At 66.2% G+C, this 57671-nt stretch carries 38 protein-coding genes (2 of these 38 cut by a window edge); 25 read left to right on the top strand and 13 right to left on the bottom strand.

All coding sequences use genetic code 11. The annotated features are described in order from the left end of the window. Together ACHQ4I_RS16820 and ACHQ4I_RS16815 are read right to left on the bottom strand one after the other, a co-directional pair. Window positions 1–139, bottom strand: the beginning of a protein-coding gene (locus ACHQ4I_RS16820) for a MerR family transcriptional regulator (RefSeq protein ID WP_420772638.1). The gene continues 332 nt to the left of window position 1, outside the view; the window shows 139 of its 471 coding nt (coding positions 1–139); it begins with the start codon at window positions 137–139; the stop codon falls past the left edge of the window. 118 nt (window positions 140–257) lie between these two features. Further along, a complete protein-coding gene (locus ACHQ4I_RS16815) occupies window positions 258–626 on the bottom strand; it encodes a VOC family protein (protein ID WP_420772637.1) in 369 nt (122 codons plus the stop codon). 95 nt (window positions 627–721) lie between these two features. Here ACHQ4I_RS16815 and ACHQ4I_RS16810 point away from each other — a divergent pair, with 95 nt between their 5' ends. Then, the gene (locus ACHQ4I_RS16810) at window positions 722–925 is read left to right on the top strand and encodes a hypothetical protein (RefSeq protein WP_420772636.1); all 204 of its coding nucleotides are present in this window, start codon (window positions 722–724) and stop codon (window positions 923–925) included. A 9-nt stretch (window positions 926–934) separates the two neighbouring features. On the opposite strand, the gene ACHQ4I_RS16805 is transcribed toward ACHQ4I_RS16810, so the two are convergent. Next, complete coding sequence (locus ACHQ4I_RS16805; RefSeq protein WP_420772635.1) at window positions 935–1426, bottom strand: SixA phosphatase family protein; 492 nt, start codon at window positions 1424–1426, stop codon at window positions 935–937. Between the two features lie 182 nt (window positions 1427–1608). On the opposite strand from ACHQ4I_RS16805, the gene ACHQ4I_RS16800 reads away from it, so the two are divergent. Further along, a complete protein-coding gene (locus ACHQ4I_RS16800) occupies window positions 1609–3279 on the top strand; it encodes an FAD-dependent oxidoreductase (protein WP_420772634.1) in 1671 nt (556 codons plus the stop codon). 40 nt (window positions 3280–3319) lie between these two features. Here the strand turns inward: ACHQ4I_RS16800 and ACHQ4I_RS16795 are convergent, their stop codons facing one another. Continuing rightward, window positions 3320–4087, bottom strand: coding sequence for an acyl-[acyl-carrier-protein] thioesterase (locus tag ACHQ4I_RS16795; protein ID WP_420772633.1), 768 nt, complete (start codon window positions 4085–4087; stop codon window positions 3320–3322). A 230-nt stretch (window positions 4088–4317) separates the two neighbouring features. Between ACHQ4I_RS16795 and ACHQ4I_RS16790 the strand changes: the two genes are divergently transcribed. Genes ACHQ4I_RS16790 through ACHQ4I_RS16780 form a run of 3 tightly spaced genes read left to right on the top strand, consistent with a single transcriptional unit; the run spans window position 4318 to window position 9293 of the window. Further along, window positions 4318–6144, top strand: a complete 1827-nt coding sequence (locus ACHQ4I_RS16790; protein WP_420772632.1) for a serine/threonine-protein kinase — start codon at window positions 4318–4320, stop codon at window positions 6142–6144. Next, window positions 6144–8075, top strand: coding sequence for a serine/threonine-protein kinase (locus tag ACHQ4I_RS16785; protein WP_420772631.1), 1932 nt, complete (start codon window positions 6144–6146; stop codon window positions 8073–8075). The genes ACHQ4I_RS16790 and ACHQ4I_RS16785 overlap by 1 nt, the downstream gene beginning before the upstream one ends. Further along, window positions 8076–9293, top strand: a complete 1218-nt coding sequence (locus ACHQ4I_RS16780) for a DUF7373 family lipoprotein (RefSeq protein WP_420772630.1) — start codon at window positions 8076–8078, stop codon at window positions 9291–9293. Window positions 9294–9316: 23 nt separating this feature from the next. Here ACHQ4I_RS16780 and ACHQ4I_RS16775 read toward each other — a convergent pair whose 3' ends face one another. Both ACHQ4I_RS16775 and ACHQ4I_RS16770 read right to left on the bottom strand, forming a co-directional pair. After that, complete coding sequence (locus ACHQ4I_RS16775; protein ID WP_420772629.1) at window positions 9317–10468, bottom strand: transglycosylase SLT domain-containing protein; 1152 nt, start codon at window positions 10466–10468, stop codon at window positions 9317–9319. Continuing rightward, complete coding sequence (locus ACHQ4I_RS16770) at window positions 10465–10788, bottom strand: ESX-1 secretion-associated protein (RefSeq protein ID WP_420772628.1); 324 nt, start codon at window positions 10786–10788, stop codon at window positions 10465–10467. The genes ACHQ4I_RS16775 and ACHQ4I_RS16770 overlap by 4 nt, the downstream gene beginning before the upstream one ends. A 148-nt stretch (window positions 10789–10936) precedes the next feature. Between ACHQ4I_RS16770 and ACHQ4I_RS16765 the strand changes: the two genes are divergently transcribed. Continuing rightward, complete coding sequence (locus tag ACHQ4I_RS16765) at window positions 10937–11911, top strand: NADPH:quinone oxidoreductase family protein (protein WP_420772627.1); 975 nt, start codon at window positions 10937–10939, stop codon at window positions 11909–11911. A gap of 81 nt (window positions 11912–11992) precedes the next feature. Then, a complete protein-coding gene (locus ACHQ4I_RS16760; RefSeq protein ID WP_420772626.1) occupies window positions 11993–13105 on the top strand; it encodes a winged helix DNA-binding domain-containing protein in 1113 nt (370 codons plus the stop codon). A gap of 2 nt (window positions 13106–13107) precedes the next feature. Here ACHQ4I_RS16760 and ACHQ4I_RS16755 read toward each other — a convergent pair whose 3' ends face one another. Together ACHQ4I_RS16755 and ACHQ4I_RS16750 are read right to left on the bottom strand one after the other, a co-directional pair. Further along, window positions 13108–14274 (bottom strand): low temperature requirement protein A, encoded by a 1167-nt coding sequence (locus ACHQ4I_RS16755; protein ID WP_420772625.1) that lies wholly within the window; start codon window positions 14272–14274, stop codon window positions 13108–13110. Window positions 14275–14321: 47 nt separating this feature from the next. Beyond that, window positions 14322–14846, bottom strand: a complete 525-nt coding sequence (locus ACHQ4I_RS16750) for an Lrp/AsnC family transcriptional regulator (protein WP_420772624.1) — start codon at window positions 14844–14846, stop codon at window positions 14322–14324. 157 nt (window positions 14847–15003) lie between these two features. On the opposite strand from ACHQ4I_RS16750, the gene hppD reads away from it, so the two are divergent. The 8 genes from hppD (at window position 15004) to tuf (ACHQ4I_RS16710) (ending at window position 23462) form a co-directional block, all read left to right on the top strand. Continuing rightward, window positions 15004–16212 (top strand): 4-hydroxyphenylpyruvate dioxygenase, encoded by a 1209-nt coding sequence (hppD, locus tag ACHQ4I_RS16745; RefSeq protein ID WP_420772623.1) that lies wholly within the window; start codon window positions 15004–15006, stop codon window positions 16210–16212. 72 nt (window positions 16213–16284) lie between these two features. Continuing rightward, window positions 16285–16812, top strand: coding sequence for a DUF3558 domain-containing protein (locus tag ACHQ4I_RS16740; protein ID WP_420772622.1), 528 nt, complete (start codon window positions 16285–16287; stop codon window positions 16810–16812). A 10-nt stretch (window positions 16813–16822) separates the two neighbouring features. Further along, a complete protein-coding gene (locus tag ACHQ4I_RS16735; RefSeq protein ID WP_420772621.1) occupies window positions 16823–17380 on the top strand; it encodes a DUF3558 domain-containing protein in 558 nt (185 codons plus the stop codon). A gap of 295 nt (window positions 17381–17675) precedes the next feature. Beyond that, window positions 17676–18050 (top strand): 30S ribosomal protein S12, encoded by a 375-nt coding sequence (gene rpsL / locus ACHQ4I_RS16730; RefSeq protein WP_014353064.1) that lies wholly within the window; start codon window positions 17676–17678, stop codon window positions 18048–18050. A gap of 1 nt (window position 18051) precedes the next feature. Then, entirely contained in the window at window positions 18052–18522 is a 471-nt protein-coding gene (gene rpsG / locus ACHQ4I_RS16725) for a 30S ribosomal protein S7 (RefSeq protein ID WP_014353063.1), read from the top strand. 140 nt (window positions 18523–18662) lie between these two features. Continuing rightward, a complete protein-coding gene (fusA, locus tag ACHQ4I_RS16720; protein WP_420772620.1) occupies window positions 18663–20765 on the top strand; it encodes an elongation factor G in 2103 nt (700 codons plus the stop codon). A gap of 114 nt (window positions 20766–20879) precedes the next feature. Next, window positions 20880–22070, top strand: a complete 1191-nt coding sequence (gene tuf / locus ACHQ4I_RS16715; protein WP_420772619.1) for an elongation factor Tu — start codon at window positions 20880–20882, stop codon at window positions 22068–22070. A gap of 201 nt (window positions 22071–22271) precedes the next feature. Beyond that, on the top strand, window positions 22272–23462 hold the full coding sequence (gene tuf, locus ACHQ4I_RS16710) for an elongation factor Tu (RefSeq protein ID WP_420772618.1): 1191 nt from the start codon (window positions 22272–22274) through the stop codon (window positions 23460–23462). A 160-nt stretch (window positions 23463–23622) separates the two neighbouring features. On the opposite strand, the gene ACHQ4I_RS16705 is transcribed toward tuf (ACHQ4I_RS16710), so the two are convergent. From ACHQ4I_RS16705 to ACHQ4I_RS16695, 3 genes are all read right to left on the bottom strand, one after another. After that, on the bottom strand, window positions 23623–24819 hold the full coding sequence (locus ACHQ4I_RS16705; protein WP_420772617.1) for a lipase family protein: 1197 nt from the start codon (window positions 24817–24819) through the stop codon (window positions 23623–23625). A 103-nt stretch (window positions 24820–24922) separates the two neighbouring features. Then, window positions 24923–25546, bottom strand: a complete 624-nt coding sequence (locus ACHQ4I_RS16700) for a TetR/AcrR family transcriptional regulator (protein ID WP_420772616.1) — start codon at window positions 25544–25546, stop codon at window positions 24923–24925. A gap of 5 nt (window positions 25547–25551) precedes the next feature. Beyond that, entirely contained in the window at window positions 25552–25908 is a 357-nt protein-coding gene (locus ACHQ4I_RS16695) for an SPW repeat domain-containing protein (protein ID WP_420772615.1), read from the bottom strand. 311 nt (window positions 25909–26219) lie between these two features. Here ACHQ4I_RS16695 and ACHQ4I_RS16690 point away from each other — a divergent pair, with 311 nt between their 5' ends. The 3 genes from ACHQ4I_RS16690 to ACHQ4I_RS16680 all read left to right on the top strand — a co-directional run bounded on the left by ACHQ4I_RS16690 (window position 26220) and on the right by ACHQ4I_RS16680 (window position 29131). Beyond that, entirely contained in the window at window positions 26220–27491 is a 1272-nt protein-coding gene (locus ACHQ4I_RS16690) for an NAD(P)/FAD-dependent oxidoreductase (RefSeq protein ID WP_420772614.1), read from the top strand. 71 nt (window positions 27492–27562) lie between these two features. Continuing rightward, window positions 27563–28324, top strand: coding sequence for a glutamate racemase (locus tag ACHQ4I_RS16685; RefSeq protein ID WP_420772613.1), 762 nt, complete (start codon window positions 27563–27565; stop codon window positions 28322–28324). A gap of 66 nt (window positions 28325–28390) precedes the next feature. Then, entirely contained in the window at window positions 28391–29131 is a 741-nt protein-coding gene (locus ACHQ4I_RS16680; RefSeq protein WP_420772612.1) for a DNA alkylation repair protein, read from the top strand. A 14-nt stretch (window positions 29132–29145) separates the two neighbouring features. On the opposite strand, the gene ACHQ4I_RS16675 is transcribed toward ACHQ4I_RS16680, so the two are convergent. Both ACHQ4I_RS16675 and mftR2 read right to left on the bottom strand, forming a co-directional pair. Continuing rightward, complete coding sequence (locus ACHQ4I_RS16675) at window positions 29146–30201, bottom strand: 2Fe-2S iron-sulfur cluster-binding protein (RefSeq protein WP_420772611.1); 1056 nt, start codon at window positions 30199–30201, stop codon at window positions 29146–29148. Between the two features lie 37 nt (window positions 30202–30238). Further along, window positions 30239–30865, bottom strand: a complete 627-nt coding sequence (mftR2, locus tag ACHQ4I_RS16670) for a mycofactocin system transcriptional regulator MftR2 (protein WP_420772610.1) — start codon at window positions 30863–30865, stop codon at window positions 30239–30241. A gap of 354 nt (window positions 30866–31219) precedes the next feature. On the opposite strand from mftR2, the gene mftA reads away from it, so the two are divergent. The 7 genes from mftA to ACHQ4I_RS16635 all read left to right on the top strand — a co-directional run. Further along, window positions 31220–31294 carry a mycofactocin precursor MftA gene (gene mftA, locus ACHQ4I_RS16665; RefSeq protein WP_330257481.1) on the top strand — a complete coding sequence of 25 codons (75 nt, stop codon included), beginning with the start codon at window positions 31220–31222 and terminating at the stop codon, window positions 31292–31294. Between the two features lie 14 nt (window positions 31295–31308). After that, window positions 31309–32856, top strand: coding sequence for a mycofactocin radical SAM maturase (mftC, locus tag ACHQ4I_RS16660; RefSeq protein ID WP_420772730.1), 1548 nt, complete (start codon window positions 31309–31311; stop codon window positions 32854–32856). 228 nt (window positions 32857–33084) lie between these two features. Further along, a complete protein-coding gene (gene mftF / locus ACHQ4I_RS16655; protein WP_420772609.1) occupies window positions 33085–34485 on the top strand; it encodes a mycofactocin biosynthesis glycosyltransferase MftF in 1401 nt (466 codons plus the stop codon). A 42-nt stretch (window positions 34486–34527) separates the two neighbouring features. Next, window positions 34528–35979 carry a mycofactocin dehydrogenase MftG gene (gene mftG, locus ACHQ4I_RS16650; protein ID WP_420772608.1) on the top strand — a complete coding sequence of 484 codons (1452 nt, stop codon included), beginning with the start codon at window positions 34528–34530 and terminating at the stop codon, window positions 35977–35979. Between the two features lie 120 nt (window positions 35980–36099). Continuing rightward, the gene (locus tag ACHQ4I_RS16645) at window positions 36100–37476 is read left to right on the top strand and encodes a GAF domain-containing protein (RefSeq protein ID WP_420772607.1); all 1377 of its coding nucleotides are present in this window, start codon (window positions 36100–36102) and stop codon (window positions 37474–37476) included. A 415-nt stretch (window positions 37477–37891) separates the two neighbouring features. Then, window positions 37892–55636, top strand: a complete 17745-nt coding sequence (locus ACHQ4I_RS16640; protein WP_420772606.1) for a non-ribosomal peptide synthase/polyketide synthase — start codon at window positions 37892–37894, stop codon at window positions 55634–55636. Beyond that, a protein-coding gene (locus tag ACHQ4I_RS16635; RefSeq protein WP_420772605.1) for a non-ribosomal peptide synthase/polyketide synthase crosses the window boundary here: on the top strand, window positions 55636–57671 show its start. 23398 nt of this gene lie beyond the right edge of the window; the window shows 2036 of its 25434 coding nt (coding positions 1–2036); its start codon is at window positions 55636–55638; its stop codon lies beyond the right edge, outside the window. Before ACHQ4I_RS16640 ends, ACHQ4I_RS16635 begins: the two co-directional genes overlap by 1 nt.

Raw genomic sequence — 57671 nt, 5'->3', positions numbered from 1 at the left:
CGATCCGCTCGTACCAGCGCAGCGTGTCGCGACTCAACCCGGACCGATCGGCCGCCTCGCCGATCGAATACTGCGGCTTCTCCCGATCGCCATCGACGGCCTGCTGGTCACTGACAACCTGACTTACGGCTCCACCCACTGCACTCGCCCTTCTCGATGAACACCGACGACGTTAATAACCTGGAGCGCACTCCAAGCAAGCCCCAATTCTGCCGAATTTCGGAATCGGTTGCCGCTGGTTGGGTAGCTGGGGCTGGTCAGTCGCGCTTGGGCAGCTCCTGCACGGCCCACTTGTTGCCGTCGGGATCGGCGAAGAAGGTGAACAGGCCCCAGCCCATGTCCTTCACCGGTGATGCCGGCACACCGGCCGCGACCAAGTGCTGGTACGCATCCTCGGCGCTCGCGACCACCATCTGCATACCCTCGACGCTGCCCGGTGCGGCATCGGTGATGCCCTGACCGATGCAGATGGAACAGCCGGAGCCGGGTGGGGTCAGCTGCACGAAGCGCAGGCTGTCGTTGACGCGGTGGTCGTGGTCGGCATTGAAGCCGATCTTGGTGTAGAAGTCCTTGGCGCGGTCCACGTCGGTCACCGGAATGGCGACGAGTTCGATTTTCCAATCCATCGGCTGATTATTTCGAGTGACCTGCAAGCAGTCACTAGCGGAGGCATCCCACCGAGGCGCCGGCGAGAACGCGGTTTCGCACCTACCCTGGTGACATGCCAGGTAAGGACATCGACCGGATCAGGGCCCGCTCGGCTTGGGCCACGGTCAAGGAAAGCCCGGTGATCACCGCCATCGCGGTGGCACCGTTCGTACTGGCGCTCGGCGTCGTGTGGTGGCTGCTCGGCGGGTTCGCCGCGTTCCTGCTGCTCGTCATCCTGGGCGTCGTGGTGGTCGTCGGCGGCAGACTGCTGCACTGACGCCCGCGGTCAGCGCGGGATGTGGAAGCGCACCAATTCCCCGGTGCCCTCATCCACCTGCGCCCACGGCCGGTCGAACTCGAGCACCGCGAGTGCGGAGGTGGGGAACTTCCTGCTGAGCTCGATCGCCGGATCGGAATCCCGATTGCTCGCCAACTCCCATGCCGTCCACGGCATTCCGGGCGCATGCCCGATCACCAGCAGCGTCGCGACATCGTCATCGCTGAGCTGGATCAACTCGATGAGCGTGCGCGGCGACGCCTCGTAGATGCCCGCCTCGTAGACCACCGGCGCGGTCACGCCGGTGGCGGCCAGTGTTTCGCGCGTGCGCGTCGCGGTCGAACAGCGCACCGCGTCGATCGGTGGCTGGGTATCGCGCAACCACTGCCCGGCCAGGCCCGCCTCACGCTGACCACGCGGCGCGAGCGGGCGCTCGTGATCGGAGATACCGTCGGGGTAGGCCGATTTTCCGTGCCGCATGAGGATCAGAGTCCGCACCATGCAGATACCGTAAGGCCTCCGGAAGAGAGGCCTCGACCACACTCGAGGCAAACTGAAAGCGGCATCACATCGCGGCGCCCAATGGGGCACCCTCCGCAGGCTCCGCGACGGTGACGCTCCCGCCCACTTCTAACCCCCTTGGGTGGCTACAGCCCACGTACATTTTCGAGGATCTGCACAATATGGCCTACGTAATCACGCAGCGTTGTTGCAACGACGCCAGCTGCGTCACTGAGTGCCCGGTCGATTGCATTCGTCCCACCCCGGACCAGCCGGAATTCGCGACGACCGAGATGCTCTACATCGACCCCGACACCTGTATCGACTGCGGTGCCTGCGTCGACGCGTGCCCGGTGGAGGCCATCTTCTCCGAGGATGATCTGATCGCGTCGCTGGCCAGGTTCCGTGACATCAACGCCGCCTACTTCCAACGGCATCCGCTCGAATCGAACTTCGATCCGATCGTCACGCCCGCGCGTCCGCCCAAGGAACTCGGCACGCTGCGCGTCGCCATCGTCGGCGCGGGTCCCGCGGCCTGCTACGCCGCCGACGAGCTGTTGCGTCGCTGCGATGTCGAGGTCGAGATGTTCGATCGGCTGCCCACCCCGTGGGGTCTGGTGCGCGCGGGCGTCGCCCCCGACCACCCGGGCACCAAGACGGTCTCGGGCCTGTTCGAGTCGGCATTCCGCCGCGAGACGCTGCAGTACTACCTCAATGTGGAGGTCGGTACCCACATCACGCACGAGGAACTGCTGGCCCACCACCACGCGGTCCTCTACGCGGTGGGCGCATCCTCCGACCGGCGTTTGGGCGTGCCGGGCGAGGATCTGCCGGGCAGCCATTCGGCGACCGAGTTCGTCGCCTGGTACAACGGCCACCCCGACTTCGCGGACCACAAGTTCGACCTGTCGGCCGAGCGCGCGGTGATCGTCGGCAATGGCAATGTCGCCCTCGATGTCGCCCGCGTGCTGACGGTGGATCCGGACGAACTCGCCAAGACCGATATCGCCGACTATGCCCTGGATGCGCTGCGCGGCAGCAATATCCGCGAGGTGGTCGTGCTCGGCAGGCGCGGTCCGCTGCAGGCGGCCTATACCTCGCCGGAGTTCCTGGCGCTCGCGCATCTGAAGGGCGTCGATATCGTCGTCGACGAGGCCGACCTGGCTCTCGACCCGGCCAGCCAGGCGCTGCTGGACGATCCGGAGGTCGAGCCGTCGCTGCAGCTCAAGTACACCCTGGCCAAGGAATACGCGGCGGGCCGCCGCGATCCGGCCAATAGGCGGATCGTCTTCCGCTACCTGACCTCGCCGACCGCGTTGCACGGCGTCGATCACGTCGAATCGGTGGAATTCGCGCACAACGAATTGGTCAGCGAGAACGGCCAATTGGTTGCGCGCACGACCGATCGCACCGAAACCCTGGACACCGGACTGGTCTTGCGCTCCATCGGCTACAAGGGCCAACCCATCAAGGATCTGCCGTTCGACGAGCGTCGCGCGGTCGTTCCCAATGAGCACGGCCGTGTGCTTGGCGAGGACGGCGTCCCGCTGCCCGGCGTCTACGTGAGCGGCTGGATCAAGCGTGGTCCGCGCGGTGTCATCGGCTCCAACCGCATCGACTCCGAGGAGACCGTCGAGCTGCTGATCGCAGACTTCACCGCGGGCAAACTCGGTGTGCCGCAGGCGGATCGGGCCGCGCTCAAGGCGCTGCTCGCAGAGCGGCAGGCCGACCTGGTCGACCGTGAGGGGTGGAAGGCGATCGATACGGCGGAGAAGTCCGCGGGCAAGGCGGCGGGGCGTCCGCGGGTCAAGTTCACCACGCGTGAGGATCTGCTCAAGGCCGCACGCGGCTGATAGGCGACCGGCTCCGTTCCCAGTGAACGGAGCCGGTTTCTTATAGGGGCATGATGCGCACGACCGTGGTGGTCGTGCCGCCGACCACGAACCACAACCGCAGCACCGGCCGGCCCGAGCGGTCGCCGGGTTCGTAGCGGCTGCGCACGGTGACGTGCTGACGGGCCAGCACCGGCGCCACGTATTCGATCACCGCGCGATGCGGACCCGCGACGAGCTTGGGGTATTCGACCAGGAACTGCTCCACCGCCTGCCAGTAACAGGCGTTGTTGACATGGTTGTACTGGTCGATATCGGTGGCCCGCACCGGGAACGGCATATCGGTATCCGATTCCGGGGGTGTGGCGTCGGTGAGATAGGGCCGCCAGCGCAGGCGGTGCTCATTGGTGGTCTGTGCCAGGTAGGCCAGGCCTTCGTCGCTGATCCGCGCTGGCATGTTGTTGGATTCGCTGATATTGATCCAGAAGCCCTCGGTCTCGATCAATCCGCCGTTCGCGCTGGTGACCCGGACCCGCATATTCGTCCACCGGGTGGACATGCTCGAACACCACCGCAACAGCTGCACCTTGTCGGGCCACAGAATCGGCCGGATGACATCGATGACGGTACGGCGGACGATCCAGGTCGGATCGGTCGTATGCAGATTCGTCTGCTGCAGCTGCTCCCAGGCAATATCCTGCAGATAACGTGCGACGGCGTCGAACCGCAAGCGGTTGTACGGATCTACATCGCCAGCCCGGATGGGCCACGCCGACGCAAACCCCATGCCCTCCTGGGGAAGCGGGGCGAGTGGCTGATCGAGTGACACTGGTGCTCCTCGCGCTGCACGGTGTGCCGCGTTCTCTTACGCTGCTGTTCTGAAACGACTTTACGGGGCGTACGTCACACCCTCGCGTCGAGCCGCCTCTACTCACTGTCGGTCCCGCCGAGCCTGAGCGCTCCGCCACGGGCGACGTCCGGCGATCGCGCCGGTACTATCTCCGGGGAGGACCGAGGGGAGGGTCGGGGTTGAAACCACTGGGGCCGCATGATCCGAGCATGGCGGGTCGCCACCGCTTGATCGCCGTAATCGGGCAGGGTGCGATGGGGCGGGTGCTGCTCGGCCGATCGCCGGACGGACGGCTCGTCGCGGTCAAGATGATCCACCGCCACCTCGCCCAGAACCCCGAATTCCGCGCTCGCTTCCGCCTAGAGGTCCAGGCATCACAGCGCGTCACCGGCGCATATACGGCCGCGGTCATGGATGCCGACCCCGACGCCGCCGAACCATGGCTGGCCTCGGTATTCGTACCGGGACCTTCGCTACGCGCCGCTGTCGACGAATTCGGTCCGATGCCGTTGGGTGGACTCCGGCTGCTCACCGCTGGACTGGCAGCCGCGCTCATGGAGATCCATCGCGCGGGAATGGTGCACCGCGACCTCAAACCCGGCAATGTACTGCTCGCAGAGGATGGGCCGCGGGTCATCGACTTCGGTATCGCCCGGGCGCTGGAGGGGGATATCCAGCTCACCACTACTGGCTCGTTGATCGGATCACCGGCATATATGTCGCCGGAGCAGGCGGAAGGTCGCCAGCTCACCACAGCCAGCGATATTTTCTCGGTCGGTGCGATGCTGGTGCTCGCCGCGACTGGGGACAGTCCGTTCCTCGGTGCGTCGACACCACAAACGCTGTACAACGTGGTGCATAACCGGGCCGACACGAATCGGGTGCCCGCGGCTTTGCGGCGGGTGGTTGATGCGTGCCTGGAAAAGAACCCTGCTCATCGGCCGACTCCGGCCCAACTGCTCGATTCGGTTGACGCGGTGACTGCCCGATCGGGATGGCCCAGCGGAGTGCATCAAGAGATAGTGCGGGGTCGTGCCGACGCCGAAATGTGGGCGACTTCGGACGGCCGCGGGCCCGGTCCCGAAAAGCGAAGGGGCACAGCACGATGGGCGGCGGCCGCCGCGGCGGTGACACTACTGGCGGCGGGTGGGACTACGGCGTTTTACCTCACACGCGGCGAAACCACCCCCGATCCACTGGCGAACAAAACCCTAGAGCTGAGTGACAACCAACTGCGGCTGGTTGATTCCTGCAAGCTGCTCGGTGCCGATGTGGTCGGTGGGCTGGGACAACCCGTGAAACAGGAACTGTCGAATTCCTCGGTCTGTGCAACGAAATTCGTGACCAGTGACGGCAAACAGTCCACAATGACCGTCGGTGTCGGAGTATCGGTGGCCGCCCCCGGCTACCGGTCAACCGGCGAATCAATCACGGGTAAACCGATTCTCGACACGACCACCGCGGCGCGGTCCTGCGGTAGGGCAGCTCTGCTGCGATCGCAGCCCGAGCTCGGCCTAGAGTTGAAGATCACTGAATCCGACGCTACTGCTTGTTCTTTGGCAACAGGCGCGTTGAGAGCCGTTGTTACACGCTTGATCACCGATCCACCGAATACGAATCCGCCGAAGCAGTCTGTTGTGCGAATGGATCCGTGTGCCTCAGTCGACTCCGGCATCATCCAAAAGATCTTGGGACAGAGCGTCGCACCGAGCGCCGTAGACGTGCACACCTGCACCTGGTCGGGCAACCCGTACCTGATCACCGTGCAGGTCGCCGAGGGGAAACGGGTCGATACCGACCCGGAGTACCGCAGTTTCGACGTCAACGGCGGCAAGCTCGGCGGCCTGCGCTCAGCCCGCCGGATCGACGCCGACGGCACCTGTACGACCTCGCATCTGGTGCGCCCGACCATCGAAGATCGAGGGGAGCTGATCGCCGTGACCGTCCGTCCATCGGCCGGCGATGGCGCTGATCCGGCGTGCGCGGCGACCGAATCCGTACTCATTGGTGTTCGCGAACGATTGGACAAGTCCTGATGGTGAGCCGTTTGGAACCCGGCGACCCCGTTCGCGTCGGCCGGTATCGACTGCTCGGGCAACTCGGTGCCGGTGGCATGGGCCGGGTATTGCTCGGCATCGGCCCCGACGGCCGTCTTGTCGCCATCAAACAGGTACACGCGCACTTGGCGACCGAGGATGACTTCCTGCCGCGCTTCCGCCGCGAGGTGCAGACCTCCGCGCGAGTGTCCGGAGCCTTCACCGCCGCGGTCATCGACTTCAACGTCGACTCCGAAAATCCCTGGCTCGCATCCGTTTTCGTGCCTGGTGTGCCACTCGACAAAGCTGTGCACGACTTCGGTCCGCTCTCGATGGACCAGCTGCGAACCCTCGCTGTCGGCCTTGCGACCGCCCTGCACGCGATCCACGGTGTCGGACTCATCCACCGAGACCTCAAGCCCGCCAACGTGATCCTGGCCGAGGACGGGCCCCGTGTCATCGACTTCGGGATCGCCCGAGCCACTGAGGAGCGTTCGGAACTGACGCACACCGGCTCGATAATCGGCTCGCCCGCCTTCATGTCACCCGAGCAGGCACAATCCGAACCGCTCACCCCCGCCAGCGATGTGTTCTCCTTCGGCGCGGTACTGGCAATGGCGGCCGCGGGCAAGAGCCCGTTCGCCGGATCATCGCTGCCGCACACGCTGTATAACATCGTGCATACCCAGCCCGACCTGAGCGAACTCCCGCCAGAGCTGCGGCAACTGGTCGAGCCGTGCCTGCGCAAGGAAGCGCCCGCCCGCCCGACGCTCGCCCAGATCCTCGACTTCCTCGGACCGCTTCCGCCACGAGCACACCCGTGGTCCGCCGCGATCCACAACGCGGTTCACGAGCAGAGCGCCGAACTATCGGCGCTGCTCGCCGATCCCGAGGCCACCCAGATCGTCGGAGCCGACGACACAACCTCTCCCGGACCGCGCGGCCCGAGCTTCGACGAAAAGCTGCGACAGCTGGAGGCGGCATCCCGATCCGATCCGCCGAAACGTAAGCGGGCGTTGGTCGCCGCCTTGGCCGGCGTGGTGATCCTGGTCGGTGCGGCGGTCACCGGTACGGTCGCGTTCACCGGCGGTGACCCGACGCCTGATGTGTCTAATCCCCTTGCCGGATTCAACCTGACCAAACTGCGGTCGATCGATGTGTGTGCCGCGATGCGGGACCCGCTCGTCGGATCGTTGGGCGACTGGTCGCGGAAGCCGACGGCCGAGCAATGGTCGACCTGCGCCGCTGAGGCCGACGGGTATCGGTTCGAGGTCGGTATCGACAAGCTCAACGGCTATCGCGACAACGGTGGCCGTGCGGCAGCGGTTCCGGTGCTGCAGGATGTGACAACCAAAGACAACGGTTGTGGTCGAGCGCTGATGCCCGCGGTTACGGATCCCCAATTCGGCATTACAGTCCGCATCAAAGGTGATCAGCCGGAATCCAAGTTGTGTGAGGTCGCCGATTCCGCAGTTGGGCGACTGGCGGAACGGATGCGGAACGGGCCACCGCTGCTTGCTGATATCCGCAAGTCGCTCGCTCGGCTCGATCCGTGCTCGCTGGTGGCACCGGTCGACATCAAATTTCAAGTGGGACCCAAGGTTCCGGGCACGCTGGAGCAGGTGCACTCCTGCAAGTGGTTTGGAACCAATGCGCTCACGGTGCGGCTCGAGCGCGCCAAGGACTTCGTAGACCCGCCCAGGTCGTTACCGTTCGAAGGTAGCGGCGGACGTGTCATATATGTCGGCGAGGACGAGTTGACGGCGTCCACGTGCGTACGGCGATTCAAGTACCGGCCACTCGAATCCGACTACGTCGAGGTGGTGACGGTACAGGCGGACAATTCATCGGGTACGCATCCAGAAGGTAAGTGCCTTGCTGCGCAGCAGGTTTTGGACAATATCATCAAGGATCTCCCGGGGGTGGGCTAGATGACCGAGTTGCGGGGTCGGTTGGTCTGCGGAGTCATTTTCGCGGCAGTCTGCGTGCTCGCCGGATGTTCGTCAACAGTGCACGGAGCCGGAGAAGCCGCCGAAGTCGACGTACGGACGTTCGATACGGGTCGATTTCCGACAACTGGGCCAAAGCTGTCGAGCGCACTGGACTATCGGGACTATGTCGGGCTCGAGGCGGCTCGGATGGCCGATGCTGTGCGGAATCCACACGAAGTCGATGCCAAGTACGCGTTGGGTGCGACCGCGAGCGCGCACACCGACCCGGGGTCCGTCGCCCGATATCTGTATGACTCGACCATTCCTGTGCTGCGGAAGTATGGCATGGTGGTGGGCTTTTCGTCCGCAGCAGCGGATACGGAGGTTCCGCCCGAGAAGGCACTGTACGAAATCTCCGGGCAGCAGCGCGAGGGCTTGACGGTCACGGTGACTCGATTCCCGGACGAGTCGACGGCCAAGGCGGCTGCCGTCGAGTTGGACGCTGTCGATCTTGCGGTCAATCCCGAGAACGTCGCCGTCAAACTGCCGAAATACCCACAGGCTGCGGCGCACTGGCGTCCGTCGCTTCCCACGCTCGGCAGCACCACTGCCCACGGTATCTTCGTCGTCAGCGTCTACGCCGTGACCCGGAATCCGGATTTGAATGTCCTGATCGCAATAACGCAGAAGTATCTCGACGCCGAAATGTCGGCTCTGGACGCCTTCTCCCCGACACCGACGCGCGAGATCACCACCCTGCAACAGGATTCGGATCGAATGCTGACCCGCACCATATACGACAATGGGAAGGTCGGCCGACCGGACGGCAACAGCAACGTTGTGTACACGACCCGGGGATACCTCAATTATGTTCTGGACCAGGCGGGTCGGTCACGTGCATTGGGGAATGCGGGAGTTGATCGCGTCGCCGTGGGACAGTTGGCCTACCTGTTCCGTGCTCGTGACGAGCTCGCGGCGAAACAATGGGTGAAGGAGTCTGCTGAGTTGGGCGAACCGGCGGACCGCCGCGACGTCGATCCGCCGGCAGAAGTGCCGGACGCGGTGTGCATCGAAGATCGCTTTACCACCGCGGCAACCAGATTCCGCTGTTTCGTGTCCTACAGACGATATGGCGCTCTAATCCTTGGAACACGATTGTGGGAGACCCAGCAGCGGGCAGCTGCTCAGTACGCGCTCCTGGCGAACACTCAGGGATAGCGGTGTCGACAGGGGATCGTTGATCAGTATCCCCTGTAGGCTCCACCGCTGTGGACGGCGGCCACACCTGGGACGTTCGAAAGTGAGCCATATGTGGCGATGGCATACCGGGTTCCGGCGATGATGTTGTCAACCGGATCGGTGATGTTGTCGTGGCCGGGCGCTTTGTATGCGTTGAAGGTGGGTTCGATCGTCTGCATCAAGCCGATAGACGGGTGACCGGCTGCCGCATTGCTGTCCCAACCGTTAACGATCGATGGGTTGCCGCCGGACTCGTGCTGGATGATCAGGGCGATGGCTTCCTCATCGATATCCTCGGGCTTGTAACCCATCTCGATCAGTTTCTCTTTGGCTTTCTTGATCCATTCGGCGACATCGCCGGTCGGCATCGATCCGGTGGCGTTATAGGTGCCTCCCGACGTGGTGCCACCGGAATACAGCGAACTCGACGGAGATCCGGATCCGCTGCTGTTGTGACTACTCGTCGTATGACTGGGTTTGCTCGTGTTGGAATTCGTGGATGTCGTAGTGGAGGTTGGTGTCGTGCTGGTGTTCTGGGGCTGCGACGCAACGGCATTCGGGTCGCCGAGGCCGTCGTAGGCGGTTTGGAGTTTCTCGACGGCCTTCTCCACCTGTTTTCTCGCTCGTTCGGCCGCAGCTTCCGCCTCCGCCAGCGCGCGGACGATCTCCGACTGCCAGTACGCGGCGTCCCGGGTGGCCTGATCGGTGAGTCGGTTGGCTTCGGACTCATTCAGATTCGCCTTGTACCAAGCGATTCGGTCATTGGCATCGACGGTGCCGTCCGCAGCGACATGGAAGCCCGGTTCTGTCTTCGAGCCCGGGGCCGGGCAGGTCGGGTTGGTGGCCAGATCGCGCAGTGATAGCACTTTCTGCTTGGTCTCGTTCAGGTTGCCCACCTCGGCGCTGAAGGCCGTCTGGAGATCGTGCACCGCTTGGCTGACCGCGGAAGCGCGGGTCTTTTCGGTCTCCATGCGGGTGTTTGCCGCTGCCGCTGCGGCGCCGGACCATGTCTTGTCGGTCCCTAGCTTTGCGGTGTCTTCGGTGCCCTTGCGGATCGCGGTATCCAGATCCGTCGAGATCTTGGCCGCGTTGTTCGCGGCGGTGGTGAGGTGGTCGGGCTCCCACTTGGCTACATCGTCGAGGGTGAGGGTCATGGCAGTTGCAGGCCGATCGTCTTCAGGTTGTTCGCGAAGTCGGTCTCGGCGACTTCGAAGGCTCCCGCCGCGTTGTGCGTGAGTGAGGCGATTTTCTCTAGGCGCTCGCCGATTCGCGTGAGGCTGCGGTTGACGGCGTCGGTGGCCGGTTGCACTGCGGTGCCGAATTGGGTGCCGGGCAGGGCATCGAGGGCGGCGTTGAAGCCGTCACCGGCGTTGAGCTTTTTGACCCCACCGGCCTCGTCGCCCAGACTCTTGGCGAAGGTCTGTAGTGCGCCCGCGTCGACCCGCAACGTCCCCGCGTCCATCTTCTCTACCACGAAAGAACTCCCCCTTCGTCCCCACCTCAGGTCGCGGTCAGCATAGCAAAAACGGGTGGTCTGGACAGGGGGCTGCGGGGCGCGGTTAGGTTGGTCAGGGCGTCGGTGACGATGTGAGTGTCGCCGAGTGGACAGGAGAGGTCGGCATATGCGCGCAGCCCAGGTCAGCAAGCTGGAGGGGCCGGAAGCGGTCGAGGTCGTCGAGATCGCGGAACCCGCGGCCTATCCGGGGGGTGTGGTCATCGACGTGCACGCGGCCGGGGTGGCGTTTCCCGATGTGCTGATGACGCGGGGCCTGTACCAGATGAAGCCGGAGTTGCCGTTCGTCGTCGGCGGTGAGGTGGCCGGGATCGTGCGCGAGGCGCCTGCGGACGCGCACGTCGAGGCGGGCGATCGGGTGGTCGCGCTGACCCTGCTCGGCAATGCCATGGCCGAGGTCGCGGTCGCGCCCGCGCAGATGGTTTTCCGCTTGCCGGACAACGTATCTCTGGAAGCCGGGGCCGGAATCCTGTTCAACGATCTGACCGTGCACTTCTGCCTGCGCAACCGCGGCAGGCTGGCCGAGGGGGAGACCGTGCTGGTGCACGGCGCCGCGGGCGGCATCGGCACCTCGACGCTGCGCATGGCGGCGGCGCTGGGTGCGGGCCGGGTCATCGCGGTGGTGAGCACCGAGGCGAAGGCCGAAGTCGCGCGCGCCAACGGTGCCACCGATGTGGTGCTGACCGACGGCTGGCTCGCCGCCGTCAAGGAACTCACCGGTGGTCGCGGTGTGGACATCGTGTTGGATCCGGTCGGCGGCGACCGGTTCACCGACAGCATCCGCAGCCTTGCCTCGGCCGGTCGGCTGCTGGTCGTCGGCTTCACCGCGGGCGAAATCCCCACGGTCAAGGTGAACCGGCTGCTGCTGAAGAACGTCGAGGTCACCGGCGCGGCCTGGGGCGAATGGGTAATGACCCACCCCGGCTACCTGGCCGAGCAGTGGGCCGAGGTCGAACCCCTACTGGCCTCTGGCAAGATCGCCCCACCCCAGCCCGTGCTCTACCCGCTGGAGCGCGCCGCCGAGGCCGTCGCCTCCCTCGACAACCGCACCGCCACCGGCAAGGTCGTCGTCACCCTGCGCTGACCATGGGGCGTCGCGCACGAATCCGGCGACTATTCGATGCGCGGCGCGACAGCACGTGCGCGGCGGTACGGTGAGCTGATCATGGAGTTGGCCAACCGGGTATTGAATCGGACGTTGTTGGCGCGGCAGCATTTGCTGGAGCGGTCGGCGTTGAGCGTGGGCGAGATGTGTGAGCATCTGGTGGGCCTGCAGGCGCAGGATTCGCCGCCGCCGTTCGTCGGGTTGTGGAGTCGCATTGTGGATTTCGATCCGGCGACGGTTTCGGCGGGGCTGGAGGATCGGTCGCTGGTGCGGATCACGTTGATGCGCGGCACGATTCACATGGTGACGCCGCCGGATGCGTTGCGTATCGCGCCGCATATTCAGCCCGAGCTCGAAAAGATCCCCTTCCGAAAGGGTTTCAACTACGGCGCGATGGTCGGGTTGGATCCGGACGAGGTGCGCGCGCACGGTGAGGCGGCGCTCGGCGATGAGCCGATGTCGGCGGTCGATCTGCGCGCCAAGGCCGCCGCGGTCTATCCGGATCGCGATGCCGGTGCGGTGCTGCAGACCTGGCTGTACCAGCTGCCCGTGCTGCAGACCCCGCCGCGCGGCAAGTGGAAGGACAACAGCAGGCCGGTGTGGTCCCGCGTCGAGCCCTGGCTGGGTGCACCGCTGGATCCGAGCTATCCATTGGCGGAGTTGGTCTTTCGCTATCTGCGCGCCTTCGGCCCGGCCAGCACCATGGATATGCAGACCTGGTCGAAGCTGACCGGTATGAAGGCCGCCGTCGAAAAACTCGGCGACCGCGTGCGCACCTATACCGATGAACGCGGCCGCACCCTCTACGACGTCGCCGACGGTGAACTCGCCGATCCCGATCTGCCCGCCCCCGCCCGCCTGCTCGGCTGGTACGACAATGCGATTCTCTCGCACCAGGATCGAACCAGAATCGTCCCCGACGGCACGGCCCCGCCACTGCGCGCCTTCGCCGCGGCGGTGTCCCCGGTCCTGGTCGACGGCTTCCTCGGCGGGTTCTACAAGATCTTCATCGATAGGGGCGTCGCCCGCCTGCGCATCACCCCGATCCGCAAGTGGTCGGCAGCCGAACGCGAAGAGGTCGATGCCGAAGCCCACGCACTGGTCGGATTCCTGGAGGTCGATAAGCCCTCGCGCGTGGAAATCCTCGACGTGGACGCCGATCTGCGTCCCTGACGCTACTTCGATCGCGCGCGGCGTCCCACCCGCACCACCGGCAACGGCTGCCCGGGTCCGGCCACCAACTGCTCGGCGATATCGGACGTGATGAGCACGGCAGCGGTGAGCGCGACAACGGCGATGGCCGGCAGTGCCGACGACACCGCCGCGACCAGGATCAAGCCCGCGGCCGCCGCGATGCGGGTCGTGGCCACATTGCCGAGCATCCGCCACCGGTTCACCACCAGGGCGACCAGGAACAGCGCCGCACCGCCGGGCGCCAGTGCGGCGGCCACACCATGCGCGGTATGACCTGGATCGGCGACCGCATGACCCAGCCCGACGGCCACCGCGACCAGTCCGGTCACCAGCGCTAAATGCCCATAGCTCAGCACATCTCGCACGATCAGCCCCGGCGACGGCATGGTCGCCAGTGCATACTCGAGCAGTCGCGCGGAGCGGTGGAAGTAGATCCACCACAGCCCGGCGCCGACCAGGAAGGCCAGTATCAGCGAGGTCACCACCGCTGGATCGAGGTCGGTCGAGGAGGCCTGTGCGCCCGCGTCGACCACCGATTCGCCCAGGGCAATGATGATGAACAGGCCGAACCGCTCCACCAGATGCGATGCGCCGATGGTCCGATCGCGCAGCGCCCGGCTGTACAGCAGCGGCGCACCCAATTGCACCACGAGCGCCCCGGTCCAAGCCCAGATGCGCGCATGCTCGGGCAGCGGCGAGCTCGCGAAAATCGCTATGCCGGTGACCAATCCGATGCTGAACGGATTGATGGTGGTCGAGAACCCATTGGTGCGGGTGACCGCGACGAACAACGCGATCCGCAACAGCAGATGCGCGCCCGCGAAAACCGCTGCGGCCCCGCGTGGCTGGTCCAGTGCGGCGGGTGCGGCCACGGCCATCAGGAAGATGCACAGCCCACAGCCGAACAGGACGAGACGTTGAGCATTGGTCTCCTCGACGGTGTTCACCAGGATGGTGACGCCGACCCAGCCCCACCACAGCGGTGCGAGCAGGACCAGTGCGTGGCCGAGGGTGGCGATCGAGGTGTGGTGGCCGAGCACATGCGCGGTCTGCGTGATCGCGAAGACCAGGACCAGGTCGAAGAACAATTCCGCCCAGGTGGCGCGGGCATGTGGTGTTGCGGTAGTGGATTCGGCAGGCTCGCTCATCGAAGTCTCGTACTCGGTGACACAGGAAGTACGAGCCTAGATGGCGCTCAGCGTTCCGGGTTGTCCCGGTAGGCAGGTGCTTTGGTGGTCCCGGTCGGGGTCAGCGTGCGCAATAACGGCAGCGTCCGGTGCGCGATCACCGTCGAAAGCACGATCACGCTGTGTGAGCGCACCACCGAACTCGTCCGGTCGATACTCAGCAACACCGCTTGCAGCCCAGCGTGTGAATCCGCGCCGATCCGGCACAGCACGTCACCGGAGCCGGTGGTCGCGTACGCCTCGATCACCCCGGGAATCGCTTCGAGTTCGGCCGCCACCATATCCAGCGCACCCTGCGCGATCTCCAGCGTGACAAAGGCCTGTACGTCGAAACCCGCTGCAGTGACATCGATCTGCGGATCGTAGGAGGCGATGACGCCCGACTCCTCCATCCGTCCGATGCGCGACTGGACGGTGGCCCTGGCGACCCGGGTGCGCCGGGACAGCTCGAGAACGCCCGCCTTCTGATACTCGTGCATCGCGGTGAGGATGGCGAGATCGAGTTCATCCAGCTTCGCGGGCATGCGCGACATGACGGCCTCCGTTCGGGGCGCGACCGGCGTGGTGCAGGTCACTCTGAGCTATTCAAATTGTCCAGCATCAGGGGGGAGTTCCTAGCCGAATTCGCCACAGTGTCTATCGAAAATCGGTGATGTTGCCTATCCGAGGGGGCGGCGATTTCCTTGGATCATGACCATCGAGCACCTGCCGAACTCCCAGCGACAGAGCGGCCCGCTGCCCACCGACGGTGAGCTGCGCAGGCTCGTCGGACTGGTCGATCACGACGACAGCGTCGATCCGTTTCCGGTCATCGGCTGGGACGCGCTGGTCTGGGTGGTCGGCAACGCGACCCAGACCGCGCACTTCCTGGAGTCCGCCTTCGGCATGCGGTTGGAGGCATACTCGGGTCCCGAGACCGGCAACCGCGATCACAAGGCCTATGTGCTGCGCAGCGGCGCGGCCAGGTTCGTCATCACGGGCGCGGTGGCCCCGGACAGCCCGCTGGTCGCCCACCACGACCGGCACGGCGACGGCGTCGTCGATATCGCGCTCGAGGTTCCGGATGTGGACCGCTGCGTCGAATGGGCGCGCATGCACGGCGCGACGATCCTGGTCGAACCACATGACGACACAGACGAATTCGGCACCGTCCGTTCCGCGGCGCTGGCCACCTACGGCGAGACCAGGCACACACTGATCGACCGCTCCGAGTACTACGGGCCGTATCTGCCCGGGTATATCGCCCGCCGCTCCGGCTATCAGGCGCGTCCCGGCACCCCGACCAGGCTGTTCCAGGCCATCGACCATGTCGTCGGCAATGTCGAGCTCGGCATGATGGATCAGTGGGTCGAGTTCTACCGCCGCGTCATGGGTTTCACCAATATGGCCGAATTCGTCGGTGACGATATCGCCACCGAATACTCGGCGCTGATGAGCAAGGTGGTGGCCAATGGCAACCACCGGGTGAAGTTCCCCCTCAACGAACCCGCGGTGGGTAAGAAGCGTTCCCAGATCGACGAATACCTCGAGTTCTACCGCGGCCCCGGCGTACAGCACATCGCGCTGGCCACCAGCGACATCATCGAATGCGTCGACGTATTGCGCCGCGAGGGCGTCGAATTCCTCGAAACACCCGACACCTACTACTCCGACCCCGAACTTCGCGCGCGCATCGGCCACGTCCGCGTCCCGGTGCGGGAGTTGCAGCGCCGCGGCATCCTGGTCGACCGCGACGAGGACGGCTACCTGCTGCAGATCTTCACCAAACCGCTCACCGACCGCCCGACCGTCTTCTTCGAACTCATCGAGCGGCACGGCTCCCTCGGCTTCGGCAAGGGCAACTTCAAGGCCCTGTTCCAGGCGATCGAACGCGAACAGGCGGCCCGCGGAAACCTCTGATCCTGCCCGGTCGGTGCAGCCCGCCACCGCACGGCGGGCTGCACCCCGGGTTCCGCCGGTAGAGTTCACGGCATGCGGATCCCGTGGGCGATCGTCACCGGTCTGGCCTTGGCATTGACGCTGTCGGCCTGCGGCTCGGACGGTGACTCCGATTCCTCCAACACCCAGCTGCGCCCGCCGCCGAAGGTCGCGACGCTCGGCCCGTTCGTCGGCGAGTGCGGCCATGTCACCGATCAGGAGGTCCGCGATCTCGCCGGGCTCAACCAGCTCGCGCGGGTATACCGGAACTCCGTCGGCTGCAACTTTCAATCCGCCGGAATCGCTTCGCCCAGTGTCACTTTCGCGTCCTACCGGGGTAGCCCGATAGATCGCGAGAAGGCCTGGGTCTCCAATGTCGGCCGCGCTCCGGAGACCATCGATGTCGGTGGTCGCAAGGGATTCCAGGCGCTGGACCCCAGCGGATCGGTCTGCGATCTCGCGGTGCAGCTCGACGACGACTTCTTCGAATGGTCGATGTCCTATGGACTGTTCACCCAGCAGGGCAATCCGTGTGACCGGACCCGCAAGCTGGCCGAGTTGACCGTGCAGCGGCTGCAGTGAGGGGAGACAGATGAGTTCACGTCCCGGCCTTCGGGTCGCGGCCGTCGCCGCGGCGGTGTGCGCGGTAGCGCTGACCGCCGGTGGCTGCGGTAAGACCGTCCAGGGTTCGGCGCACCCCGCGGGCGGCAGCGGAGCCACCACGGTCAATAGCAATTTCGACAAGTTGCTGCGCGAATGCGAGGTGGTCGGGCTCGACCAGATCGGTTCGGCGGTGGGCAATGCGAAGGTCGTCTCGCCGTCGTTCAACGGCGCGGTCTGCATGTGGGACGTCGAGGACGCGCCGGGCGGCTCGGCCATGGTGACACTGAACTGGTTCGAGGAAGGCTCGCTGAACAACGAGAAGTCCAATAACGACAAGCTCGGCTACAGCACGGAGAACATCACCGTGCAGGGGCGGCGCGGTCTGAAGACGACGCGTCCGAACGATCCGGACTCGTGCGGGGTGAGTGCGGGCGCCGCCGACACCGGCATCATCGGCTGGTGGATCAACTACCGTCCCGGCGGCCATCCGGACCCGTGCGCCGGCGCCCAGAAATTGGTCGAGTTGACCTTGAATCTGGCACGGTAGCCTGGCTGGTGGTAGTGGCACGGTGGATGTGATAACCGACCCCACTTTGACCCTGTGTTGCGCCCACGGGTATCGTGGATCGCTGTGCCCGGAAGCATGCGGGCAAGTTCGTGCGCAAACGTAGGCCAGCGAGAGCGGCTGACCTTTCCGGCGTGCCCGGAATTCGGGATATGTCTTGCGCGCGACACGCCCGACCTCGGGACGCGAGAAACGTGGCCGGACGTGCGAGTGAAAGCTCGATGACAAAGACATGAAGTTCCAGACACCGCGTTAACTAATTAAGGAAAGCCGGTCTATGCCAACCATCAACCAGCTGGTCCGCAAGGGTCGTCGCGACAAGGTCGCCAAGACCAAGACCGCGGCCCTCAAGGGGAGCCCGCAGCGTCGTGGCGTGTGCACCCGCGTGTACACCACCACCCCGAAGAAGCCGAACTCCGCGCTGCGCAAGGTCGCGCGTGTTCGCCTGACCAGCGCGGTCGAGGTCACGGCCTACATCCCGGGTGAGGGTCACAACCTGCAGGAGCACTCGATGGTGCTCGTTCGCGGCGGTCGTGTGAAGGACCTTCCGGGTGTCCGTTACAAGATCATCCGTGGCTCGCTCGACACCCAGGGTGTGAAGAACCGCAAGCAGGCCCGCAGCCGTTACGGCGCCAAGAAGGAGAAGAGCTGATATGCCACGCAAGGGCCCCGCACCCAAGCGTCCGCTGATCAACGACCCGGTCTACGGTTCGCCGCTGGTTACTCAGCTGGTCAACAAGATCCTGCTGGACGGCAAGAAGTCCACCGCCGAGCGCATCGTCTACGGCGCGCTGGAGCAGGCGCGCGAGAAGACCGGCACCGATCCGGTCGTCACCCTCAAGCGCGCGCTCGACAACGTCAAGCCGTCGCTCGAGGTCAAGCCTCGCCGCGTCGGTGGCGCCACCTACCAGGTGCCGGTCGAGGTTCGTCCCGGCCGCGCCAACACCCTTGCGCTGCGCTGGCTGGTCAACTTCTCCCGCGCTCGCCGCGAGAAGACCATGGTCGAGCGTCTCGCGAACGAACTGCTCGACGCCAGCAACGGTCTCGGTGCTTCGGTGAAGCGCCGTGAGGACACCCACAAGATGGCCGAGTCCAACCGGGCCTTCGCGCACTACCGCTGGTGACGTCTGCCCGGCCCGTCGTTTTCTGGGTCGGGAGGCACAGTCGGAATGCGGCACTTACCTGCCGCTTCCGGCGTTGACATAGAGACGACCACAGGGTCGTCCCCGAAAATCCCAACTAGCTACGAGCGGGGAAGATTTCCGTGGCACAGGACGTGCTCACCGACCTGAACAAGGTCCGCAACATCGGCATCATGGCCCACATTGATGCGGGCAAGACGACCACAACTGAACGCATCCTCTTCTACACCGGCATCACCTACAAGATCGGTGAAGTCCACGATGGCGCCGCCACCATGGACTGGATGGAGCAGGAGCAGGAGCGTGGTATCACCATCACCTCCGCGGCCACCACATGCTTCTGGAACGACAACCAGATCAACATCATCGACACCCCCGGGCACGTCGACTTCACCGTCGAGGTGGAGCGGTCGCTGCGCGTGCTCGACGGCGCCGTTGCGGTGTTCGACGGCAAGGAAGGCGTCGAGCCGCAGTCCGAGCAGGTGTGGCGTCAGGCCGATAAGTACAACGTGCCTCGGATCTGCTTCGTCAACAAGATGGACAAGCTCGGCGCGGACTTCTACTTCACCGTGCAGACCATCAAGGACCGTCTCGGCGCCAAGCCGTTGGTCATCCAGCTGCCGATCGGCGCCGAGGACACCTTCGAGGGCATCGTCGACCTGGTCGAGATGAATGCCAAGGTCTGGAAGGGCGAGACCAAGCTCGGCGAGAAGTACGAGATCGAAGAGATCCCGGCCGACCTCATGGAGAAGGCCGAGCAGTACCGCCAGGAACTGCTCGAGACCGTCGCCGAGTCGGACGAGGCGCTGCTGGAGAAGTTCTTCGGCGGCGAGGAGCTCTCGATCGAGGAGATCAAGGGCGCCATCCGCAAGATGACGGTCAACTCCGAGCTGTACCCGATCCTGTGTGGTTCGGCGTTCAAGAACAAGGGCGTGCAGCCCATGCTCGACGCCGTGATCGACTACCTGCCGACCCCGCTGGACGATGGTGGCACCGACGGCCACGTCCCGGGCAAGGAAGAGGAGATCATCCACCGCGACGCGAGCACCAGCGAGCCGTTCGCCGCGCTGGCGTTCAAGATCGCCGTGCACCCCTTCTTCGGCAAGCTGACCTACGTCCGCGTGTACTCGGGCAAGGTCGACTCCGGCGCCCAGGTCATCAACTCGACCAAGGGCAAGAAGGAGCGTCTGGGCAAGCTGTTCCAGATGCACTCCAACAAGGAGAACCCGGTCACCGAGGCCGTCGCGGGCCACATCTACGCGGTCATCGGCCTGAAGGACACCACCACCGGTGACACCCTGTGCGATCCGCAGAACCAGGTCGTGCTCGAGTCCATGACCTTCCCGGACCCGGTCATCGAGGTCTCCATCGAGCCGAAGACCAAGTCCGACCAGGAGAAGCTGGGCACCGCGATCCAGCGTCTGTCCGAAGAGGACCCGACCTTCTCGGTCAAGCTCGACCAGGAGACCGGCCAGACCGTCATCGGCGGCATGGGCGAGCTGCACCTCGACATCCTCGTCGACCGCATGCGGCGCGAGTTCAAGGTCGAGGCGAACGTCGGCAAGCCGCAGGTGGCCTACCGCGAGACGATCACCAAGCCGGTCGAGAAGCTCGAGTTCACCCACAAGAAGCAGACGGGTGGCTCCGGCCAGTTCGCGAAGGTCATCATCGCCCTCGAGCCGTTCGTCGGCGAGGACGGCGCGACCTACGAGTTCGAGAACAAGGTCACCGGTGGCCGCGTGCCCCGCGAATACATCCCTTCGGTGGACGCGGGCGCGCAGGATGCCATGCAGTACGGTGTGCTCGCGGGCTACCCGCTGGTGAACCTGAAGGTCACGCTGCTCGACGGCGCCTACCACGACGTCGACTCGTCGGAAATGGCCTTCAAGATCGCCGGCTCGCAGGCCCTGAAGGAAGCGGCCCGTAAGGCCGGTCCGGTGATCCTCGAACCGCTGATGGCGGTCGAGGTCACCACGCCCGAGGATTACATGGGCGATGTGATCGGCGACCTGAATTCCCGCCGTGGCCAGATCCAGGCCATGGAGGAACGCAGTGGTGCCCGTGTCGTCAAGGCGCTGGTTCCGCTCTCGGAGATGTTCGGTTACATCGGTGATCTGCGGTCGAAGACCCAGGGCCGGGCGAACTACTCCATGGTGTTCGATTCGTACGCGGAGGTTCCGGCCAACGTGTCGAAGGAGATCATCGCCAAGGCGACCGGCGAGTAAGTCCGATTGGGGCAAGTGCAAGACTTGCCCTATCAGCCGGGAGTCAGCACGACCCCCAATTTGTAAACCGCACTGCTGCAACTGCACGCACCAACAAGTCCAGGAGGACACCAAGTGGCGAAGGCGAAGTTCGAGCGGACGAAGCCGCACGTCAACATCGGCACCATCGGTCACGTCGACCACGGCAAGACCACGCTGACCGCAGCGATCACCAAGGTGCTGGCTGACAAGTACCCGGATCTGAACGAGAGCTTTGCCTTCGATCAGATCGACAAGGCGCCGGAGGAGAAGGCTCGTGGTATCACGATCAACATCTCCCACGTCGAGTACCAGACGGAGAAGCGCCACTACGCACACGTCGACGCGCCGGGTCACGCCGACTACATCAAGAACATGATCACCGGTGCGGCGCAGATGGACGGTGCCATCCTCGTGGTCGCCGCTACCGACGGCCCGATGCCGCAGACCCGTGAGCACGTGCTGCTCGCTCGTCAGGTCGGTGTGCCCTACATCCTGGTCGCCCTGAACAAGGCCGACATGGTCGACGACGACGAGATCCTCGAGCTCGTCGAGATGGAGGTCCGCGAACTGCTGGCCTCGCAGGAGTTCGACGAGGACGCGCCGGTCGTGCGTGTTTCCGGTCTGAAGGCGCTCGAGGGCGACCCGAAGTGGACCGAGTCGGTGCTGGAGCTCATGGCCGCGGTCGACGAGTCCATCCCGGACCCGGTTCGTGAGACCGACAAGCCGTTCCTGATGCCGGTCGAGGACGTCTTCACGATCACCGGTCGTGGCACCGTCGTCACCGGTCGTGTCGAGCGCGGCATCATCAACGTGAACGAGGAAGTCGAGATCGTCGGCATCCGCGAGAAGAGCACCAAGACCACCGTCACCGGTATCGAGATGTTCCGCAAGCTGCTCGACCAGGGCCAGGCCGGTGACAACGTCGGTCTGCTGGTTCGTGGTATCAAGCGCGAAGATGTCGAGCGTGGCCAGGTCGTCGTGAAGCCGGGCACCACCACCCCGCACACCGAGTTCGAGGGTCAGGCCTACATCCTGTCCAAGGACGAGGGTGGCCGCCACACCCCGTTCTTCAACAACTACCGTCCGCAGTTCTACTTCCGTACGACTGACGTGACGGGCGTGGTGACCCTGCCCGAGGGCACCGAGATGGTCATGCCCGGTGACAACACCGAGATGTCCGTCAAGCTGATCCAGCCGGTCGCCATGGACGAGGGTCTGCGCTTCGCGATCCGCGAGGGTGGCCGCACCGTCGGCGCCGGTCGCGTCACGAAGATCATCAAGTGATTCACTGAATCGCTTTCGAACGGCGTCGCTCCGAAAGGGGCGGCGCCGTTCGGCGTTTCGGGGAGTATCTGGTGAAAAGGTGGGGTGGGCAGGGGGTTTCGGGTCTATCGTCGGAGTGAGGCTCTCGAGGTTCGTGCGGGGCCGCTCTTGCCGTTGGGGACCTCGCCAGATATTCACGCAAGTCCACGAGGGGGCTGCACAGTGGCGAAGGCGAAGTTCGATCGCACGAAGCCGCACGTCAACATCGGCACCATCGGGCATGTTGACCACGGCAAGACCACGTTGACCGCGGCGATCACCAAGGTCTTGGCGGAGAAGTATCCGAATCTCAATCAGGTGTCCGCGTTCGACCAGATCGATAAGGCGCCGGAGGAGAAGGCGCGCGGCATCACGATCAATATCGCGCATGTCGAATATCAAACGGAGCGTAGGCATTACGCGCATGTGGATGCGCCGGGGCATGCGGACTATGTGAAGAATATGATCACCGGCGCGGCGCAGATGGACGGTGCGATTCTGGTCGTCGCCGCGACCGATGGGCCGATGCCGCAGACTCGCGAGCACGTGCTGCTCGCTCGTCAGGTCGGGGTGCCCTACATCTTGGTCGCACTGAACAAGGCCGATATGGTCGACGACGAGGAAATCCTCGAGCTCGTCGAGCTGGAAGTCCGGGATCTATTGGCCGCCCAGGAATTCGACGAGGACGCACCGGTGGTGCGGGTCTCCGGTTTGAAGGCGCTCGAGGGTGATCCGGTGTGGAAGAAATCGATCCTCGAGCTGCTCGACGCGGTCGATGCGGCGATTCCGGAACCGGTGCGGGACACCGATAAACCGTTCCTGATGCCGGTCGAGGATGTCGTCACGATCACCGGTCGCGGCACCGTTGTCACCGGTCGCATCGAGCGCGGCACGATCAAGCTCAATGACGAAGTCGAGATCATCGGCATCCGGGACAAGCGCACCAAGACGCACGTCACCGGGATCGAGATGTTCCACAAACTCCTCGACCAAGGCCAAGCGGGCGATGCCGTCGGCCTGCTACTGCGCGGCGTGCGGCGCGAGGACGTGGAGCGCGGCCAAGTGGTCGTGAAGCCCGGAACCATCACGCCCCATACCGAATTCGAGGGTCAGGTCTACATCCTGTCCAAGGACGAGGGCGGCCGCCACACCCCCTTCTTCAACAATTACCGCCCCCAGTTCTACTTCCGCACCACCGACGTCACCGGCGTGGTAACCCTGCCCAAGGGCACCGAAATGGTCATGCCCGGCGACAACACCGAAATGTCGGTCAAGCTGATCCAACCCATAGCCATGGACGAGGGCCTGCGCTTCGCGATCCGCGAGGGTGGCCGCACCGTCGGCGCAGGCCGAGTAATCAAGATCCTGAAGTGATTCGCCCACAATCCCCGAACGGCGCCGCCCCCGACGCCGTCCGGGTCCGGTCATCAGCACCGGAAAGGCAAGGCACTCCTCGACGCGTTCATGCCTGTTGCGCCGACAATTGTGGGACTGCTCGAGGCCGGTGAGAAGGCCGTTCGGTGTCGTCGCGTACTCAGCAGTTGGTTGGTGGCGGGTCGCCGCGGAAGCGGGCGGCGAGCCAGGCCAGGGCCGATGGCAGTCCGAGTACGGCGGCCGTCAGATGTTCGGGGGAGAAGGTGAGTTCGGCTTGCACCGGGACACCGGCCGCGCAATACCGTCGGTTGACATTGACGATCGAGTCGACGGGAATGAGCGGATCGTTGGGCGAATGCCATTCCAGGATCGGCATATTCGGGATGCCGTCGAAGAGTTCCAGACTGTTCTCCTCGACTACCGCCCTGGCGTTCCCATCGCCGGTGAGGGTCATACTGCTCGCGAAATCGCGGACGCTGTGCCATGCACCGGTGGAAAGGATTTCGTTGGTGCACCCGTTGGCCAATGCTTTGCGCGCCGCCACCCCGTGCGCATTCAGGTAATTGCCGATCGGAAAGCGGTCCGGATATTCCCGTTCCAGTCCGATAGCGGCCGCCATCAACAGTCCGAACGCAGGATGCGGATTGAGATTGACGGTCTCCAGCATTCTCACCAGATTCATCGGCACACCGCCGGTCGCGGCGCCCACGATTTCGAGTTCCGGCGCGTACTTCGGCGCCATCGCGGCGGCGAATGCGGTGGCCATACCGCCGCCGGAATAGCCGGCCATCGCGATCGGGCTGTGCGCGGCGTCGAGTTCGGGAACCTGGCGTACGGCCCGAATTCCGTCCAGGGTGATCTGGCCGCCGAGCCGGGCCGCGCCGTAGGCGAGGTACGGCCCCAGATGATCGGGCAGCGCGATGCTCCAGCCGTTCAACAGCAGCGCGTTGAGCAGCACCGCCTCGCGGACCTGCAGATTCGGATCGGAGGTGTACAGCACCCGCGATACCGCGCACTGCGTGCCGAGGCCGTTGATGATGTGCTGATAGGACAGGACCGGTCCATCGGGGCGGTGCGAGCGCGGCGTCAGCACCGTGGTCGTCGCCGCGATCGGCTGACCGGCGGAATTGGTCGAACGGAATTTGATCAGTGCGACGGCGGTTTCCGGAAAAATCAGCAGCGGTGGCATCGCCCGCGTCGCGAGCACCTCACCCGGCTTCTTATTCGCCAGATCCGGTGGCGCCGCGTAAAAAGGGTCGGGGTCCGGGTCCGGATAGATCGGTGCGGCCTGGGCGACGGTACCGCTCAGGGATGTGGTCGAGGCGCCGACCAAGAGGCCGACAATCAATGCGCGCATCGCGAGACCGGTGAGATCTCGAAGGATTCGATTGATCTCCACAAGCGCAACTTGTATCACGCGCAATGGATCGCCTTGGTGAAGGCGCGCCTTTCAGAATCGCTCAGCCGAGCTGTGTCATACCCGCCGCGACAACCCGCGCGACATTGAAAATTTCATCCGCGGTCGGCAGCGGCAGCCCGTCGAGCGCGTGCAGCCGATCGCTGCTGGCAATGGCGAACATCGCCGAAACCCAGGCGGCCGCACAGGCGCGCAGCGTGCCGGGCTGAACCGGAACGGGCGCGCTGGCCTGCAACACCCGGACGGTGACGTCGAGCAGCTGATCGCGCAGGCGGCGCAATTGGCGTCGGACGTCGGGATGGGTATCGGCCTCGCGCCACATGATGACGCGCAGCACCGACGAATGGTGATCGCGCAAATTGAGCGCGGCATCGAGATTGACCAGGCTGGCCGCCGGATCGCCCGGCGCGACCACCGTGCCGATATCGCCGATCGGCTCCGCGGGCACCCGCTCGGCCATCAGCGCGGACAGGATCGAATCCTTGGTGGGGAAGTAGTAGAAGACCAGCCCCTTGGGGACACCGGCGCCCTCGGCGATTGCCGCTGTGGCGGTCGCGTCGAATCCCTGTGCCGCGAAAAGTTTTTCCGCGGCATCGAGAATGAGCTGACGGGCGTCGCCGTCGACTTTCGCGCTACGACGACGCCCGCCGCGCCGAGGCTTCGGCATCTGCATCAGTGATGCGGCGCCATATCGTGCAGCCGACCCGACACCGTCGGCAGCGCCGCCACCGCGACCACTACCGTCACCACGCCCACTACCCATGCGGTCCAGGATGCACCGTGGAAGTCGGTGTAGCTCATTGCCCATGGGGAGACGAACAGCAAAGCGCCGAACAGGCCCATCGCAAAGTCGGCGGCCGACAGGGTCGCCCGGTACATCTGCGCCAGACCGGTGAGGGCGATGAGCACGCCCAAGACGATCAGCGACCACATGGCGTTGGTGTTCGTGTCCACCCACAGGGGTGACAGCGCGGTAAAGACGCCGAGCACAACGGCCAGGAGGTCCTGCGCGCGACTTTCGGTGAACATGGTGTGCCTCCTCAGGCTCTGAAGTGTTCCCCTGATTCAGATCTAACTCTGATTGACCGCCCGATCAATATAGATATGGACACGATTGCGCACCGATCGGTCGGTAACCGGTGTGGCGGCCCTCACGGTGGTCCGCAACCAAGCGAAGGTTAGGGTGAGCTGCGTGTCACCGTCAGTAACGGATGACAATTCGACCCGGCGCCTGTGCGGCGCTACCGAAGGGAAGGCCGCATGAGCGAGCGCAGCGAGCGAATAATTAATACAGCCGAGCACTCGCTCGTGCCGGAGCCGAGCGCCAGCGAGGCGGAGGCATGAGCGAGCGCAGCGAGCGAAAAATTGATACAGCCGAGCACGCGCTCGTGCCGGAGCCGAGCGCCAGCGAGGTGGGGCCGATCGTCATTGTCGGGGCCGGTCTGGCCGGTCTGCGCACCGCCGAGGAGTTGCGTCGCGCCGGATACGAGGGCGAGCTGATCCTCATCGGCGAGGAGTCGCGGCTGCCCTACGACCGCCCGCCGCTGTCCAAGCAGTTCGTGCGCGGCGAGACCGACGACACCACGCTGCGCCCCGCCGAATTCTTCGACGAGAAGCAGATCGACCTGCGGCTGAACACCGAGGCGGTCGGCGTCGACACCGCCGCGCGTCAGGTGCGCCTGTCCGATGGCGGCACGCTCGGCTACGACCAGCTGATCATCGCGACCGGTCTGCAGCCGCGCCGCCTGCCCGGATTGCCCGATCTGCGGGGCGTGCACGTGCTGCGCGGACATGCCGACGCCACCGCATTGCGCGCCGAATTGTCCCGCGCCGGTACCGCGCTGGTGGTCGGCGCCGGATTCATCGGCTGTGAACTCGCGGCGAGTTTCCGGGCCAGCGGTGTGCAGGTCGTCCTGGTCGAACCGCAGCCGACGCCGCTGGCCTCGGTGCTCGGCGAGCAGATCGGCGCGCTGGTGGCCCGCATGCACCGGGCCGAGGGCGTCGACCTGCGCTGCGGCACCGGCCTGGACACCTTCCTCGCCGACGACACCGATCGGGTGCGCGGCGCTCTGCTCTCCGACGGCAGCGAGGTGGCCGCCGGTCTGGTGGTCATCGGCGTCGGATCGCGTCCGGTCACCGAATGGCTCGCCGATTCCGGTATCGCGCTGGCCGATCCCGCGGCCGGTGGCGGTGTGCTCGCCGACGAGGTCGGCCGCACCTCGGTCGAGGGTGTGTGGGCGGTCGGCGATGTCGCCGCCTGGCTGCACGAGACCGGGCTGCGCAAGCGCGTCGAGCATTGGACCAATGCGGGTGAGCAGGCGAAGCTGCTGGCCTGCGCGCTGCTCGGCGCGGAACCGCCGACCGCGGCGCGGGTGCCGTACTTCTGGAGCGACCAGTACGACGTGAAGATCCAGGCGCTCGGCACACCGAGCGCCAACGACGATGTCCACATCGTCGCCGACGACGGCCGCAAATTCCTCGCCTACTACTCCCAGAACGGCCGTCTGACCGGCGTGGTGGGCGCGGGGATGACCGGTCAGGTGATGAAGGCCCGCGCGAAGATCGCCGCGGGTGCGCCGATCGCGGATCTGCTCGCGGCCACCCAGCCGTAGCCGCGGGTCGCTCGGAACGACCACCCGGCGGCCGAGTAGGGCGTGAACAGCCGCTGTAATACGGTGGTCGGGTGATCGTCGCGCTCATCGATTCCGGGCTGGGGTTGCTGCCCACGGCCGCCTGGCTGCGCAAGCTGCGGCCGGATGTCGACCTGCTGCTGCAGTTGGACCCGGATGGCGCGCCGTGGGGTCCCAAGCCCGAGCAGTGGGTGACCGACCGGGTGGTCGATGCCGCGCGGAGTTCGGTTCGGCTCGGGGCGGAAGTGATCGTGCTGCCGTGCAATACGGCCAGTGTGACCGCGTTGGAGCAGGTCCGTGCGGAGGTCGGATCCGGCATTCCGGTGATCGGCACCGTCCCGGCGATCAAACCCGCGGCGGCGGTGTGCAAGTCGGTCGCGGTGTGGGCCACCGCGGCGACCACCGCCAGTCGGTACCAGGCGGATCTGATCGCCCGCTTCGGCGGTGACGCGAAGGTGCTCGGCATCGCCTGCCACGGTCTGGCGGATTCGATCGATCACGGCGATCTGGTCGCGGCCCGCGATTCGATCGCGCGCGCGGCCGAACAGACTCCGGCCGATGTCGAGGGGGTCGTGCTCGGCTGTACGCACTACCCGCTGGTCATCGATGCCATCGTCGCCGCACTGCCCGATGGCGTTCGGCTCTTCGACAGCGCGCAGGCCGTTGCGGCACAGACGATTCGGCGCATGGATGCGCTCGGCCGGCCGACCACCGGCAATGGCGTGGTCCAGGTGTTGAACAGCGGTCGGCCGGGCGAATTGCCGGTCAGTGCGGCGGCTTTCGAATCGGGTCGGATTCTGGGCGCCCAGGCATAGATCGGCCGCACGGTTCCACGCCGGCGTTGAATGACCTCGGCCTGACCGATGATGGGAGGTTCATCGATGGCGACAGCCCTGCCGACCGCCGCCGAGGTCCAAGCGGCGCTGGCCGAGGTTGCCGACCCCGCCGATGCCAGCCATCTGCAGCGGTTCTTCAAGTCCGGGCCCGGTGAATACGGTGAAGGCGATGTCTTCATCGGTGTGCGGGTGCCGGTCACGCGATCGATCGCGAAACGCTTCGCGGCACTTCCGCTCGACGAGATCGACACGCTGCTGGACAGTGCGGTGCACGAGGACCGGCTGGCGGCGCTGATCATTCTCAATGCCGCATTCGCCAGGGCGGCCGCGCCGCGCACGCTCGATCTCGACGGGCAGGCCGCGATGGTAGAGCTCTATCTCGCCGCGGTGCGCCGGGGCCGGGTGAACAACTGGGATCTGGTCGACGTGTCCGCCGAGAATGTCATCGGCCCGTGGCTGCTCGACCGGCCACGCGAGCTGCTCTTCGAACTCGCACGCGCGGATTCGCTCTGGCAGCGCCGGGTGGCGCTGCTGTCGACCTTCGCGTTCATCAAGGCGGGCGATGCCTCGACCACCTTCGACCTCTGCGAACGACTACTCGACGACCGCCGCGATCTGATCCAGAAGGCGCTCGGCTGGATGCTGCGTGAGGTCGGCAAGCGCATCGACGAGCGCCTACTGACCGGCTTCCTCGATGAGCACGCGGCCGATATGGGCCGCACCGCACTCGGTTACGCGACCGAGCGCCTCGATCCCGCGCTGCGCGCCCACTACCGCGAGCGGTAACCGGTTGTGCCGGATCAGAATTGGATGCGCAGGCGGTCGGTGACCGGATGCGCCTGGCAGCCGAGGATGTAGCCGTTCTCGATATCCTCCGGATCGAGGATCTCGGCATTGTCCATCTCGACCTTGCCCTCGAGCACCGTGCAAGCGCAGGAACCGCATTCGCCCTCCTGGCAGGAGTACGGCACATCGAGACCCTTCGACAGCATGATGTCGACCAGGGTCTGCTTGCGCGGCCACTTCAGCTCGTGCACCTCGCCGTCGAGTTCGACCTCGACGGTGGCCGCATCGGCGGCCTCCTCGTCGGTCACCTCGACCGGCGCCTGATCCGCGAACGGGTCTCCCGCAAGGGAATTGAACACCTCGGCGTGCGTGCGCGAACGCGGCACATCGAGTTGGGCCAGTGCGTCGTGCACCCGGTCCATGAACGGCTTCGGTCCGCACATGAAGGCGTGGTAGCTCGCGTACGGCGCGACCAGAGTGGCGAGGGCGTCGGTGGTCGGCAGTCCCTGCAGATACTCCAGCCAGTGGATCACGGTGATCCGCTGCGGATGCTTCTCGGCCAATTCGCGCAGCTCGCCGGCGAAGATCACCGATTCGTGATCGCGATTGGCGTACACCAGCACGATTCGGCCGTTTCCGCGCGCGAGCGCCGATTTCAGGATGGACATCACCGGCGTGATGCCGCTGCCCGCGCCGAACAGCAGCAGATCGTCGTCGAGGTCTTTCGGCGTGAAAACGCCGGAGGGCGGCAGTACTTCGATCTCGTCGCCCGCTTTTACGTTGTCGCAGACCCAATTCGACCCGTAGCCGCCCGCGGTGCGCTTGACGGTCACCTTGGGGCGGTCGTCGGTGTAGGGCGAGCTCGCCAGTGAGTAGCAGCGCGCCACCGAGCCGGTGAGGTCGCTCGGAATGCGCAGGGTGAGGAACTGCCCCGGCTGATAGCTGAAGCGTTCGCGCTGTTCGTCGGGCACGTCGAAGACCAGCGAACAGGTGTCGGCCGTTTCGGCGATGACCGCGTGTACCCGCAGCACGACCGAACGCGACCCGTGTGGAACTTCGACAGTGGTCATTTCGTCCTCTCGAACAAAACTAGAACGTGTTTCAGTTTCATCGTACGTCGGGATCCGGCTGGCGGACAAGCTGGGCCTCGAGACCGGCGATGAGCACTTCCATGCCGAAGTCGTAGGCGTACTTCCCGCGCAGGTCCGCCATGTATTTGGTGGCCCGCTCCACCGACTCCGGCAATGCGACCTCCGACAGCGGCGACCGGTCCCGCGGATTCACCCGTCGGCGGCCGAACAGATAGGTGTGGATCGTGGCATACGCGGCGAGCACATTGCGGTCGTTGAAACCCGCCTCGAACAGGATCTCCATCACCGCGGCGATCAGATCGAGCTGTTTGCCGAGCATCTGCTCGATCAGCACATCGCCGAGGCCGGGATGTTTGCGCAGCTTCTCGTCGATCTGGTCGATCAGATCGCGCAGCCGGTGCTGCCACGGTCCGGAATCGGCCGATGGCTTGCGAACTCCGGTCAGTGCCGCGGTGGCGACGAGGTCGAGCAGCTCGCGCTTGTCGGCGACGTAATAGTACGGAGCCATGGGGGAAACTCCGAGTTCGCGCGACAGCCGTCGCATCGACAACTTCTCCACGCCGTCCTCGCGAACCACCCGCAGGGCGGCCTCGACGATCTCGGACTCCGACAGCGCGTTGCCGCCGCCCCCGCTCGTCTGCATTCGTCCGACTCCCATGCCACCTCTACCAATGCGGGCGATCTCGCCCGTCACGTCCTGTTCAGCTGCTTGCCACCCGCAGTCTAGAGCCCGCCCTCCGCGGCTCGGTCGTCGTGTGCGGGGAGCCGGACCTGCGGCGACGCGCGACGCCGGAGCGCCCCGATTCGTAGTGGATGCCAATTGGCATACTGAAACGTGTTCCATTTTGTCAGCTTGTGACGTTATTGTGTGAGCACGGCTACACCTGTGGCCGCGGTAACTGGTCGCATCTCGGAGGTAGGCATGCCGGAGCACGGATCCATCGGACACACCGATACCGACAACACCGGACGGATCGGGACGGTCGAGTCCCGGTCGATCGAGGAGACGCCACTGGTCGAGGAGACCCTCATCGAAGAGGTCTCCATCGACGGTATGTGCGGCGTCTACTGACGGGCGGCGCGACCATGCTCGATCTCGATACCCGATGGGAGCTGCATCCGCGGGTGGCGCTGCGACCGGAGTCGTTCGGCGCGCTGCTCTACCACTTCGGCACGCGCAAGCTCTCCTTTCTGAAGAGTCCTCGGATCCTCGAGATCGTGCGGTCGCTGCCCGCGCATGTCTCGGCGCGCGCGGCACTGCATGCGGCGGGCGTCTCGGACGAACATGCCGGACAGTATGTCCGGGCCCTGGCGCAGCTGGCCGATTCGGACATGATCAGGCCGGCCGCCCCGGGCAGTGTCCCGACGCCCGCGCTCGCACCGCTCCCGCTCGCCGGGCAGCCACCCGCCGCCGCGGGTGGGCGACTGATCGATAAGTTCGAAACCGGTCTGGCCGCACCGATCTGCCTGACCTGGGAGTTGACCTACGCCTGCAATCTGTCCTGTGTGCACTGCTTGTCCTCCTCGGGCCGTCGCGATCCGCGCGAGCTGAGCACCGAGCAGTGCAAGTCGCTGATCGACGAGTTCGAGCGCATGCAGATCTTCTACGTGAATATCGGCGGCGGCGAACCCACTGTGCGCCCGGACTTCTGGGAGCTCGTCGACTACGCGACCGCGCACCACGTCGGAGTCAAATTCTCCACCAACGGAGTTCGCATCACGCCCGAGGTCGCCGCGCGCCTGGCCGCCAGTGACTATGTGGACGTGCAGATTTCGCTGGACGGCGCGGATGCCGAGGTCAATGATGCCGTGCGCGGACCGGGTTCCTATGCCATGGCGATCCGGGCGCTGGAGAATCTGGCGGCGGCCGGATTCCGGGACGCGAAGCTCTCGGTGGTCGCGACCCGGCACAATATCGCCCAGCTCGACGAGTTCAAGGCGATCGCCGATAAGTACGACGCCACACTGCGTTTGACCCGCCTGCGGCCCTCGGGGCGGGGCGCGGATGTCTGGGACGAACTGCATCCGCTCCCGGAACAGCAGCGGGTGCTCTATGACTGGCTCGTACGCAACGGCGAGGGCGTGCTCACCGGCGATTCGTTCTTCCATCTCTCCGCATTCGGCCAAGCGCTGCCGGGCCTGAACATGTGCGGTGCGGGTCGCGTGGTCTGCCTGGTGGATCCGCTCGGCGATGTGTACGCCTGCCCCTTCGCCATTCACGAGAAGTTCCTGGCCGGAAATGTGGTGGCGGACGGCGGTTTCCGCACCGTCTGGCGGGAATCGGAACTCTTCGCCGAACTGCGCGAGCCCAGTGGCGGCGGCGCGTGCTCCGGCTGCGCCCACTACGACTCCTGCCGCGGCGGCTGCATGGCGGCGAAGTTCTTCACCGGCCTGCCCGCGGACGGACCGGATCCGGAGTGCGTGCAGGGCTACGGCGAGGCGGCGCTGGCCGAGGCCGGGCGGATGATCCCGCGCTCGTCGGTCGACCACTCGCGCCGCACCGCGCCGAGCCGACCCGGCTCGCGTAAGCCGGGTCCGATTCCACTGACGCTGTCGGTATCTCGCCCCGCCCAGGAACGTCTGTCCCCGGAGCGGCGACCCGCGCGCGCCTGCGACGAGAGTCCGCTGACATGACTCCGGGGCGGTAGCCAGACATGCGCTGCGCGATCAATCGACGATGGCTATCGAGTGAAAAGGCGATGGTTGCCCTCTTGTTGCCGGATGTCCTCGGCGAGTCGCTCGCGACCCGCCGTAAACGCGTGTCGGGAGATCTCGCGCCACGTGGGCGGATTCGGGCGGAATTCGCTCCTTTTTTCCAAACTGATGATGCCAATGCGCGAATCTCCGCCTAGCATGCCAGGAATGCGCCATGATCGCCTACCCGACGGATTCGGGGTACGGATCGATCCACGGGTACGCGCATACTCCGGGGGACGCATCCTGATCGGGGGTTCGCCCGCCAGGTTGCTGCGACTTGCCCCGGAGGCCGCCGAGATGATCGGCGACGGGTACCTCGAGGTCACCGGCCCGAAGTCCGCCGTTGTTGCCAGACGGCTGCTCGACTCCGGCGTCGGTAATCCGCGTCCGCGGTTGCTGCCGTCGCTCGACGACGTGACCGTGATCGTGCCACTGCACAACAATGCCGACGGCCTCGCCCGACTGCTCGCGGCCCTGCGCGGCCACAATGTGATCGTCGTCGACGACGGCTCGGATCAGCCGGTGCAGATCCCGCGCAATCGCGGCACCCGCTGCCGGGTGACCGTGCTGCGCCACGACCGCAGACAGGGCCCGGCGGCCGCGCGCAATTCCGGATTGCGGGCCGCGACAACTGACTTCGTCGCCTTTCTGGACTCCGATGTGGTCCCGCGCAGCGGCTGGCTCGAGGTGATGCTCGGGCACTTCAGCGATCCGGAGGTCGCGCTGGTCGCGCCCCGGATCGTCGCGCTGGATCCGGAGTCGAATGCGCTCGCGCGCTATGAACACACCCGCTCCTCGCTCGATCTCGGGCGGCGCGAATCGGCCGTGCAGTCGCGCGGGCTGGTGTCATACGTGCCGAGCGCCGCGCTGCTGGTGCGTCGCAGGGCGCTGCTGGCCGAGGGCGGATTCGACGAGTCGATGCAGGTGGCCGAGGATGTCGACCTGTGCTGGCGGCTGGAGCAGGCGGGCTGGCGGCTGCGCTATGAGCCCGCGGCCCATGTGGCGCACGATCATCGAATCTCGTTCCGCGCCTGGTTCGGTCGCAAGCTGTTCTACGGCACCGGCGCCGCGCCGCTCGGCGAGCGGCACCCGGGCATGGTGACGCCGCTGTCGGTGCCGTTCTGGACGGTGGTCGCGACCATGCTGTTCGCCACGCTGACGAAGTGGGGGCTGGTCGGTGGACTCATTACCCTGGTGACCGCGCTGGCCCGACTGCGCCGGGTATTCACCGGTCTGGACAACCCGACGCGGATCGCGGCGATCTATCTGGCGCGCGGCTATTTCGCGGGTATCTGGCGATTGGCCTCGGCGATGTGCCGGCACTATTGGCCGGTCACCATGTTGGCGATGATGCTGTCCCGGCGGGTTCGGCGCATCGCGGTCACCATGGCGGTGGCGGACGGTCTTGCCGACTGGTTCACCCACCGCGACGCGGGCGGGCTCGACCCGTTCCGCTACCTGGCCTATAAGCGGATGGACGATATCGCCTACGGAACGGGCTTGTGGCTGGGTGCCTTCCGCGCGCGCAGCCTGGAATCGCTCGAGCCGAGTACGCCCCGGAGCTGAATCGAACGTGTGATGGCTGTTCCACCCGATGAGCTGATGTAGATGGTCGACACGCTGATCATCGGTGGTGGCGCGGCTGGTTGCGTCCTGGCGGCCCGGCTGAGCGAGGACCCGGACCATACCGTGCATCTGGTGGAGGCCGGTCCGGTGTCGGTCGACGCGGCGGCGCTGCTCGACGCCACCCGGATGCCGATCGGTCCGGAATCGCCCTGGGTGTGGCGCTATCGCGTCGACCTGGCCGCCGATGTCGTCGGAAATATCGTGCGCGGCAAGGTGATCGGTGGATCCGGCGCGATCAACGGCGGCTACTTCGTGCGCGCGACGGCGGCCGATTTCACGGCGTGGAGCAAGGAACTCGGCGGGTCGACGCGGTGGTCCTTCGATTCGGTCCTGCCCGCCTACCGCCGAATCGAGCACGACCATGACTACGGCGACCGGCCGGGGCACGGCACGACCGGACCGATCCCGGTGCGCCGCACCGCGACGCCGGCACCGCTGAGTCGCGAATTCGCCTCGGCCTGTTCGACTCTCGGGCTTTCGGCGATACCCGACCTGAACGCGCTGCCCGGCACTGGTCCGGCCGATGGCTTCGGACCGGTGCCGTGCAATATCGAGCACGGCAGGCGCATCGACACCGCGACGGCGTATCTCGCGCCAGCGCTCGCGCGCGCGAACCTCACCGTCACCGGCGCGATGTTGGTGACCCGCATCCGTTTTCACGGCACCCGCGCCGTCGGCGTGGACTACCTGCACGACGGCAAGGCGGGCACACTCGCGGCCGATCGGATTGTGCTGTGCGCGGGCGCGATCGAATCCGCGGTGCTGTTGCTGCGCTCCGGTATCGGCGATCCGGAACAGCTTCGGGCGCTGGATATTCCGGTGCTGCACCCCGCGCCCGTCGGCGCGTGGTTCAGTGATCACCCCGAGATCGGCATCGACTATCACTGTGATCCGCCGCTGGCGACCGATGCCGGCGTCCCGCTGGAATACGTACTGGAACTCGACGATGTCGAAATTCGTCCGTACGCCGTATCGTTTACCCCGTATATCCATCGTTTAGGTGTGGCGCTCATGCGTCCGCGATCCGAAGGCGTGCTCCGGCTGCGCTCCGCCGACCCCGTCGTGCCACCGCTCATCGAATATCGCTACTTATCGGCGGCCGCCGACCGGATTCGGCTGCGGGAAGCGGTTACCTCGGCGCTCGCGGTATTACACGCAATGCCGATGACGCATGCGCCGGAATCGATACCGGAACTCGCCGATGCCTGGCTGCGTGCGAATCTGGCTACCTCGCAACATCTGTCGGGGACCTGTCGAATGGGCGGTGCGGACGACGAACGCGCGGTGGTCGACGAACTGTGCAGAGTGTACGGAACGACCGGTTTGTCCGTGGTGGATCCTTCCGTCATCCCGGTACCGCTCAGTCGCGGTCCAAAGGCGACGACGGTAATGCTCGCCGAACGCGTCAGCGAATATCTCACCCAAGGAATCTGAAAGATGGGTAGGTCACATTTGCGAGAGGTCTGAACGGGATGTGAGCTGGCGGACAAACGAAGGCAACCGTCCTTGCCTGGTAATGCCCGCCGGTACAGTTTGGGGCGGAAAGAAAGGCAAATGGTCAGCAATCTTGCAGGTGGGCGGCCCCCACGGCACGGCGTCGAACCCGGCACTCAACTCGGCGCTCTGGAAGCCTATGCCGCACAAGCACACGGATATCTTAGCGCGGGTGGCGAGCAGCTGTCGCAGCTTGCCGGTCTGCTGCGTCCCGTCGTGCTCGAATCCTGGCTGCGCAGTGTGCGCGGCGGCATCGACCCGATGGACGTGCTGGACGGGCGCGGCCTGCGCGGGGCGGATCTGCAGCGCTACCGCGACGCGCACCCGATTGCCGCACTGATGCCGCTGATCGACAAACTTCTCGTACAGGACACTGCCAGAACGGGTTTGATCGTCGCGGTGGCCGATCAGTTCGGCCGGGTGCTGTGGGTGCACGGCAGTCCCGATCAGGTCGACGCGGCCGCCGAAATCGGTCTGCGCGCGGGCGACGATCTGAGCGAACGCCGCATCGGAACCAATGCCGTCGGTCTGGTGGTGCGCACCGGCCGGGCCGCGTGGATCCATGGGCCGGAACACTTTCTGCACCGGATGCATCAGATCACCGGTGCCGCGGCGCCGGTGCACGATCCCGACGGCAGGCTGGTCGGCGTGCTGATGATCGCCGGGGGCGTGCGGGTGGCGAAGCCGGAGATCTTGGCACTGGTGAAGGCGACATCGACTGCGGCGGAAATGGATCTGCTGCTGAGCGCCATGCGTGCGGGTCAGCCCGGGTCGGCGGGGCGTGCTGTGGCCTACGACAGCACGACGGGTGAAATCGCTATTGCCCGACTGGGTCTGGATGTACTCGGGCTCGGACAGCCGCTGCTGACCGTCGCGGGTGATCGAGTTCCGTTGTCGCAGCGGCACGCCGAGATTCTGCTGCTGCTCGCCGAACATCCCGAGGGCCTCGGCGCCGACCATCTCGCGCTGCTGCTCGATGACACGGATCTGGATAACGGCACCATTCGCGCCGCCATGTCGCGGCTGCGCGCCGTGGTCGGTCCGAGCGTATTCGGTTCGCGCCCATATCGGTTGCGGGTGCACGTCGCAACCGATATCGAGGCGTTGCGTGCCGCGCTCGACTCCGGTGATGTCGATTCGGCATTACGGCTGTACGCGGGGCCGGTGCTGCCGCGCTCGACCGCACCCGGAATTATCGATATTCGTGATGAACTCCGGGTCCGGCTGCGCACCGCGGTGCTCAGTTCCGGGGATGCCGCGGTGCTGCGCCGGTGGACCGCATGTGCGGAGGGGCGAGACGATGCCGCGGCCTGGGCCGCCTACCGTTCGACCGTAGATCGTGATTCGCCGTTATATGCGCAGATCGAGGCCAAGATTCGAGTGTTGGATCGGCGCTTGGGCGCTGATGCAACGCGGATGCAACGTTCGGGCTCATAGTCTGCACATCCGAAAGTGCTGTGGCTCACAATCGCGATCGAATTGTGGTCGCGAACACAGCTTTGCCTCGTGGCGTCGGCCCAGCTGAACGCGCTGGACGATCGACCAACTTTTTTTAGAGGAAAAAGTTCCTTTTTATCAACGAAGCGCCTAGTGTTCGCAATGCGCGGATCACATCCGTGTGATGTAGCTGACATAGCCGCGGCGCCCGCACCGCGGCAGCAACGTTGGAGGAGCGATCAAGAGCTAGGCGCAAGCGATGACCATGTCGTCGTCGCGCCCCGCGCATTCGCCGAATCATCTTGTGGTGGCGTCCCAGCCATGCGTCAACGCTGATCCGTGTTGCCGCAGGGGCTTATTCGTCGTGCCCAAAAGCATTCGGCCAGCTGTTTTTTCGCCGAACGAGGAGGCTCTGGTGCACGATACGGAGTTGGGTGGGGCGCGCCCGGACGGGTCAGCGCATGCCGGGTCGCGACCGTTTCCGCTTGCTCCGGCGCAGTTGGGGGTCTGGTACGCGCAGCTGCTCGATCCGGACGTGCCGATCAATGTGGCCCAGTACGTGGATGTGCCGGGAGCGTTGGATCCGGCGATCCTGCAAGAGGTGTCGATCGAGGCGGCGCGCGAGTACGAATCGGTGCTGGTGCGCCTCGGTGAGTCCGGTGGTGCGCCGACGCAGTGGGTGGATCCGGCGAATTCCGTTGATATCCAGGTGCTGGACCTGCGCGAGCACGCCGATCCGGTGGCGGCGGCACACGAATGGATGCGGGCCGAGGCGAGCGCGCCGGTCGATATGCTGGCCGATCGGCTGTTCGCGGGCGCCGTGCTGCGGGTCGCCGACCAGCGGTCGTTCTGGTACATGCGGGCGCACCACATCGTGCTCGACGGCTTCGGCGCGCTGACCAATACCCAGCGGGTGGCCGAGCTGTACACCGCCCGGGTGCTGGGTACCCAGCCGCCAGTGGTGCAGCCTGGTGCGCTGACCGAACTGGTCGACGGCGAACTCGCCTATCGCGACAGCACCCGCTTCGAGACCGATCGGGTGCACTGGGCCGAGCGGGTGGCCGGGCTCGATGGCGCGACCAGTTTGGACGGGCGCACCGCGCCGCGGTCGGCGACCAATCTGATCGCCGGACGGGTGCTGCCGGACGCGCTGGTCAAGCAGATGAATACCCTTGCGGCGAGCCAGGATTCGACGCTGGCCGTGGTGCTGCTCGCGGCCTTCGCCGGATATCTCGGGCGGCTCACCGACCGGGGCGAGGCGGTGCTGAGCCTGCCGGTGACGGCGCGCACCACGGCGCTGATGCGGCGGTCGGCGGGGATGCTGTCGAATATCGTGCCGCTGCGGCTGGCGGTCGACGGCACCTGGGGTGAGCTGCTGCGCGCGACGCGGGTGGAGGTGGCGGGCGCACTGCGTCACCAGCGGTATCGGCACGAGGACATCCGCCGCGATGTGGAGCACGACGGGCGTCCCGCACGCCGCGCGCTATTCGGTCCGCTGGCCAACATCATGCTGTTCGGCAGCGAGCTGACCCTGGGCGATACGGTTGGGCGCTATCACGTGCTCTCCACCGGGCCGGTGGAGGATCTGAGCCTCAATGTCTATTACGGCGAGCGCGACAGCGTGCACGTCGACTTCGAGGCGAATCCGAATCTCTACGCCGCCGATGACATCGCGCGTCATCACGCGCGGTTTTTCCAGTACCTGCGGCGGTTGGTGGCCGCCGAGATCGATACGCCGATGGCGGCGGTGACGGTGGCGACCGCACTGGAACTCGAGGTCAGCACCAGGATTTGGAATGCGACCGCCTACGACGTGCACACGGCGGTCGCTGGTGCGCCGACGCTGGTGTCGATGTTCGAGGCACAGGCCGGGCGGACGCCGGATGCGGTCGCGGTGCGATTCGCCGGTGCGCGGGACCTGACATACCGGGAACTCGCGGCCCGCAGCAACCGGCTGGCACGGCATCTGATCGGGCTCGGCGTCGGACCCGAAACGCTGATCGCGGTTAACATCCGCCGCTCGCCGGAGCTCGTCGTCGCGATGTACGCGATTCTCGCGGCGGGGGCGGCATATGTGCCGCTGGATCCGGATCATCCGGCCGAGCGCACCGCGCACATTCTGGCCACGGCCCGGCCCGCGTGCGTGCTGACCACCGGGGTCGTTGCGGCACAGGAGCTTTCCGGGGTGCCGGTGATCGGGGTCGATGGGCTGGATCTGGCGGGCTACGCGGATGGTCCGATCTGGGATCGGGAGCGCACGACCGCGCTGCGGCCGGGACAGCCCGCCTATGTGATCTTCACCTCGGGATCGACCGGGCTGCCGAAGGGCGTGGCCGTCACGCATGAGGCGATCGTGAATCGGCTCGTGTGGATGCAGCAGATCTATCGGCTCTCGGCGGACGACGTGGTGCTGCAGAAGACGCCCGCCACCTTCGACGTGTCGGTGTGGGAGTTCTTCTGGCCGTTGCAGGTCGGGGCGCGGCTGGTGCTCGCCGAGCATGACGGTCATCGCGATCCCGCTTATCTGCGTGCCGTAATCGCCGAATATGGTGTGACGACAGTACATTTCGTGCCATCGATGCTGGAAGCGTTTCTGGCGCAACAGGATTTCACCCATCGCGGCTCACTGCGCACGGTTTTCGCCTCCGGTGAGGCGCTGCCCGCCGCGCTCGCCCAGCGGCTGCGGGTGCTGACCGGTGCGCGGCTGCACAATCTGTACGGTCCCACGGAGGCGGCGGTCGACGTCACCTTCCATGAAGTGACCGACACCGATACCCTCTCGGTGCCGATCGGCGCGCCGGTTTTCAATACCCGGCTCTATGTGCTCGATTCGCGGCTACGGCCGGTACCGGTCGGGGCTTCGGGCGAGCTGTATCTGTCGGGGGTACAGCTCGCCCGTGGCTATGTCGGCCGACCCGGACTCACCGCCGACCGATTCGTCGCCGACCCGTTCGGCGGCCCGGCCGCACGGATGTACCGCACCGGCGATCTGGTCCGTTGGACCACCCATGGCGAGCTGGAGTATCTGGGTCGCACCGATTTCCAGGTCAAGCTGCGCGGGTTGCGGATCGAGCTCGGTGAGATCGAAGCCGTGCTGGGCGCCGTCGATTCGGTGGTGCGTGCGGTGGTCGTGGTGCGCGATGACGCCGGGATCGGCGAGCAGTTGGTCGCGTATGTCGTCGAATCCGAACCCGGCACGGTCTCTCGCGCCCAGCTGCGGACCGCGGCGATGCGGGCGCTGCCCGCGTATATGGTGCCCGCGGCATTCGTGCTGCTGGACGCGTTGCCGGTCAATGCCTCCGGCAAATTGGATCGTGCCGCGCTGCCCGTGCCCGAGCGGACCGCGACCGAATACGCGGGGGTGGCGACGCCGGTGCAGGCGGCGGTCGCGCGGGTGTTCGCCGAGGTGCTGGGCCGCGATCGGGTCGGGCGGGACGACGATTTCTTCGCCCTCGGCGGAAATAGCTTGGTGGCCACCCAGGTCGCGGCGCGATTGGGCGCCGATCTGGGCTGTCGGCTCGGAGTTCGCGAATTGTTCACCGCCACCACGGTGTCCGCACTCGCCGAACTCATCGAGCGGGCGGGTGGATCCAGCGACGTGCCGGTGCTCGCGCTGCTGCGGGCGCGACACCGGCCGTCGCTGGTTCCGCTATCTCCGGCGCAGCAGCGGATCTGGTTCCTGAACCGGTTCGAGAGTTCCAGCGCCGGATACAACATGCCGTTCGTGGTGCGGATGCGCGGTGCGGTCGATGTGGCCGCGCTGCGGTGGGCGTTGGCCGATCTGGTCGGCAGGCATGAGGTGCTTCGCACGATCTTTCCCGCGGTATCGACGGCGGAGGGGGCCGCGCAGCAGGTGGTGTTGTCCGCGGACGAGGCGTTCGTCGTGGGCGAGCCCGAGACGATCGGCGACGATGAACTGACCGTGGCGTTGGCGCGGTTCGCGGCGCTCGGATTCGACCTCGAGCGTGAAATACCCATTCGGGCCCGGATTTTCCTGGTCGATGACGAGAGCTGCGCATTGGCGCTCGTGCTGCATCACATTGCCGCCGATGGGTTGTCGCTGCGGGTCTTGGCGCGAGATGTGATGTCGGCCTACGGATCGCGTCATGTGGGCATGGCACCCGACTGGTCGCCGCTGCCGGTGCAGTACGCGGACTACAGCCTCTGGCAGCGTGAATTGCTCGGCTCCGCAACGGATCCGGCCGCGCCATTGGCCAGGCAGCTCGAGTTCTGGACCGCTACGCTCGCCGGTGCGCCCGATCTGATCGAGCTGCCCGCCGACCGGCCGCGGCCGGCGGTGTCGTCCGGGCGGGGCTCGGTTTTCCGGTTCGAGCTGCCCGGTGACCTGCACGCGGGAGTGACGGAACTCGCACGTGCCCAGGGTGTCTCCAACTTCATGGTGCTGCACGCCGCGTTCGCGGTGCTCTTGTCGCGGCTGGCCGGTGGCGACGACATTGTGATCGGTACGCCGGTGGCCGGACGTGGGGAACGGGCACTGGACGACCTGGTCGGCATGTTCGTCAACACCCTGGTGCTGCGAACCACTATCGATGCCGCCGCGCCCTTCTCCGCCCTGCTCGCGCGGGTGCGTGAAACCGATCTCGCCGCCTTCGGTCATGCCGAATTGCCATTCGAGCAGCTGGTCGAGGCCATCAATCCGGCGCGCTCGCAGGCACGGCATCCGCTGTTCCAGGTGCTGCTCGCCTTCGACAATGCCGCGGACATCGCCTTCGAACTCCCAGATTTGTCGGTCTGCACCAGTACGCTGGAGACCGGAGTGACCAAATTCGATCTCCAGCTCACGGTCACCGACGGCTTCGCCGGTGCCGGACTCGGGGAAGGTCCGGCACCGGCGGGGGTCCGGGCGGAATTCACCTACGCCACAGATCTATTCGACGAAACAACGATCGCGGACTACGCGCAGTGGTTGGTCCGGCTATTGCGGGCGGTGGTGGTCGATGCCGAGCTGCCGGTGGGGGATCTGCCGCTGCTCGACGCGGCCGGTCGGCAGCGCGCGATCGAGTGCGGAGTCGCCGAGTCGCCGATGAGCCGCGCGGTCACCCTGTTGGCCGGGTTCCAGGCGCAGGTGCGGCGCACGCCCGATGCCGTGGCCCTGGTCGATCGGCATGGCGCGCTGACATATGCGCAGTTGTCGGCGCGGGTCAATCGGCTTGCGCGTCGGCTGATCGCGGCCGGGGTCGGTCCCGAGGCGCTGGTGGTGCTCGGTATGCGGCGGTCGGTGGAGTTCGTGGTGGCGGCCTATGCCGTGCTGACCGCTGGCGGCGGGTATGTGCCGGTGGATCCGGATCAACCGGCCGCGCGGCGCGCGCACGTCGTCGCCGCGGCCCGGCCGGTCTGCGTGCTGACCCGAGCTCGTGACGGATGGTCGGTCGAATCCGATTCGGTGGTGTTGGCGGTCGATGCACTCGACTGCACCGGTTATTCGGATGCGCCGGTGACGGATTCCGATCGTCCGCATCCGTTGCGGTCGACCAATACGGCATACGTGATCTTCACCTCGGGATCCACCGGTAAGCCGAAAGGTGTCGCGGTATCGCATGCGTCGGTGGCGAACCAGATCGACTGGATCGCCGACGAATACGGCATCGGATCCGACGATGTGGTGCTGTTCAAGACTCCGGCGACCTTCGACGTATCGGTGTGGGAGTTGTTCGCGCCGTTGGCGCGGGGCGCGCGCATGGTGGTGGCCGAACACGACGGGCACCGGGACAGTGCGTATCTGGCCGCGACCATTGCCGCGCACGGGGTGACGATGACCTCATTCGTTCCGTCGATGCTGACGGTATTCGCCGATATGACGGGCGTGGCCGAGATCGCCTCGTTGCGCACCGTTTTCGTGGCGGGTGAGGCGATGACCGGTGAGGTGGCCGCTGGCTTCGCCGCGGTAAGTCGGGCCGCGCTGCACAATCTTTACGGCCCAACGGAATTCACGGTGCATGCCACCTATGCGGCGGTCGATGCGGCGGCGAAGGGGCCGGTGCCGATCGGTCGACCGGTGCGCGCGAGTCAGGCGCTGGTGCTCGATGCGCGGTTGCGGCCGGTGCCGGACCTGGTGGTCGGCGAGTTGTACCTGTCCGGGGTCCAGGTGGCACGGGGTTACCACGGCCGCGCCGAGTTGACTGCCGAGCGTTTCGTGGCCAACCCCTACGGGCCGGCCGGTGCGCGGATGTACCGGACCGGTGATCTGGTGCGACGCAATCGGGCGGGGGAGCTGGAGTACCTGGGGCGCAGTGACTTTCAGGTGAAGCTGCGCGGGCAGCGGATCGAGCTCGGGGAGATCGAGGCGGCGCTCGTCGCGGTGGCAGAGGTGCGGGCGGCGGCGGTTCGGGTGTTCGAGCATGCCGCCGGTGAGCTGCTGGTCGCCTATGTTGTCTCCGCCATTCCGGAGGCGGAGCTGGGTGAGGTGTTGGAGCAGCGGCTGCGTGCAGTATTGCCGTCGTATATGGTGCCGACCGCCTATGTCGCGCTGGCGGAGATGCCGTTGACCAGTTCGGGCAAGTTGGACCGCAAGGCGCTGCCCGATCCGGTGTTGGCTGCCAAGGCATTTCGCGCTCCGACCACGACAGCCGAACGCGGGGTGGCGGAAGTCTTCGCGGCCGTGCTCGGGCTCGACCGGGTCGGCCTGGACGACGATTTCTTCGCACTCGGCGGGAACTCGCTGGTGGCCACACAGATTGCCGCGCGGATCGGCGCGGTAGTCGGTGTCGAGGTTCCGGTGCGGCTGCTGTTCGAACATTCGACGGTGGCCGCGTTGGCGACGCATCTGCCCGGTCAGGGGTCGGGGCGCAAGCGGCGGGCGCTGGTCGCGGGTGCTCGCCCCGAGGTGGTGCCGCTGTCGTATGCGCAGCAGCGGATGTGGTTCCTCGATCAGTTCGACGCGGATTCTGTTGCGAACAATCTGACCGCTGCGGTGCGGCTGGTCGGCGCTTTGCAGCTCATGGCTCTGACGGATGCTCTTGCGGATGTCCTAGCCAGGCATGAAGCGTTGCGCACCAGGTATCCGGCGATCGACGGTGTTGCGCACCAGCAGGTGCTGCCGGTTGATACCGTCGCGATTTCGCTCGTACCCGAGCCCGTCGATGCCGCCGCGCTGGCCGATCGGATTCGAGACGTGGCGGCAATGCCTTTCGCGATCGATCTGGAGCCGCCGATTCGCCTGACCTTGCTGTGCACCGGGTCTGCCGAGCATGTGCTGGTCGTCTCGATCCATCACATCAGCGCGGACGGATGGTCCATCGCGCCGCTCACCCGGGATTTGATGGTCGCCTATGCGGCACGTTGCGCGGGTGACGAGCCGAACTGGGCGCCGCTGCCGGTGCAATACGCCGACTACACGGTGTGGCAGCGCGAAACGCTCGGCGCGGAGGATGATCCGGAATCGCTGATCGCCGAGCAGATCCGGTACTGGACGGCCGAATTGGCCGGTCTGCCGGATGTTGTGACGTTGCCCGGGGACCGGCCGCGTCCTGCGGTCGCCTCGGGCCGGGGCGCTCGCTACGCCTTCACCATCGGTGCCGCGACCCATCGCCGACTGCGCGGCGTGGCCGAGGGTGCGAACGCCTCGCTGTTCATGGTGGTGCATGCGGCATTCGCCACGTTGCTGGCGAAACTCGCTGGGCAGCAGGATACTGCCATCGGTACGCCGATTGCCGGACGCGGTGACCAGGCACTCGACGATCTGGTCGGCATGTTCGTCAACACGCTTGTGCTGCGCACCGACGTGCATCCCGAGCTCTGCTTCGCCGACCTGATCGAGGCGGTGCGCGACGGTGATCTGCGCGCCTTCGCACACGCCGATGTGCCGTTCGAGCGGCTGGTCGAGGTGCTGAATCCGGAGCGCTCCGCGGCGCGACATCCGCTTTTCCAGGTCATGCTCGATTTCCAGAACACCGCCCAGACCAGCCTGGAGTTGGCCGGGCTGGCGGCCTCGCGACTCGATATCGACACGCGGACCGCGAAATTCGATCTACAGCTGACGCTCACCGAGACCGTTGATGCCACGGGGTCCCCCACGGGCATGGCCGCGACCTTCGAGTACGCCACCGACCTGTTCGACGAGCAGACGGTTGCCCGCTTCGCGACCCGGTTGCACCGCGTGCTCGACGCGCTCGCCGATCCGTGGGTGCGGATCGGCGATATCGATCTGCTCTCCGACGACGAGCGGAGGCTGATTCTCGAATCCTGGAACGCGACGCGGCGACCGGTCGATGCCGACGCGTCATTGGTATCGCTGTTCGAGGCGCAGGTCGCGCGGACGCCGGACGCCGTCGCGGTTTCATTCGAGGATGAATCGCTGACGTATGCGGAATTCGCGGGCCGGGTCAATCGGCTCGCGCGGCTGCTGGTGTCCATCGGTGTCGGCCCGGATACCACGGTGGCGATAGGTATGCGGCGATCGGTGGACCTGGTCGTTGCCATGTATGCCGTGCTGGCCGCGGGCGGTGCGTATGTTCCGGTGGATCCGGATCACCCTGCCGAGCGGATCACCCAGGTACTGCGGGTCGCTCGGCCGGTGTGTGTACTGACTCGCTCGGACGATGGGCTGGATCTCGTCACCGAGGGCCGCTCGCGGGCTTGGGCGGTGCTCGATGTCGATCTGTTCGATACTTCGGACTATTCGGATGCGCCGGTCACCGATGACGATCGGCTCGGCTCGTTGGTACCGGACAATGCCGCATACGTGATCTTCACCTCCGGCTCGACGGGGCGGCCCAAGGGTGTCGCGGTGTCGCACGCCGCGATCGTCAATCGCCTGGTGTGGATGCAGGACGCCTACGCGCTGACCGCCGATGATGTGGTGTTGCAGAAGACGCCCGCCACCTTCGATGTCTCCGTGTGGGAGTTCTTCTGGCCCTTGCAGATCGGCGCACGACTGGTTGTCGCGCAGCCGGACGGACATCGCGACCCGGCATATCTGGCGGCCGTCATTCGCCGCGAGCGCGTCACTGTCGTGCACTTCGTGCCGTCGATGTTGGTGGTGTTCGTCGCCGAACCTGCGGCGGCGCAGTGTGACTCGCTGCGGATGGTGTTCGCGTCCGGGGAAGCGTTGTCGCCCAAGGCCGCTCATCGGTTGCGTGCGTTGACGGGTGCGGCGCTGCACAATCTGTACGGTCCGACCGAGGCGGCGGTGGATGTCACCGGTCACGAGGTCACCGACGCCGATGTGGACAGTGTGCCGATCGGTGCGCCGGTAGCCAATACCCAGGTCTATGTGCTCGATGGGTGGCTGCGTCCGGTGCCGGTGGGGGTGCCCGGTGAGCTGTACCTGGCCGGTGCGCAATTGGCGCGCGGGTATGTGGCGCGGCCCGATCTGACGGGCGACCGGTTCGTGGCGAATCCGTTCGGTGTCGGTGCGCGGATGTATCGCACCGGCGATCTGGTGGCCTGGCGTGCGGATGGCGAGCTCGAGTATCTGGGCCGCACCGATTTCCAAGTCAAGCTGCGCGGCTTGCGGATCGAGCTCGGCGATATCGAAAACGCGCTGGCCACGCTCGATTCGATCGCGCAGGCGATTGTTGTGCTGTGGGAGGGGCAGCAGCTGGTGGCGTACGTCGTCGCGGCAGCCGGTGCGACGGTCGACACCGATGCTGTGAAATCCGCGCTGACCAGGCAACTGCCCGCGTATATGGTGCCGTCGGCATATGTGGTGCTCGACGCGTTTCCGCTCAATGCCTCCGGGAAGCTGGATCGCAAGGCATTGCCCGCGCCCGTCTTCGAGGTCGCGGTCTTCCGTGCGCCCGGCACGGCGATGCAGGAGATCGTCGCCCGGACCTTTGCCGAGGTCCTGGGGGTCGAGCGGGTCGGCCTGGACGATGACTTCTTCGCCCTCGGCGGAAATTCGCTGACCGCCACTCAGGTCGTGGCCAGGTTGGGTGCGGCGCTGGATACGCGGCTGCCGGTGCGGACGCTGTTCGAGGCGTCCACGGTCGCGGCGCTCGCGGATGAGCTGCGGCAAGGTCCGGGGGATTATGTCGCGTTGACCGCGCGGCCGCGCCCGCAGCGGATTCCGCTCTCGCCCGCTCAGCAGCGCATGTGGTTCCTCAACCGGTTTCTCACGGGTGACGAATCCGGGCCCGGGGATGCTGTGGACAACATTCCGGTTGCGCTGCGGCTCACCGGTGAGCTGGATGTCGAGGCTTTGGCCGTCGCCCTGGCGGATGTGGTCGCCCGGCACGAGAGCCTGCGCACCGTCTTTCCGGACGGACCGGACGGGCCGGAGCAGGTGATCATCCCTGCGGCGCAGGCTGTTCCGGCGCTGCGGTCGGAGCCGGTCACCGAAGCTCAACTAACAGAGCGTCTCAACGAATTCGCGGCGGCCACCTTCGATCTGACGTCGGAGCCGCCGCTATGGGCTCGGTTGTTCGCGATCACCGATGGTGAGGCGTACGAGCATGTGCTCGCGCTTGTGCTGCACCATATTTCGGCCGACGGCTTCTCACTCGGCCCGCTCGCGGGTGATCTGATGACTGCCTTTGCGGCTCGCCGCAACGGCATTGCGCCCGAATGGGCTGAGCTGCCCGTGCAGTACGCCGATTACACGCTGTGGCAGGCCGAGACACTGGGCGTCGATGACGATCCGGAGTCCCAGGCGCACCGTCAGCTCGCGTACTGGCGGCGCACGCTTGCCGGGCTGCCGGAGCAGCTGGAGTTGCCCACCGACCGTCCGCGCCCGGCCGTCTCGTCGTATCGCGGTGATACGCACCGGCTCCGCATCGATTCGGATCTGCACAGTGAACTGCGGGAGCTGGCGCGTAAGCGGGAGACCACGCTGTTCAGCACGATGCACGCGGCGCTCGCGGTGCTGCTGTCGCGCCTGTCCGTCGGCGAGGACATCGCGATCGGCACGCCGGTCGCCGGTCGCGGTGATGCGGCCCTGGATGGACTCGTCGGCATGTTCGTCAATACCCTCGTGCTGCGCACGCATATCGACATCAGGGCGCGGTTCGAGACGGTGCTGGACACCGTGCGCGCGCAGGATATCGAGGCGCTGTCGAATGCGGATGTGCCGTTCGAGCGGCTGGTCGAGGCCATCGCGCCCGCGCGGGCGCAGAACCGGCATCCATTGTTCCAGGTGGCGCTGACCTTCCAGAACTTCACGCTGCCCCGGCTCGAGCTCGCCGATCTCGTGGTGCGGCCGGTCGAATTCGCGGCGGCCGCCGCAAAATTCGACCTGCAGTTCACGGTGGTCGAATCCGATGACGCGGATGGCCGTGCCGATGGCATGGATATCGAGATCACTTACGCAACAGACCTTTTCGATGCGGGTACGATCGCGGTATTGGGTCGTCGGTTCACCCAGGTGCTGGCCGCCATTGCGGCCGATGCCACGGTGGTGGTCGGTGATATCCAACTGCTCAGCGCCGAGGAGCAGCATCGGGCGCTGCACGAATGGGCCACTCCCGCAGTGGCCTACGTTACCGAGACCACCACTTTGGCGGATCGGTTCGCGCTGGCCGCCGCGCTGGATCCGACGGCGATCGCGGTGCGCGCGGGCGGCCGATCACTGACCTATGCCGAACTCGACGCCTGGTCGAACCGTCTGGCCCGGCGGCTCATCGCCGCCGGAGTCGGTCCGGAAACACTTGTGGCGGTGGCGCTTGCGCGCTCGGTGGAACTGGTGGTCGCACTGCTCGCGGTGGTCAAGGCGGGCGGTGGATATCTGCCGATCGACCCGAACTACCCGGCGGATCGGATCGAATACGTACTCGATGACGCGCGACCGATCTGTGCGATCACCGGTGCGACGACCGAATTGACACCCGGTTGGTTCGGCGGGCCCGTCCTGGATATCGCCGCGAATCTGAATGCGATCGACCCAGCGCCGATCACCCAGGCCGAGCGACGTGCACCGCTGGATCCCGCGCACACGGCCTATGTCATCTACACCTCCGGATCCACCGGGCGGCCGAAGGGCGTGGTCATACCGCACCGCAATGTCCTGCGCTTGCTGGACAACACCCGGAGCCACTTCGATTTCGGTCCATCGGACGTCTGGACGATGTTCCACTCCTACGCCTTCGACTTCTCGGTCTGGGAGCTGTGGGGCGCGCTGCTGCACGGCGGCACGCTCGTGGTGGTCGACTTCTACACCTCGCGCTCGCCGCAGCAGTTCCTGGAACTGCTCGCCGCCGAGCGGGTGACGGTGCTGAACCAGACACCGTCGGCCTTCTATCAATTGATTGCCGCGCAAGCCGCCGCACCGCCTGTTGAACTCGCTTTGCGCCACGTGATTTTTGGTGGCGAGGCGCTGGAACCGCAGCGGCTCGCGGGCTGGTTCGCTCGGCATCCGCGCTCGCCGCGGCTGGTGAATATGTACGGCATCACCGAGACCACCGTGCACGTCTCCTACCGGCGGATCGAGGCGGGCACCGGTTCGGCGAGCGTAATCGGCGGCGCCATACCGGGATTGGTCGTGCGGGTGCTCGATGCCCGGCTGCGGCCGGTGCCGGTCGGGGTGCCCGGTGAAATCTATGTCTCCGGCGGCCAGTTGGCGCGCGGCTATCTCGGTCGGCCCGCACTCACCGCGAGTCGGTTCGTTGCCGATCCGTACGCCGGTGACGGCGCACTGGCTTATCGGTCCGGCGATCTCGCACGCTGGACGGCCGACGGTGAGTTGGAGTATCTGGGCCGGGCCGATCAGCAGGTCAACCTGCGTGGGTTCCGGATCGAGCTGGGTGAGATCGAGGCGGCGCTGCTGGATGCGGCCGATTCGGTGCGTGAGGTGGCGGTCGTCGTGCGGACCGATCTGGTCGATGAGCCGCGCATCGTCGCGTATGTGGTGGGTCTTGCCGCGATGGACCCCATGGAGCTGCGACAGCGGCTCGCACGCCGGTTGCCCGAGCACATGGTGCCTGCCGCGATCGTGATGGTGGATCGCATCCCATTGACCGTCAACGGGAAGCTGGACCGTGCCGCGCTGCCCGCGCCGGTGTTCGAGGCGATGACCTACCGCAAGCCGGGGACGGTCGCCGAGGAGATCGTCGCCGGGGTCTTCGCGGATGTTCTCGGCATGGCCGATGACGGTCTGGTCGGTGCGGATGACGACTTCTTCGCGCTCGGTGGCAGTTCCTTGCTGGCCGCCAAGGCCGCTGCCCGACTCGGCGCCGCGTTCGGCCGTACCGTCGGCGTCCGCGCGCTGTTCGAGTCGCCGCGGGTGGCCGATCTCGCCGCTACGGTCGCCGAGAACGATTCGGGTGCGATAAGGCCCGCGCTGGTGGCCGGTGCGCGTCCCGCACGGATTCCGCTGTCGCCCGCGCAGCAGCGGATGTGGTTCCTCAACCGGTTCGATCGGCATTCGATCGCCTACAACATTCCGGTGGCGCTGCGGCTCACCGGCGCGTTGGATATCGCGGCACTGCAGGCGGCGGTCGGCGATCTGGTCGGTCGACACGAATCGCTGCGGACGCGTTATCCGGAGGTCGACGGGGTGGCGACGCAGCTGATCGTGCCGGTCGCGGAGGCGGTTCCGTCGCTGTATCCGATCGACAGCACCGAAGCCGATCTGCCGGAACGGATTCGGGAGCTGACCGCGACGACATTCGACGTGACCGTCGACATTCCGGTGCGGATGCGGCTGTTGCGGATCGCGGGACGCGACGAGTTCGTCCTGGCCGCCGTGCTGCATCACATCGCCGCGGACGGGTCTTCGCTCGCACCGTTCGTCCGGGACCTGATGCTGGCCTACACCGCGCGCCTGAACGACAGCGCACCCGGCTGGACTCCGCCGGCCATGCAATACGCGGACTACGCGCTGTGGCAGCGGGAACTGCTAGGCAGCGAAGATGATCCAGAATCGCTGTCGTCGCAACAGATCGCGTACTGGACGCGGGCGCTGGCCGGGTTGCCGGATCAGTTGACCCTGCCGACCGATCACCCGCGGCCCGCGCGCCAGAGTCTGCGCGGCGCGAAGGTGCAGTTCGCGATCGATGCGCGATCGCATGCCGGACTCGTGGCGCTCGGACGGCGCAGCGGCGCGACGCTCTTCATGGTCGTACATGCGGCCTTTGCCGCGCTGCTGGCTCGGCTGTCCGGCAGTGCGGAGATCGCGGTCGGGACGCCGATCGCGGGGCGGGGCGATGCCGAACTCGACAATGTCATCGGCATGTTCGTCAACACCCTGGTGTTGCGGACCCGGGTCGAGTGCGCGGAAAGCTTCGATGAGCTGCTGGGCCGGGCCAGGGCAGCGGATATCGCGGCCTTCTCACATGCGGATGTGCCGTTCGAGCGCCTGGTGGAGGTGCTGAATCCGGAACGGTCGACGTCGCGGCATCCGCTGTTCCAGGTCGGGTATTCCTTCCAGAACCACGAGCGCGGTGCACTCCGGCTGCCCGGACTCGAGGTGCACGAGCTCGAATTCGACAGCGGTGTGGCGCAATTCGATCTGCATCTGTTCGCTGTCGATCACTACGACGCGGATGGCGCACCGCAGGGTATCGACCTGGCACTGGGGTATGCGACCGATCTGTTCGAGGCCGCGAGCGCACAGCGGTTCAGCGAGCAGCTGCTTCGGATTCTCGATGTGGTGCTCGCCGAGCCGGATACAGCCGTGGGCGAGCTGGACCTGCTCGGCGAGGTATCGCGGGCGCAGTTGCTCGAGGAGTGGAACCGGACGCTGCACCCGGTGGCGTCGGCGACGCTGGCGGATCTCATCGACACCCAGGCGGCATCGACGCCCGACGACATCGCTTTGATCGATGCGACGTCCGAGTCCGCGCTCACCTATGCGGAATTCGATGCGATGGTCAATCGGCTGGCGCGCAAGCTGATTGCCGACGGAGTGGGCCCGGAGGCGAGCGTCGTGCTCGCGATGCGGCGCTCGGTCGAGCTGGTGGTCGCCATGTATGCGGTGGTGCGGGCCGGTGGTGCCTATGTGCCGATCGACCCGGATCATCCGGTCGACCGGATCGCCCACATCGTCGAGACTGCCGCGCCCGTCTGTGTTCTGACGACATCACGCGACGGGCTGCCCATCGAAACATCCCTTCCCGTATTGGAAGTGGACCGGCTCGAGCTGTCGGAATACCCCGCGACGCCGATCACGGATGACGAGCGTATTGGACCATTGCGGCCCGAGCACCCGGCATACGTGATCTTCACGTCCGGGTCGACCGGGCTGCCCAAGGGCGTCACCATCGCGCACGCCGCGATCGTCAATCAACTGGCCTGGTTGCGTGACCGATTCGCGTCCGGGCCGGACGCACGCGCGTTGCTCAAGACTCCGGCGACCTTCGACCTGTCGGTATGGGAGTTCTGGTCGGTGCTGACCACGGGTGGTCGCCTCGTGGTGACCGCGCCGGGGACCGAACGCGATCCGGATCGGCTCCGCGCCCTGATCGAACGGCACGCGGTGACGGTGCTGCACGCCGTGCCGTCGCTGGTCGGCATGCTGCTCGCGGTCTCGGATGCGCCGCTGCCGGAGTCGCTGCGGCAGGTGCTCGCCATCGGTGAGGCGCTGCCGGCCGCCACCGCGATCGAATTCCGCCGTCGGGCCGAACAGACCGGTGCGCGACTGTTCAACCTGTACGGCCCGACGGAGGCCGCCGTATCGATCACTGCCTTCGAGGTCGTCGACGATCGGTCCCATGTCGTGCCGATCGGGACGCCGGCCTGGAACAGCCGGGTCTATGTGCTCGATGCGCGTTTGCGGCCGGTGCCGGTGGGTGTGCCCGGCGAGTTGTACTTGGCTGGTGCGCAATTGGCGCGCGGCTACCAGCGCAGGCCCGGCCTGACCGCTGACCGGTTCGTCGCGGATCCCTTCGCTGTCGGCAGGATGTACCGGACCGGCGATATCGTCCGCTGGCGTCCGGAGGGGACGCTGGAATACCTCGAGCGCGCGGACTTCCAGGTCAAGATCGGCGGCTTCCGGATCGAGCTCGGCGAGGTGGAGACCGCGCTGCTGCGGCTGCCCGAGGTGCGAGCCGCGGTGGCGGTGGCGCGCGCGGATGACAATGCCGGATCTCGGCTCATCGCCTATGTCTCGGTGCCGGAGCCATGCGCCGAGCTCGCCGGTGCTCTGCGTACGGCGGTGGCCGCGGAGCTGCCCACCTATATGGTGCCGGCCGCGGTTGTCGTGTTGGAGTCGTTGCCGCTCAATGCCAATGGCAAGGTCGATCGCGCCGCGCTGCCCGATCCGGTATTCACCGCGGCGGACTTCCGGGCGCCATCCAGCGAACTCGAACGGTTGGTCGCCGCAACCTTTGTGGAGGTAATCGGTTCGGCGGCGCGTCGGAGCAAGGTCGGGGTGGATACCGATTTCTTCGCGCTCGGCGGAAATTCACTGTTGGCGACCAGGTTGTCGGCTCAGTTGGCTTCGGCGCTGGGAGTGCGGATACCGGTTGCCGCGGTATTCGAAGCGCCGACCGTTGGGCTGCTCGCCGCGCATCTGGCCGACTTCGACGATGCCAGACCCGCGCTCACCCGCCGGTCCGGCACCGCGCCCGCACCGCTTTCGCTGGCACAGCAGCGCATGTGGGTGGTCAACCGACTGGCGCCGGACTCCTCGGCCTACAACATCCCGGCGGCGCTGCGTCTGCGCGGCGCATTGGATATCGCGGCGCTGCACTCGGCCATCCTGGACGTGATCGAACGCCACGAGACCCTGCGCACCCGGTATCCGGATGCCGAGCCCGGTCCGGTCCAACAGGTGCTGCCTGTTGCCGATATGGCGGTCCAACTCGAGCCGATCCCGGTGTCGCGGGACGAGATCGACATGCGAATCGACGAATTCGTTGCCGCCGGTTTCGATATCACCGCCGCTGCGCCGGTGCGTGCGGCGCTGTTCCGCACCGATATCGAAGAGCACCTGCTGGTCGTGGTGCTGCATCACATCAGCGCCGACGGCTATTCGGTCGCCCCGATGACGCGGGATCTCATGCGCGCCTACCTCGCCCGGGCGGCGGGCCACACGCCCGACTGGGCTCCACTGCCGATCCACTACGCCGACTACAGCGAGTGGCAGCGCGCGGTACTCGGCTCCGATCGTGATCCGAGCAGCCTGCTGTCCCGGCAACTGGAGCACTGGACAAAGGAATTGGCGGGACTGCCCGAGGTACTGCCGCTGCCGACGGATCGGCCGCGCCCGGCCCGCAGGGATATGCGCGGCGCCACAGTCGATTTCGAGGTCGACGCGCACCTCGCCGGACGTTTGGACGCCATCGCCCGCGAACACGGAACCACGCTGTTCACGCTGATCCACAGCGCATTCGCGGTCCTGCTCAGCAAGCTGTCGGGCAGCACCGATATCGCCATCGGCGCACCGGTCGCGGGCCGCGGCGAACGCGAACTCGACGATCTGATCGGCATGTTCGTCAATACCGTCGTGCTGCGCACCGACGTCGACGCGCGCACCGGTTTCGCGGATCTGCTGCGGCAGGCCAGGGATCGCGATATCGCGGCGCTCTCGCACGCCGATGTGCCGTTCGAGCAGGTGGTCGATGCCATCGGCCGGACCAGATCCAGCGCCCATACCCCGCTGTTCCAGGTGATGTTCACCTTCCAGAACATGCCGTCCGGCAAGGTCGCGCTGCCGGGGCTCGAGGTCGAAGTGCTCGATCTCGCGCTCGCCGAGGCGAAGTACGACCTGCAGCTGACCGGTATCGAGTTGTTCGACGCGGCGGGGGATCTGGCCGGATTGGATATGCGGTTCGGATACGCGACCGACATCTTCGATGCCGCCACGGTCCGGCTGTTCGCCGAGCGACTGGTGCGCGTATTCGAGGTCGTCGCGCAAGACCCGTCGATCGCGATTCGCGCCATCGACATTCGCAGCGCCGCCGAACGCGGCCGAGTCGAACAGTCGTCGCGTGTCGATGAGCAGCACAGTGCGCCGACGCTCGCGGACTTGCCCGCGCTCATCGCGGTCGCGGCCGATATCGCATCCGGTGCCGTCGCTTTCACCCACGACGCGCACACGGTGACCTACGGCGAGCTGGCCGCCAAGCTCGCGACGGTCGCCAAGGCCATGGGTGCGACCGCGAAACCGGAAGCGCTCATCAATGTCGCTCTGGCCGGGCTGGTGCCCGGCCTCCTGGCCGCCCTCGGCGGTAGTGGTCTGGCCGCGGTGCTGCGGACCCTGCGCACCGAGGCTCGGGCCGTGATCTCCAACTCGGGGTTGGAAGTCGATTCGGAAGGAATTAGCTGATGTCCCACGCAGATTCGGTCGCATCCAGCGGACTCGGCAACCGTATTGCCGCGCCTGATCATTCGGCGCTGCGCCGGGCGTACGGCATCGACGACTTACCCGGCCTGATCGATAAGGTCGCCGAACTGGACCCGGACCGGGTCGCCCTGCGACACGACAGCACCACCGTCACCTATGGCGCGCTTGCCACCGAGATCATGGTGCTGGACGAGGCCATGGCCGGCGGTCTCGGCGCCGACGCGCTGGTATCGGTCGTGGTCTCCGGTCAGCTGCCCGCACTGCTGGAATCGGGTGACGGCGCGCTCGGCACGGTGCTCGAGGGGCTGCTCGACGATGCGCTGACGGCGGCGGCGCATGTGCTGCCGACAACCTTCGCGCCGGTCGAGACGCTGGTCAGCGAATTCGAGGAGCAGGTGCGGCGGACACCGGACGCGGTGGCGCTGGAATTCGCGGGCGCGACGCTGACGTATGCGGAGTTCGACGGCCGGGTGAACGCCCTCGCGCGGCACCTGGTCGAGTTGGGTGTCGGCCCGGACGCATTGGTGGGACTCGCCGTTCGTCGTTCGTTCGACCTGCTGGTCGGCATGTACGCGATTCTGAAGGCGGGCGGCGCGTATGTGCCGATCGATCCCGAGCATCCGGCCGAACGCATCGGTTACGTCCTCGAGGTCGCCGCACCGGTCCTGGTGCTCACCACGACCCAGGATCAGCCGGCGCTCGGGCCGGATGTCCCGGTACTGCGGATCGATGAATTCGATGGCGCGGCATCTGACGAAGAGGCGGCCGACCGTTTGCCGCTGGCGGCGGACAATGCGGCCTACGTCATCTTCACCTCCGGTTCGACGGGCCGCCCGAAAGGTGTCGCGGTATCGCACCGTTCGATCCTCGCGAATCTGCGGTGGCGTCAGCGGCTGTATCGACTACGCGGCGACGATGTGGTGCTACAGAAGACGCCGTTCACCTTCGACGTCTCGGTGTGGGAGTTCTTCTGGCCGTTGCAGGTCGGCGCGCGGCTGGTGATCGCGGCGCCGGACGGTCATCGTGATCCGGCCTACCTGGCCCGCACGATCGCCGAACGAGGCGTCACCGTGGCGCACTTCGTGCCCTCGATGCTGGCGGTATTCGTGGCCGAACCGCAGATCGAAACCGCGGCGCGGACGCTGCGCCTGGTCTTCGCCTCCGGTGAGGCGCTGCCCGCCGCCACCGCGGCCGCCTTCCGCGAGATCAGCGGCGCGACACTGCACAATCTGTACGGTCCCACCGAGGCCGCCGTCGACGTCACCGCACATGAGGTCACCGCCGCCGATAGCACCACCGTGCCGATCGGTGCGCCCGCCGATGACACCGAATTGCTGGTGCTGGACGACAATCTGCGGCCGGTGGCCAGCGGCGTGGTCGGTGAGCTGTACCTGGCCGGTGTGCAGCTGGCCCGCGGCTATGTGGCGCGTCCGGGACTGACGGCCGATCGCTTCGTGGCCAACCCTGAAGGCGCGCCGGGTGAGCGGATGTATCGCACCGGCGACCTCGTTCGGTGGGTCACCGATGGCGGCGGCGGCCCGGACGAACTGGAATATCTGGGCCGCATCGACTTCCAGGTGAAGCTGCGTGGGCTGCGGATCGAGCTCGGCGAGGTCGAGGCGGCGCTTTTGCGCAATGAACAGGTCGCGCAGGCCGCGGTGCTGCTGCACCGGCACGCGGGCGGCGACCATCTGGTGGGTTATGTGGTGGCGAACCGTGGGGTCACGGTCGATCCGGCCGCGGTGCTGGAGTCGACTCGGCGGGACCTGCCGGACTACATGGTGCCGCCGCTGGTGATGGTGCTCGACGAGATGCCGATCAATGCGAACGGCAAACTCGATCGCCGCGCGCTGCCGGAACCGGTATTCGGTTCCGGTGCAGCCGAATACCGTGCCCCGGCGACGGCCGATGAGATCGCGGTCGCGGAGATATTCGCTGAACTGCTCGGTGCGGAGCGGGTCGGCGCGGATGACGATTTCTTCGCACTCGGCGGCAATTCCCTCATTGCCACCCGGGC

Origin of the sequence: Nocardia nepalensis, assembly GCF_048910785.1 — a bacterium.
Taxonomy (GTDB): Bacteria; Actinomycetota; Actinomycetes; order Mycobacteriales; family Mycobacteriaceae; genus Nocardia; species Nocardia nepalensis.
Note: the sequence above shows the minus strand (reverse complement) of the source record. Positions and strands in the feature narration are given on the sequence as shown.

Bases quoted from the DNA above. Each gene is read 5' to 3' on its own strand.
- ACHQ4I_RS16775 (WP_420772629.1), bottom strand. From the start codon at position 10,468: ATGACCCTCACCCTCGACGATGTAGCCAAGTGGGAGCCCGACCACCTC.
- ACHQ4I_RS16675 (WP_420772611.1), bottom strand. From the start codon at position 30,201: ATGACCACTGTCGAAGTTCCACACGGGTCGCGTTCGGTCGTGCTGCGG.
- ACHQ4I_RS16815 (WP_420772637.1), bottom strand. From the start codon at position 626: ATGGATTGGAAAATCGAACTCGTCGCCATTCCGGTGACCGACGTGGAC.
- ACHQ4I_RS16740 (WP_420772622.1), top strand. From the start codon at position 16,285: ATGCGGATCCCGTGGGCGATCGTCACCGGTCTGGCCTTGGCATTGACG.
- mftF (WP_420772609.1), top strand. From the start codon at position 33,085: ATGCGCCATGATCGCCTACCCGACGGATTCGGGGTACGGATCGATCCA.
- ACHQ4I_RS16800 (WP_420772634.1), top strand. From the start codon at position 1,609: ATGGCCTACGTAATCACGCAGCGTTGTTGCAACGACGCCAGCTGCGTC.
- ACHQ4I_RS16790 (WP_420772632.1), top strand. From the start codon at position 4,318: ATGGCGGGTCGCCACCGCTTGATCGCCGTAATCGGGCAGGGTGCGATG.
- ACHQ4I_RS16755 (WP_420772625.1), bottom strand. From the start codon at position 14,274: ATGAGCGAGCCTGCCGAATCCACTACCGCAACACCACATGCCCGCGCC.
- ACHQ4I_RS16810 (WP_420772636.1), top strand. From the start codon at position 722: ATGCCAGGTAAGGACATCGACCGGATCAGGGCCCGCTCGGCTTGGGCC.
- ACHQ4I_RS16805 (WP_420772635.1), bottom strand. From the start codon at position 1,426: ATGGTGCGGACTCTGATCCTCATGCGGCACGGAAAATCGGCCTACCCC.
- ACHQ4I_RS16765 (WP_420772627.1), top strand. From the start codon at position 10,937: ATGCGCGCAGCCCAGGTCAGCAAGCTGGAGGGGCCGGAAGCGGTCGAG.
- rpsL (WP_014353064.1), top strand. From the start codon at position 17,676: ATGCCAACCATCAACCAGCTGGTCCGCAAGGGTCGTCGCGACAAGGTC.
- rpsG (WP_014353063.1), top strand. From the start codon at position 18,052: ATGCCACGCAAGGGCCCCGCACCCAAGCGTCCGCTGATCAACGACCCG.
- ACHQ4I_RS16645 (WP_420772607.1), top strand. From the start codon at position 36,100: ATGGTCAGCAATCTTGCAGGTGGGCGGCCCCCACGGCACGGCGTCGAA.
- ACHQ4I_RS16750 (WP_420772624.1), bottom strand. From the start codon at position 14,846: ATGTCGCGCATGCCCGCGAAGCTGGATGAACTCGATCTCGCCATCCTC.
- ACHQ4I_RS16680 (WP_420772612.1), top strand. From the start codon at position 28,391: ATGGCGACAGCCCTGCCGACCGCCGCCGAGGTCCAAGCGGCGCTGGCC.
- mftR2 (WP_420772610.1), bottom strand. From the start codon at position 30,865: ATGCAGACGAGCGGGGGCGGCGGCAACGCGCTGTCGGAGTCCGAGATC.
- ACHQ4I_RS16690 (WP_420772614.1), top strand. From the start codon at position 26,220: ATGAGCGAGCGCAGCGAGCGAAAAATTGATACAGCCGAGCACGCGCTC.
- mftG (WP_420772608.1), top strand. From the start codon at position 34,528: ATGGTCGACACGCTGATCATCGGTGGTGGCGCGGCTGGTTGCGTCCTG.
- ACHQ4I_RS16705 (WP_420772617.1), bottom strand. From the start codon at position 24,819: ATGCGCGCATTGATTGTCGGCCTCTTGGTCGGCGCCTCGACCACATCC.
- mftC (WP_420772730.1), top strand. From the start codon at position 31,309: ATGCTCGATCTCGATACCCGATGGGAGCTGCATCCGCGGGTGGCGCTG.
- ACHQ4I_RS16700 (WP_420772616.1), bottom strand. From the start codon at position 25,546: ATGCCGAAGCCTCGGCGCGGCGGGCGTCGTCGTAGCGCGAAAGTCGAC.
- ACHQ4I_RS16760 (WP_420772626.1), top strand. From the start codon at position 11,993: ATGGAGTTGGCCAACCGGGTATTGAATCGGACGTTGTTGGCGCGGCAG.
- hppD (WP_420772623.1), top strand. From the start codon at position 15,004: ATGACCATCGAGCACCTGCCGAACTCCCAGCGACAGAGCGGCCCGCTG.
- ACHQ4I_RS16785 (WP_420772631.1), top strand. From the start codon at position 6,144: ATGGTGAGCCGTTTGGAACCCGGCGACCCCGTTCGCGTCGGCCGGTAT.
- ACHQ4I_RS16735 (WP_420772621.1), top strand. From the start codon at position 16,823: ATGAGTTCACGTCCCGGCCTTCGGGTCGCGGCCGTCGCCGCGGCGGTG.
- ACHQ4I_RS16780 (WP_420772630.1), top strand. From the start codon at position 8,076: ATGACCGAGTTGCGGGGTCGGTTGGTCTGCGGAGTCATTTTCGCGGCA.
- ACHQ4I_RS16695 (WP_420772615.1), bottom strand. From the start codon at position 25,908: ATGTTCACCGAAAGTCGCGCGCAGGACCTCCTGGCCGTTGTGCTCGGC.